The organism is Thauera aminoaromatica, from assembly GCF_000021765.1.
Classification (GTDB): domain Bacteria; phylum Pseudomonadota; class Gammaproteobacteria; order Burkholderiales; family Rhodocyclaceae; genus Thauera; species Thauera aminoaromatica.
The window spans coordinates 1,520,680-1,576,926 of record NC_011662.2; the positions used below are offsets into that span (position 1 = coordinate 1,520,680).

Here is a 56,247-nt window from a genome sequence, read left to right on the forward strand (position 1 = left end):
TGGTATCGCGATCGCCGCACGCAGGCCGGCCGCTTCCAGTTCGTCATGGATGGGGGCGAGCGCCGGGTCGTCCTGCAGCGAGTTTTGCAGGTAGGTCGTGCCGCGGGCGACCGCGATCTCGACCGGCGTGCGGGCCGTGGCGTGCGGGCTCAGCAGGGCGAGGCGTTCGACCCAGGGCAGGTGGCTGCCGTGATGGGCGGCCGCGCGGATCCCGTCGCCCGCGGTATTGAGCAGGCCGATCCATGCCGCCGACAGGCCCCCGCGCTCGATGGCGATGCGGCACGCGGTCGCCAGCAGCGCGGGTGCCGCGGTGGCATGGACGATGGCGTGGTTGGTTTCGCTGAGCGCGGCGTAGAGTCGGTTCAGGCGGCCGAGGCGGCTCTCGGCGCGCTGGAGCTCGGCGACGTGGACCTCGAGTTCGGCGCTGCGCTGTTCGAGCTTGGCGACGAGCACCTCGTTGTACTCCCGCAGCACGACCGTCTCGTCGGCGCGTGGACTGGCGGCGACCCGGCCGCCTTCGTCCGCGCGCGCGAGGGCGTTCGCGACGACCTCCATGAAGGCCTCCGGCTCGGCGGGCTTGACGATGAAGGCGTCGGCGCCGAGGTCGAGGGCGAGCTTCTCGTCGCGCGGCTCGGTGTAGGTGGCCGTATAGACGATGAACGGGATCGATGCGAGCCCGGGGTCCGCCTTCCATTCGCGCAGCAAGGTGTAGCCGTCCATGACCGGCATCAGCAGGTCGCTGACGATCACGTCGGGCCGCTGCGTCCGGGCCCGTGCGAGCGCTGCGCTGCCGTTCTCCGCCTCGCTGACCGCGAATCCGTGCCCCTGCAGCAGGGCGCGCAGCAGGTAGCGGTTGTCGCTGCGGTCGTCGACGATCAGCGCGTGCCTCATGTGTCGTCTCCGGTGTGGTAGCGCTCGACCTCGTCGGCGAAGCGTTCGGGATCGATCGGTTTCTCGATGTAGCCGGTGCAGCCTGCGGCCAGGCACTGCTCGCGGTCGCCCGGCATCGCGTAGGAGGTGACGGCGATGATCGGCACGTGCGCGAGGCGGGGGTTCTCGCGCAGCCCGCGGGCCACCGCGTAGCCGTCCATGCCCGGCAACTGGATGTCGAGCAGGATGATCGCCGGGTCGGTACGGTCGGCGATGAGCAGCCCGCTCGGCCCGTCCTCGGCCTCGCTCACCTGCCAGCCCCGCGCGTCGAGCAGGAAACGCGCGAGGTAGCGGTTCTGGGCGTTGTCTTCGATGAGGAGGATGCGCTTGTTCATGTTCCGGTTCCTGCGCTCGCCGCAACGGTCTCGTACGGCAAGGTGACGGTGAAGCGGCTGCCCCGCCCCGGTTCGCTGTCGACGGTGATCTCCCCGCCCATCAAGGCGACCAGGCGCTTGCAGATGGTCAGCCCGAGCCCGGTGCCCTCGTGCTGGCGCGACAGTGTGCTGTCGATCTGGCGGAAGGGCTGGAAGAGCAGTTCGAGATCCTCGTGGCGGATCCCCATGCCGGTGTCGGCGACACAGAGGCGGACCGCCGGCCGGCCCGCGCGCTCCGGGCCGGCGTCGGCGGCGTGCTGCGATTCGAGCTCGAGGGTCACCGTGACCCGGCCGTGTTCGGTGAACTTGATCGCATTGGTGAGCAGGTTGAGTGCGATCTGCTCGACCCGGCGCATGTCGCCGGTCATCACGAGCGGGCCCGTCATTCGCTCCACTTGGAGGCAGAGCCTCTTGCGCTCGGCGAGCGGGCGGACGATGGCTGCGACCTTGTCGATCGAGGCCGCGATGTCGAAGGCTTCATGCGCGATGCGCAGTTCGCCCGCCTCGATCTTCGAGATGTCGAGGACGTCGTTGATCAGCGCAAGCAGGTGCCGGGCACTGTCCTGGACCATGCCGAGCTGGCGCGACTGTTCGTCGTTGAGCGGACCGGCGAGCCTCTGCAGCAGGATGCCGGTGAAGCCGATGATCGAATTGAGCGGCGTGCGCAACTCGTGGCTCATGGTGGCGAGGAAGGCCGATTTCAGTCGGTCGGCGGATTCCGCCGCATGCTTGGCGGCGAGCAGTGCGCAATTCGTCTCGGCCAACTCGGCGGTGCGTTCGGTGACGCGTTGTTCCAGGCGTTGGGCGAGCGCCTGTGCTTCGGCGTAGAGGCGTGCGTTGTCCATGGCGAGTGCGACCGGACCGCAGAGGTCCTCGACCAGCGCGAGCACGCGGCGAGGCGGGGTACGTTCCTCGCGGGTGTAGAGGCAGAGCATGCCGAGGGTGCGACCGCGCACCTCAAGCGGGAAAAATGCGTGCCGGAGCACGCCCTCCGGGCATACGTTGTCGCAGGGCCGCGGCGTGGAGCCGGCGTCGGCGAGGGCGTGTCCGCGTCCGCTGGCGACGGTGGCGAGGGTCGCCGCACACGCGGTGTCGCGCAGCGGGCCGCCGTCGGCGGCGCAGGCGGCCGGGGCGCAGTCGCCGACGCGCGCGCTCACCTCGAGCAGACCCGTGTCCGCATCCCGAAGGCAGGCGACGCCGCCACCGAAGCCGGTGAGGGCGAGGGCGGCACGGACGAGGTCCTCGAGCAGGCGGGGTGCGTCCGGGCGGGCGGTGGCATCGCGCAGGATACGGTTCGTGAGGGTGATCTCCTCGTTCCGTTGCGTGATCTCCGCAGTCTTTTCCTCGACTTTGCGACGCAGCATCCAGACCCATAGCGCGCCTGCCGCGAGCAGGCTGAGCGCCAGCAGGGCGGCGCTGCCGACCCAGGTGGGAAGCACGGTTCGCGGGCTTTCGGTTTGTACTGCCCAGCGCGCGATCGAGCGGAAGAAGATCGAGTCCGGGTCGCCCTTCATCGCGACGAGGTGGCGGTCGATGGCGGCGAGCAGTGCCCTGTCGCCGCCCGCGCGTGTCGCGAAGTAGAGCCGCGAGGGGCTGAAGATGATCGCGGTGTCGACCAGGCCGTATTGCGCGGCGTGGCGGACGCCGAAGAACCGGTTGGTGACGACCGCGTCCGCCTCGCCTGCCGCGACGGCGGCGAATGCGGCGGCGTACTCCGGGTAGGCCTGGAGCGTCGCAGAGAGGCTGAAGTTGACGAGCAGCTGGCGGAGATTGTCCATCTGAACCGACGCATCGAGCACGGCAATGCGCCGATTCCCCAGATCGGGCAGCGAGCGGATGGAACTGCCGGGGGCCGTGTAGACCTGGTGCCAGCTCGATAGCACCGGCTCGTCGTGGAAGGCGAGGCGCAACTCGCGTTCGGCGCTGCGGGCGACATCGGGCATCAGGTCGATCTCGCCTGCTTCGAGGCGCGCGAGGCCCTCGCTCCACGAGCCGGGAACATACTCGATGTGCCAGCCCTCGCGTGCCGCGATCGCCTCCAGGATGTCCGCGAAGATGCCCTCGCCCCGCCCGTCGGCCCCGATCGCGATCTTGGGGCTGTTCTGGTACAGCCCGACACGCACCGTCTGGGCTGCATCGAGCGCGAGGGGGAGCAGGGCAGCGAGGGTGACGAGCACGGCACGAAGAAGTCGTTCTCGCCAACTGCGCGAGGCAGGGGAGGCCGGATGCTGCGGAACTGGAACAACAAATGGATCGCCCATCGTCCTGTTCTCGTCACATGGGGACGGCGCAAGCCGGATCGCGCCGGGCCGGGTGCGAGCCCCCGAGCTTTACGCGATATGAATGCTGCCCATTATGGGCCACCGCATTGCTGCGCGATAGTTCGGATTGACGTGCGGTCGGCCGGGCGCGCACCGCGCCGGCGCCTCCGGCTCGCTGTGGGAAGGGCAGTCGAGCGGCCGGCACGTCAAGCGCAGCGTTCGGCCAAGGGGGCGAACCGCGTTGTCCTGACGGGTTAATATTCCCGCCGTAGTGGAGGGAAGACCAATTGAACAAGGCATTCGTGAAGGAAGATCCGGGCAACGACGAGGACGAGGAGCTGGCTCCTGGTCTGCGCCTGCCACCCGGCAGCAAGAACTACATGACCCGGCGCGGCTACGATGCGCTGCGCGTCGAGCTCGACCAGCTCGTGCGCGTCGAGCGCCCGAAGCTGGTCGAGACCGTGGCCTGGGCCGCGGGCAACGGCGATCGCTCGGAGAACGGCGACTACATCTACGGCAAGAAGCGCCTGCGCGAGATCGACCGCCGCATCCGCTTCCTGATCAAGCGCATCGAGAGCGCCGAGGTGGTCGATCCCGAGCGCCAGCAGGGCCTGGAGCAGGTCTTCTTCGGTGCGACGGTGAGCTTCAGCGATCTCGACACCGCGGAGGAGCAGACCCTGCAGATCGTCGGGGTCGACGAGGCCGACGCCTCGCAGGGGCGCATCAGCTGGATCTCGCCCCTGGCGCGTGCGGTGCTCAAGGCGCGCGTCGGCGACGTGGTGCGCTTCCACAGCCCGGCCGGCGTGCGCGAGATCGAGATCGGCGCGGTGGAATACCGCTGAACGGTGGAGTGGCATTCAGGCTGCAGGGTGCTCAAGTCGGGCCGAATGCTGCCGTTGACCGGACGAAGCGGTTGTACGCCCAGGCGACAGCCCTCCCGCAAAGTCTCCATTTCGTGGATGGTCCGGCAAGATGCGTTTCGAATCCCTCACCGTCGCCCGCCGCCTGGCGCTGATGCTGCTCGTCGCCCTCGCGGGCATGGTCCTGCTCGCGCTCGCGGCCTTGTACGAAAACCGCGACGACATGCGCGAGGGCTATGCGCGCAACGTGCGCAGCCAGATCGAACTGGCCACCGGGGTGCTCGCGCATTTCCACGCGCTGGAGCAGGCCGGCGTGCTCGACCGCGAGGCGGCGCAGAAGGCTGCGAAGGACACGCTGCGCGGGCTGCGCTACCAGAACAACGAGTACTTCTTCGTGCTCGATCTCGAGCTGAACATGCTGATGCACCCGCTGCGGCCCGCGCTCGAGGGCAAGCTCGCCGACCTGAAGGACAGCGCGGGCAAGCACTTCGTGCGCGAGATGGTGACGCTGGCGCGCGCGCAGGGGCAGGGCTTCGTGGACTACACCTGGCCGCGCTCGGGCGTCGCCACCGACCCGGCCCAGCCCAAGCTGAGCTACGTGAAGGCCTTCCCGTCCTGGGGCTGGGTGGTGGGCTCGGGCGTGTATGTGGATGACATCGATGCTGCCTTCAATGACGCGGCGCTGCGCTTCGGCGCCCTGGTCGCGGTTGTGCTCGTGCTGCTCGGGCTGATCGGCGTGTGGGTGATCCGCGGGGTCACCGGCGCGCTCGGTGGCGAGCCGGCCTACGCCGGCGCGATCATGAAGCGCGCCGCTGCCGGCGATCTGGCGGTGGACGTGGAGCAGCGCGGGCGGGGCGACAGCCTGCTCGGCAACCTCTCGAACATGCTCGCGCAGCTGCGCGCCATGATCGGCGCGATCGGCGGCAGCGCCTCGCGCCTGGGCGCGAGCGCGCGCGAGATCCACGCGGTGTCGCGCTCGGTGTCCGAGGCCTCGGTCTCGCAGACCGGCGCGACCGCGTCGATCGCCGCCGCCATCGAGGAGATGACCGTGAGCATCGAGCAGATCTCCGACAGTGCGCGCCTGGCCGAGCAGCATTCGAGCACCGCGGCCGGGCTCGCCGACGAGGGCGCCGGCAAGGCCGAGCGCGCGGCGCGCGAGATGCAGGCCATCGCCGCGCGCGTGGGCGACGCGGCGCAGAAGATCCAGCAGCTCGTGGCACGCGCCGACGAGGTCGGCACCATCGCCAACGTGATCAAGGAGATCGCCGGCCAGACCAACCTGCTCGCGCTCAATGCGGCCATCGAGGCCGCGCGCGCCGGCGAGCAGGGGCGCGGCTTCGCGGTGGTGGCCGACGAGGTGCGCGGCCTGGCCGAGCGCACCGCGGTGGCCACCGTGCAGATCGAGAAGGTGATCGAGGGCATCCAGAACGAGACACGCGCCACCGTGGGCGCGATGGCCGAGGTGTCGAGCCAGGTCGATGGCGGCGTGGCGCTGGTGGGCGACGCGACCGATTCGCTGCACCGCATCCGCAGCACCGCGGGCGAGGCGCTCGAGCGCATCCGCGAGGTGGCCTACGCCACCGGCGAGCAGAGCAGCGCCTCCACCGAGATCGCCCGCCAGGTGCAGACCATCACCGAGATGGCCGACGGCACCTCGGGCTCGATGCACAGCGTGGTGGTCGCGGCCGAGCAGCTGCAGGGCCTGGCCGCCGAGCTCGACGCCCTGGTCGGGCGCTTCCGCTGCTGATCCGCGGGGGGGGCGGTGGCGCTTGAAATCCGCCGCCGTGCCCCCAACTGCTGCTGCGTTTCGACAACCCCTCGACGGAGCAGCTTCCAATGTCCGAAGTCCACAACCCTTCGCAACCTTCCTCCCAGACGCTCGCCTTCCAGGCCGAGGTGAAGCAGCTGCTTCACCTGATGATCCACTCGCTGTATTCCAACCGCGAGATCTTTCTGCGCGAGCTCGTCTCCAACGCCTCGGATGCCTGCGACAAGCTGCGCTTCGAGGCGCTCGACAACGGCGCGCTGTATGAGGACGACAGCGAGCTGAAGATCCGCATCGGCTTCGACGCCGAGGCCAGGACGATCACCATCGCCGACAACGGCATCGGCATGAGCCGCGACGAGGCGATCGCCCACCTGGGCACCATCGCCAAGTCGGGTACCAAGGAGTTCTTCGGCAAGCTTACCGGCGACCAGAAGAAGGACGCCCACCTCATCGGCCAGTTCGGTGTCGGCTTCTACTCCGCCTTCATCGTCGCCGACAAGGTCACCGTGGTGTCGCGCCGCGCCGGGCTCCCTGCCGACCAGGGCGTGAAGTGGGAATGCTCGATGACGGGCGACGAAGCCGGCGCCTACACCGTGGCGCAGGTCGACAAGCCCGGGCGCGGCACGGAGATCACGCTGCACCTGCGCGAGGGCCAGGAAGACCTGCTGTCGTCGTGGAAGCTGAAGAGCCTGATCCGCAAGTACTCCGATCACATCGTGCAGCCGATCGTGATGAAGAAGGAGGAATGGAACGAGGAGCAGAAGAAGCAGGTCGTGACCGACGAGGACGAGACCGTCAACCAGGCCAACGCGCTGTGGACGCGCTCGAAGAACGACATCACGGACGACGAGTACACCGCCTTCTACAAGCACGTCGCCCACGACTTCGAGGACCCGCTGGCGTGGACGCACTCGCGCGTCGAGGGCCGCCACGAATACACGAATCTGCTCTACATCCCGAAGAACGCGCCCTTCGACCTGTGGGACCGCAACGCCAAGCACGGCATCAAGCTCTATGTGAAGCGCGTCTTCATCATGGACGACGCCGAGAAGCTGATGCCGACCTACCTGCGCTTCGTGCGCGGGGTGGTCGATTCGGCCGACCTGCCGCTCAACGTGTCGCGCGAGATCCTGCAGGAATCCAAGGACATCGACACCATCCGCGCCGGCTGCACCAAGAAGGTGCTGACCCTGCTCGAGAGCCTGGCCAACAGCGACGAGGCCGCGGACAAGGACAAGTACGCCGAGTTCTGGAAGGCCTTCGGCAAGGTGCTCAAGGAAGGCGTGGGCGAGGACTTCGCCAACAAGGACAAGATCGCCGGCCTGCTGCGCTTCGCCTCGACCAAGCTGGATACGCCCGACGAGGTGGTGTCGCTCGCCGACTACATCGGCCGCATGAAGGAAGGCCAGGACAAGATCTACTTCGTCACCGCCGAGACCTTCAACGCGGCGAAGAACAGCCCGCATCTCGAGGTCTTCCGCAAGAAGGGCATCGAGGTGCTGCTGCTCACCGACCGCGTCGACGAGTGGGTGACCGGTAACCTCACCGAGTTCGACGGCAAGGCGATGGTGTCGGTCGCCAAGGGCGGGCTCGACCTGGGCGCGCTGGAGGACGAGGCCGAGAAGCAGGAGGTCGAGAAGGCCGCCGACGAGTACAAGGAGCTGGTCGACAAGATGAAGGCGAGCCTGGGCGAGCGCGTCAAGGACGTGAAGGTGACGCTGCGCCTGACCGACTCCCCGGCCTGCCTGGTCGCCGACGAGCACGACCTCGGCATGAACCTCGCGCGCATCCTCAAGGCTGCGGGCCAGAACGCGCCGGTCTCCAAGCCCATCCTCGAGATCAACCCCAACCACCCGGCGGTGCTGCGCCTGAAGTACGAGGACAAGCACTTCGACGACTGGGCGGCGGTGCTGTTCGACCAGGCCCTGCTGGCCGAGGGCGGCACGCTCGACGATCCGGCCACCTTCGTCAAGCGCATCAACCAGCTGATGATGGCGATGAGCGGGAACTGATCCGGCTGCGGCCGGGCACTGCAAGCGCAACGGGCGGCGCGCCGAAGGGCGGCCGCCCGTTCGTTTCAGCTCAGTCGTGCAGGCTCCGCACGGGCTGCGCGAGTGCGCAGGCGCGCGCGCTCACCGCTGCGCGGCGCGGCGGGAGCGCGCGCAACTCAATTTTCGGGTGCGAACCCGTAGTACGAGCCGTACGCCGAGGGTGCGGGTGCGTAGGCGGCGACCTTGATCGCATCGGGCAGGCACACCGTGTCGGTGAAGCCGTCGATGCCGCGTGCGTCCTCGTGCCACCGCGCCTCGATCTCGCTCTCCGACAGGCCGTCGAGATGCAGATTGTGGTCGAGGCGGGCCGAGCGATATTCGAAGCCGGTGTCGTGGGCGATGAACAAGGTATGCGGGCAGGCGGTGATGCGCGTCTCGTCGCTGGGGTCGGCGCCCATCACGCGCACGCCGCAGAAGGGGCAATGCACGGGTGTGTAGTAGTAGGTCTCGAGTTCGGTTCTCTGGATGAGCCGGGTCATCGGGCTGTCCTCCATTCGTAGGGGTGATCGGTCGCGCTGCCGCTTTTCGGCAGGCCGAAAAGCAAAAAGGCCCGACTCTCGTCGGGCCTCTCGAGGCGATTGGCGCCGCAGGCGCCGGTTCGCGATGCAGCTCAGGCGGCGCGGATGTTGGACGCCTGCAGGCCCTTGGGGCCGGTGGTCACGTCGAACGTGACGCGCTGGCCTTCGGCGAGGGTCTTGAAACCCTGGCCCTGGATGGCGGAAAAGTGGGCGAAGAGGTCGTCACCACCCGCTTCCGGGGTGATGAAGCCGAAGCCTTTGGAATCGTTGAACCACTTCACGGTGCCGTTTGCCATGTCTTGAATCTCCTGAAAATGGGGAAAGCCCCCTGGTTGGGGCGAGGTTCAAGACAGCGAGGTACGACTTGAGGAAATACGGCCCGAGGAACCGGATATGCCGACAAATGAACTACATGACTTGAATATCGCTGCGGCGCAGTATGCGCGAAAGCTGCCCATAAAGATAGATATATTTTATTTTTCTTGTCCGTGGTGCCCCGGCAGCGTGGCCCGAGGCACGTCGAGGCTCGGCCCGGCAGGGTTTGTCCATTGGGGCAAACGATAGGTTGACGCCTCTCCGGGCGGCCGGAACACTGCCCGCAACAAAAAACGAACCCGGGCAGGAGACAGCCTTGAGCGAGTTCATTCTCGAAACCCGTGGACTCACCAAGGAGTTCAAGGGCTTCGTCGCCGTATCCAATGTCGACCTGAAGGTGCGGACGGGGCACATCCATGCCCTGATCGGCCCCAACGGCGCGGGCAAGACCACGGTCTTCAACCTGCTGACCAAGTTCCTGCCGCCGACTGCAGGCTCCATCCTGTTCGACGGCAAGGACGTCACCCGCGAGGCGCCGGCGGTGACCGCGCGCCGCGGCATGGTGCGCTCCTTCCAGATCTCGGCGACCTTTCCCAACCTGACGGTGCTCGAGAACGTGCGCATCGGCCTGCAGCGCAGGCTGGGAACGGAATTCCACTTCTGGCGCTCGGCGAAGTCGCTGGATGTCCTGAACGACGAGGCGATGGCCCTGCTCGAGGCGGTGGATCTCACCCGGTTCGCCGACACCGTCACCGCCGAGATGCCCTATGGCCGCAAGCGCGCGCTCGAGATCGCCACCACGCTGGCGCTCGAGCCCCGCATGCTGTTGCTCGACGAACCCACCCAGGGCATGGGGGGCGAGGACATCGCGCGCGTGGTCGAACTCATCCGCAAGGTGTCCGCCAACCGCACCATCCTGATGGTGGAGCACAACCTCTCGGTGGTCGCCAACCTGTGCGACCGCATCACCGTGCTCACCCGCGGCAGCGTGCTCGCCGAAGGCAGCTACGCCGAGGTGTCGAAGAACCCCAAGGTGCTCGAGGCCTACGTCGGCTCCGACGACATCGGCGACGCCCACCACTGATCCCCGCCCCCGAAACGCCATGACCAGTGCCTTCACCCCTCATCCGGAGATGCTCCGGATCCACGACCTCCACGCCTTCTACGGCGAGTCGCACATCCTGCACGGCATCGACATCAAGGTGGCGCGCGGCGAATGCGTGACCTTGCTCGGGCGCAACGGCTCCGGACGCTCGACGACCTTGAAATCGGTGCTCGGCCTGGTCGGCAAGCGCACCGGGTCGATCATGGTCAACGGCCGCGAGGTGATCGCCGAGCCCACCCACCGCATGGCGCGCTACGGCATCGGCTACGTGCCCGAGGAGCGCGCGATCTTCGCCTCGCTCAGCACCGAGGAGAACCTGATGCTGCCGCCGCAGGTGGCGAGCGGGGCGCTGTCGGTGGAAGAGATCTACCAGATGTTTCCCAACCTGCAGGAACGCCGCAACAGCCCAGGCTCCAAGCTCTCGGGCGGCGAGCAGCAGATGCTGGCGATGGCGCGCGTGCTGCGCACCGGGGCCAAGCTGCTGCTGCTCGACGAGATCACCGAGGGGCTGGCGCCGGTGATCGTGAAGAAGCTCGGCGAGGTCATCGTCGAGCTGAAATCGCGCGGCTTCACCATCGTGCTGGTGGAGCAGAACTTCCGCTTCGCCGCCCCGCTGGCCGACCGCCACTACGTGCTCGAGCACGGCGAGATCATCGCCACCATCACCGCGGAGGAGCTCCCCGGGAAGATGGACTGGCTGCACCAGACGCTGGGGGTCTGAGCGGCTGCACCGCGCAGTCCCTGCGTAACAACCACACGAACGAGACGGAGACCCACGATGCAGATGAAGAAACTCACCACCCTGGCCTGCGCGGCCGCCTTCGCCATGCTGTCGGGCGCGGCGAGTGCGCAGATTTCGGGCAACACGGTCAAGATCGGCGTGCTCACCGACATGTCGGGCACCTATTCCGACCTTGCCGGCGCAGGCGCGGTGCTCGCCACCCAGATGGCGATCGAGGACTTCATCGCCGAGGCCAAACCGGCCTTCAAGGTCGAGATGGTCTCCGCCGACCACCAGAACAAGGCCGACATCGCTTCCAACAAGGCGCGCGAATGGTTCGAGCGCGAGGGCGTCGACACGGCTACCGAGCTCGTCACCACCTCGACCGCGCTCGCGGTGATGAAGATCGCCAAGGAGATGAACCGCGTCGCGCTGATGAGCGGCCCGGCCTCGACGCCGATCACCAACGAGCAGTGCAACGACGTGACGGTGCACTACACCTACGACACCTATGCGCTCGCCAACGGCACCGCCAAGGCGGTGACGCAGCAAGGCGGCAACACCTGGTTCTTCCTGACCGCCGACTATGCCTTCGGTCAGGCGCTGGAGAAGGATTCGTCCGCGGTGGTGACGGCCAACGGCGGCAAGGTGCTCGGCTCGGTACGCCATCCCTTCCCGGCGTCCGACTTCTCGTCCTTCCTGCTTCAGGCCCAGGCCTCGGGCGCCAAGATCATCGGTCTGGCCAACGCCGGCGCCGACACCACCAACGCGATCAAGCAGGCGGCCGAGTTCGGCGTCACGCCCAAGCAGTCGCTCGCCGGCCTGCTGATGTTCATCTCCGACGTGCACTCGCTCGGCCTGCAGGCCACCCAGGGCATGTACCTGACCACCGGCTTCTACTGGGATCTCGACGACCAGACCCGCGCCTGGTCCAAGCGCTTCTTCGAGAAGCAGAAGCGCATGCCGACCATGGTGCAGGCCGGCCAGTACTCCTCGGTGCTGCACTACCTGCGCGCGGTGCAGGCCACCGGCACGGACGAGGCGGGCAAGGTCATGGCGCAGATGAAGGCCACCCCGATCAAGGACTTCTTCGGCAAGAACGGCCGCATCCGCGAGGATGGGCGCATGGTGCACGACATGTACCTGGCGCAGGTGAAGACGCCCGCCGAGTCGAAGTACCCGTGGGACTACTACCACATCCGCCAGACCATCCCGGCGGAAGAGGCCTTCCAGCCGCTGGCGCAGTCGAAGTGCCCGCTGGTCAAGAAGTGAGCTGATCGCGGGGCGTCCCGCACTTCACGACGCAGCGGGGCGGCACGGCCGTCCCGCTGCGGGAGTCGCACATGGAAATCTTCGGCGTTCCGAGCGCGCTGCTCGGCAGCCAGCTGCTGGTCGGCCTCATCAACGGTTCGTTCTACGCGATCCTGAGCCTGGGCCTGGCCATCATCTTCGGCCTGCTCAACATCATCAACTTCACCCACGGCGCCCAGTACATGATGGGCGCCTTCGTGGCGTGGATCGCGCTCAACAAGCTCGGCATCAACTACTGGGTCGCGCTGCTGTTCGCGCCCATCGTCATCGGCGCGCTCGGCGTGCTGATCGAGCGCACGATGCTGCGCAAGCTCTACAAGCTCGACCACCTCTACGGCCTCTTGCTCACCTTCGGCCTGGCGCTGATCTTCGAGGGCATCTTCCGCGACCAGTACGGCATCTCCGGCCAGTCCTACCCGGTGCCCGAGCTGCTGCAGGGCGGGGTGAACCTCGGCTTCATGTTCCTGCCGATCTACCGCGGCTGGGTCGTGGTGGCCGCGCTGACGGTGTGCTTCGCCACCTGGTTCGTCATCGAGAAGACCAAGCTCGGCGCCTACCTGCGCGCCGGCACCGAGAACGCGCAGATGGTGCAGGCGCTCGGCATCAACGTGCCGCTGCTGATCACCTTCACCTACGGCTTCGGCGTCGCGCTCGCCGCCTTCGCCGGGGTGCTCGCGGCGCCGGTGTACCAGGTCAGTCCGCTGATGGGCTCCAACCTCATCATCGTGGTGTTCGCGGTGGTCGTGATCGGCGGCATGGGTTCGATCATGGGCTCCATCCTCACCGGCCTCGGCCTGGGGCTGATCGAGGGGCTGACGCGGGTGTTCTACCCGGAGGCTTCGGCAGTGGTGGTGTTCGTGATCATGGTAATCGTGCTGCTGGTGCGGCCCGCCGGCCTGTTCGGCAAGGCCTGAGCGCGGGCAAAGGAATCAGACTGATGAACAACCCCAATTCGATGTTCGCCCGCGCCATGCCGATCCTGTTCGGCGCGCTGTTCCTGATCGGGCTGGTGGCGCCGTTCGCGGTGTATCCCACCTTTCTGATGAAGGTCCTGTGCTTCGGGCTGTTCGCGTGCGCGTTCAACCTGCTGCTCGGCTTCGCCGGGCTGCTCTCCTTCGGCCATGCCGCCTTCCTCGGCAGCGCCGGCTACGTGTGCGGCATGCTGGTGCGCGACCTGGGGGTGACGCCCGAGCTCGGCATCCTCGGCGGCACGCTCGCCGCCGGCGCGCTCGGCTGGGTCTTCGGCGTGCTGGCGATCCGCCGTACCGGGATCTACTTCGCGATGATCACGCTGGCGCTGTCGCAGATGGTGTATTTCGTCGTGCTGCAGTGGAAGGCGACCGGTGGCGAGGACGGCTTGCAGGGCGTACCGCGCGGACATCTGTTCGGTGTCATCGACCTGTCGAACAACCTCGCGATGTACTACCTCGTGTTCGCGGTGTTCTGCATCGGCTTCTTCATCATCTACCGTGCGATCCATTCGCCCTTCGGGCAGATCCTCAAGGCGATCCGCGAGAACGAGCCGCGCGCGATGTCGCTCGGCTACGACGTGGCCAAGTTCAAGCTGCTCGCCTTCGTGCTCTCGGCCGCGCTCGCCGGCATGGCGGGGGCGACCAAGACCCTGGTGTTCCAGCTCGCCTCGCTCACCGACGTGCATTGGCACATGTCGGGCGAGGTGGTGCTGATGACGCTGCTCGGCGGCCTCGGCACCGTGCTCGGCCCGCTGGTCGGCGCCGCCACCATCGTGTCGCTGCAGACCGAGCTCGCCGACAGCGTGGGCTCCTGGGTCACGGTGATCATGGGCACGATCTTCGTGGTCTGCGTGCTGCTGTTCCGCCGCGGCATCGTCGGCGAGCTACAGGCGCTGATCCGGCGCGCCGGCATCCGCTGAGGACGGCGGTTCCACAGCCGGCTTCGCGGCGCCCGCGCCCTGCGCACCCACCGGGGGGTGCGCAGGGCGCGGGCGTTTTTCGTGCGCCCGCTTCTCGGCGCGCCGCAGCCAGGGGTGGGAGAGCGCGTGGTAGAGCGGTACCGGCGCCACCGAGCGCGCCACGCCGTGGGCCACCACCGCGGTGGCCATCAGCGGCAGCAGCATCTGGTGGTTGGCGGTCATCTCCATGACGATCACGAAGGAGGTGATCGGCGTCTGCGTCATCGCCGCGAGGAAGGCCACCATGCCCAGCACCAGGATCGCCGCGTCCTGCTCGCCCGGCAGCAGCAGGGCGAGGTCGGCGCCCAGGCCGGCGCCCACCGCGAGCGCGGGGGCGAAGATGCCGCCGGGGATCTTGGACGCGAAGACCAGCCAGATCACCGCCAGCTTCATCAGCGTGAAGGCCGCCGGCAAGGCCGCGCTGCCCTCGAGCGCGGCCTTGGATTCCGCATAGCCCGTGCCGTAGGTGACGCCGCCGCTGGCCAGTCCGATCAACGCGGTGAGCAGGCCGCACATCGCCGCGAAGGCGACCGGCTGGCCCTCGGCGATCCTGCCGAGGCGGCCGGGCAGGCCGCGTGCGGACGCCACCAGCACGCGCGTGAAGATGCCGCCGAGCAGGCCGCCGGCCACCCCGCAGGCGAGCACCGGCCAGATCCCGTCGGGCCAGCCCAGGCTCGCCAGGGTGCGGCCGAAGTAGGTGTAGTTGCCCAGCACGGCGAGCGACATCAGGCCGGCGAAGATCACCGCGGTGAGCGTGGTGCTGTTGGCCTGGAAGGCACGGTAGCGGCACATCTCCTCGATCGCGAACATGATGCCGCCGAGCGGGGTGTTGAAGGCCGCGGCGATGCCGGCGCCGCTGCCGGCGACGATGAGGTCGCGGCTGGAGGCGATGCGGCGGTGGCGCTTGCGGCTGGCGAGCAGGTGCAGCACCGAGGCGCCGATCTGCACCGAAGGGCCCTCGCGACCCACCGAGGCGCCGCTGAGCAGCCCGCCCAGGGTCAGGAAGACCTTGGCCAGCGCGATGCGCAGCGACAGCAGCTGGCGGCGCACGCGGCCGTCATCCGACATCGACGCCGCGATCGCCTGCGGGATGCCGCTGCCCTCGGTACCGGGGAAGAAGCGGCGCGAGATCCACGCCAGCGCGGCGAAGCCGGCGGGCGCGATCAGCAGGGTGAGCCAGGGGCGCTCGCGGATCAGCCCGGCGTGGGCGGCGATCGCCAGCTCGGCGCCGATCGCGAAGGCGATCGCGACCAGTCCGGCGAGCAAGGCCGCGCCCACCAGCAGCAGGCGCACCCGCCAGCGCCGCAGCGACAGCCAGGGCAGGGCATAGCGGCGCCCGCCGCGCAGCAGGCGGGCGAATGGGCGCCCGCGTGCGGCGGTGCGGGGCGCGACCGCTGATCCGGACGGCTCGGGAGGCGGCGCAGCGGGGCGCGCGCCGTCGGCTTGTGCAGGAGCAGCGGGGTTCCGCTCGGGGCTCATCGGTGGCTGTGCTGCCATGCGGGATTCCTTCCCGGCGGAGTGGACGACAGCAGCATTTCCAGAGGCCTTTCTGCAATGCTGCACATGCGAAGAACGAACGATACCGCTACCATACGCAAGCGTGAGCGGAGTGATGTTTTTTTGACAATCATTGTTTGTGGAAATATAGTTCCAGCGAGACTCGAATGGCGGAAACGCAACAGAAAGTGAAGAAGCCGGCGGCTCAGGCGACCCCCCTGTCGGTCCTGCAGCGTTTCCGGATCCTGATCCGCACCGCGCAGCGCCACTCCCAGTGGATCGAGCGCCAGAGCGGCGTCACCGGCGCCCAGCTGTGGGCGCTGCAGGAGCTGCGCGAGGCGCCCGGCCTGCGCGTGGGCGAGCTCGCGAACCGGATGGCGCTTCACCAGTCCACCACCTCGAACATGGTGGACCGGCTCGAGACCTCGGGGCTGATCCGCAAGGAGCGCACGAGCGCCGACCAGCGCGTGGTGCGCCTCCACCTCACCGACGACGGGCTCGCGCTGCTGTCGAGGGCGCCTTCGCCGGCGCGGGGTGTGCTGCCCGAGGCCTTGCGGCTGATGGACGACGAGGGCCTCGCCAGCCTGCAGAGCGAGCTTGAGAAGCTGCTGCGCCAGATCAAGAATCTCGACGAAGGCTTCGGCATGCAGCCGCTTCCCTTCACCGAATGAACGGCGGTCCGCCCGGGGCGGTCCGCCTCGACCGTACTTCAGATGAAGTGACCGCCTCCGTGCGGACAGCAGATTCGGCGGCCCGCGAGGCCGCCATTTTTTTGTCGCCGCGCGGCCGTACGGGGCTCAGACGGCGGTCGGCGGGGGCGCGATCACCAGCCGGTTGCGACCGCTGCGCTTGGCCTCGTAGAGCGCGGCGTCGGCCTGCGCGACCACGGTCGCCAGCTCGCCGGTGCCGGGTGCGGCCATCGCCAGGCCGATCGAGATGGTGATCCTCCCGGCCACGGGATGCGCCGTCTCGGCGACGACGGTGCGCAGCTTCTCGGCGACGGTGCGCGCGCCCTCGAGGGCGGTATCGGGCAGCAGTACCAGGAACTCCTCGCCGCCGTAGCGCGACACGAAGTCAGCCTCGCGCACCGTGGCGGCGAGCAGGCCGGCGACGAGGGCCAGCACCGCGTCGCCGGTGGCGTGGCCGTAGGTGTCGTTGATCGGCTTGAACGAGTCGATGTCGATCATCAGCACAGCGCAGCCGGTGCCGCACGGTCCCGGCTGCCGGCGCGACTCCTCGTGCAGGCGTTCGTCGACGGCGAGTCGGTTGGGCAGTCCGGTGAGCGCGTCGCGGCGGGCGAGGCGGGCGAGCTCTTCGTTGGCGCGGGCGAGATCGGCGGTCCGTTCGGCCACCTTGCGCTCGAGCTCGGCGTTGGCGTGCGCGAGCGCGTCGGTCGCGAGCGCGAGCACGAACTCGTTGTGTTTTCTCGGGCTGACGTCGGTGACCGTGCCCGCCATGCGCAGCGGGCGGCCGTCGGGTGCGCGCTCGACGACACGCCCGCGGTCGAGGACCCACAGCACGCTGCCGTCGGGGCGACGCATGCGGTGCTCGTGCTCGTAGCTGCCCACGCCGGCGAGGGCCCGGTCGAGCAGGCCCATCACCTCGTCGCGATCGTCCGGGTGCAGCCTGTCCGCGAATGCGGCGATCGGGTGCACCAGGGTGTCGGCGGCGTAACCGAGCAGCTCGCACCAGCGCCGGTTGTGGGTGACCGTGCCGGCATCGATGTCCCAGTCCCAGATGCCTTCGCCGGCAGCCTCCATGGCATAGGCATAGCTGCGCTCGCGCTCCTCGATGACGCGGTATGCACGTCGAAGGTCGGTGATGTCGTGCGCGATCACGAGGATGCGCGGCTCGCCCGCGGGACCGCGCAGCGGCTTCTTGATCGAGTGGAAGTAATGCACCTCGCCGGTCTCGGCATTGGTGGAGCTCTCCTCGACGATCTGCGTGCGACCACCGCGCATCACGGCGCGCACGTTCTCCAGGTAGAAATCCACCTGCTCGCGGTTCGGGTTGAAGGCGCCGTCGTCCTTGCCGACGAGTTGCTCCGGCGTGGTGTCGTACAGGCGTGCGAGCGCGGCGTTGCCGAGCAGGAAGCGGCCATCCCAGTCCTTGAGCAGGATGATGTCGGGCGACTCGTCGATCACCGTGCGCAGCAGCTCGCCGTCGCGCGTCGCCTGTTCCCAGCGCGCCAGCGCCGTGCGGGCGTCGGGCGCGATCGGGCCGCGTGCGCCGCAGTCGGCGCAGCACGCGCTCCAGAGCCCGTCGGGGAGCGCGATTGGCCGGGTGCTGTGGGCGTTGCAGAACGGGCAGGGGAGTTCGGTCTCTTCCATGACGGCTGGAGCGGGGGTGCGATGCCTCGATCAGTGGCGGCGGGACAGGGCCTGCATCGCGCGCGCCAGGCCGTCCAAGGTCATCGGGTACATGCGCTCGCCCATGATCTGGCCGAGGATGCCGATCGACTGGCGGTAGGGCCACAGGCGCTCCGGCTCGGGGTTGAGCCAGGCCGCGGCCGGGTAGGCGTCGAGGAGGCGGCGCAGCCAGGTGGCGCCGGCCTCGGCGTTCATGTGCTCGACCGAGCCGTGCGGATGCAGGATCTCGTAGGGGCTCATGGTGGCATCGCCGACGAAGATGAGCTTGTAGTCCGAGCCGTACTTGTGGATCACGTCGAGGAGCGGCGTACGCTCGGCGTGGCGGCGGCGGTTGTCGCGCCAAACGCCCTCGTACACGCAGTTGTGGAAGTAGAAGTACTCGAGGTGCTTGAACTCGAGCCGGCAGGCGGAGAAGAGCTCCTCGCAGACCTTGACGTGGTCGTCCATCGAGCCGCCGACGTCGAGGAAGAGCAGCACCTTGACCGCGTTGTGGCGTTCGGGGCGCATCATCAGGTCGAGCCAGCCGGCGTTGCGCGCGGTGGCGGCGATGGTGCCGTCGAGGTCGAGCTCCTCGGCCGCGCCCTGGCGGGCGAAGCGGCGCAGGCGACGCAGCGCGACCTTGATGTTGCGCGTGCCGAGCTCGACCGAATCGTCGAGGTTGCGGAACTCGCGCTTGTCCCACACCTTGACCGCCGTGCGGTTGCCGGCGGACTCGCCACCCACGCGGATGCCCTCGGGGTGGGTGCCGTTGTTGCCGAAGGGCGAGCTGCCGCCGGTGCCGATCCACTTGCTGCCGCCCTGGTGGCGTCCCTTCTGTTCCTGCAGGCGCTTGCGGAACTCCTCCATCAGCTTGTCCCAGCCGAGCTTCTCGAGCTTGGCGCGCTCCTCGGGCGAGAGGTGCTTCTTCACCATCGCGCGCAGCCAGTCCTCGGGCAGGTCGGCCTCCAGGCCGGGCAGGGCGGTGACGCCCTTGAAGTATTCGCCGAAGGCCTGGTCGAAGCGGTCGTAGAGCGACTCGTCCTTCACCAGGCACAGCCGCGCGTAGTAGTAGAAGTCGTCGAGCGAGGGCCCGCAGACGTGGTCGCGCAAGCCCTCGAGCACGGTGAGGAACTCGCGTGTGGACACCGGCAGCTTGCGTGCCTTGAGGTGCAGGAAGAAATCGATGAGCATGGGGTCTTCCCTTCGTGCGCGGTCAGTCCTGGATCTGCATCGCCCAGGACAGGGCCTGCAGGTGGCATTCGGAGGCCTGCTCGGGGGCGATGCCGCAGGCCGCGGCGGCGGCGCGGAGCGCGTCGCCCGCCGCACCCTCTCCGGCCTCTCCACGCTCGCACGCCACCGTGAGCGCGAGCAGGGCCTGGTAGGGGCCATGGTCGCCACGTACCGAGGCTTCGACCTCCGCTCCCAGCGCGAGCGGGGCGAGCGCCTTGTCGAGCGGCACCTGCAGGATCACGTCGATCAGCGACAGCAGGCCGACCAGGAAGAGCGCGTCGGACTCGGCCGCAGGGCGGCCGGCACCCAGCAGCTCCATCATGCGCCCGCGTACCAGCGCGGTCTCCAGCACCGCGCCGCCGCGTTCTCCCGCCTTGTCCGCGGTGCACGCGAGCAGGATCAGCCAGCGCTGCAGGCGCTCGCGGCCGAGCAGCGCGAGCGCATGTTCGATCGAGGACACCGGCTGCGGCAGCGCGTTCGCCGCGGAGTTGATGTAGCGCAGCAGGCGCAGCGACAACGCGGCGTCCTGCTTGAGCAGGTCGGCGAGCTCGCGGGTGTCGGCATCTGCGCGCAGGCGGGCGATCAGGGCGCCGATGCGTGCGGTGTTGGGGCCGGGGTCGCGCGCGCTCCAGTCCTCGCGGCTGGTGATGAAGGGGCCCTGGAAGAGGCTGGCGCCGAGCTTGCAGCAGAAGCGGAAGTCGTCGAGCGAGGGCAGGCCGCGCACCACCAGGCGCGCGTCGTGCGCCACCTCGAGGGCGATGTTGCCGAGCTTGAGGCCGCGGCGGGCGTCGAGGCCCTCGGCCTGGGCGACGATGAACTCGGCCTGCGGCAGCAGGTGGGCGAGCTCGCCGACCACGGTCGGATCGATCAGGCCGATGCGCATGCCGCGCGCGCGCAGCGCGGTCACGGCGGCGCGCAGCGCGGCGGGCTCGGGAGCGCCGGCATCGGGGAGCACGGTCGGCACGATCACCATGTTGCGCGCCGGGAGGGCGGCGAGGCTGGGGTGGGACAGGAAGGAATCGGGCAGGTCGATGAAGGCCAGGCGTTCGCCGAGCAGCTCGCCGATGTCCGCGTCGACCAGGCTGCGCACCAGCACTTCGGCGAAGACGTGGTGGATGTTGCGGCTGCTGTGGCGGATGTGCGCGCGCGTGCCCGCCTGCAGCATGAACTGGTAGCCGGTGATGCGCTGGTTGCGCCCGAGCACCGCTTCGCGGCACAGGAAGGTGGCGCCGGCCTCGACGGGGCTCGCGGGGGCCCCCTCGGCGCGCAGCGGCGCCGCGCGCTGGAGGCGGCGGAAACCCTCCGCCTCGCCCGCTGCGACGGAGGGGGCGGGGCGCTTGCGGCCGAAGAGCCGGCCGAGCAGGGCGCGGAGCATGGATGCGTGCGCCGGATCAGCGGTTGTGGCGGGCCATGAAGACCAGGCGCTCGAAGAGGTGCACGTCCTGCTCGTTCTTGAGCAGGGCGCCGTGCAGCGGCGGGATCGCCGCCTTGCCGTCGGCGCTGCGCAGCGCCTCGGGCGGGATGTCCTCGGCCACCAGCAGCTTGAGCCAGTCGATCAGCTCGGAGGTGGACGGCTTCTTCTTGAGGCCGGGGATGTCGCGCAGGCCGAAGAAGACCTCCATCGCCTCGGTCAGCAGCGCCTTCTTCAGCCCCGGGAAGTGGACATCGACGATGCGCTGCATCGTGTCGCGGTCGGGGAAGCGGATGTAGTGGAAGAAGCAGCGCCGCAGGAAGGCGTCGGGCAGCTCCTTCTCGTTGTTCGAGGTGATGAAGACGAGTGGGCGATGGCGCGCCTGGATGGTCTGGCGGGTCTCGTAGACATGGAACTCCATGCGGTCGAGCTCGCGCAGCAGGTCGTTGGGGAATTCGATGTCGGCCTTGTCGATCTCGTCGATCAGCACCACGGTCGGCTGCTCGGCCTCGAAGGCCTGCCACAGCACGCCCTTGACGATGTAGTTGGCGATGTCCTTGACGCGGTCGTCGCCGAGCTGCGAGTCGCGCAGGCGGGAGACCGCGTCGTACTCGTAGAGGCCCTGCTGCGCCTTGGTGGTCGACTTGATGTGCCACTGCAGCAGCGGCAGTCCGAGCGCGGCGGCGACCTGCTCGGCGAGCATGGTCTTGCCGGTGCCGGGCTCGCCCTTGATCAGCAGCGGGCGCTGCAGGCGGATCGCGGCGTTGACCGCGAGCATCAGGTCGGGGGTGGCGACGTAGTCCTGGGCGCCTTCGAAGCGTAGTGCGGTCATGCGGCATTCCTCGTGTCGGATGCGGGCGATTATAGGGCCGGGCATGGCAGGCGGGCAGCCGGACCGGTGTCGATCGCGGATGCTCTCGCCCTTTTCGGGTGCTAGCATCGCGCGCCATGGAAATCGAACAGCTCCGCCTGCGCCTGCGCGCGCTCGGCGCCCGCCCCAGCCACGAGGCCCGCCTGCTGCGCGCCTGGCTGCAGGGACACGCCCTCGACGCCGGTCCGCGCACCGAATCCAACCGCCTGCCCAAGGCCTTGCAGGCCGCGCTGCCCGAGCTCGAAGCGGAGCTCGGAGCGCTGGCCCGCGTGCGCTCCGAGCACCCCGGCGAGGATGGCACCCGCCTGCTGGTCGAGCTCGCCGACGCTCAGGCGGTGGAGAGCGTGCTGCTGCCGCGCGACGGCCTGTGCGTGTCCACCCAGGTCGGCTGCGCGGTGGGCTGCGTGTTCTGCATGACCGGCAAGGACGGCCTGCTGCGCCAGCTCGACAGCGGCGAAATCGTCGCCCAGGTCGCACTCGCGCGCCGCCTGCGCCGGGTGCACAAGGTGGTGTTCATGGGCATGGGCGAGCCCGCGCACAACCTCGATGCGGTGATCGAGGCGATCGAGCTGCTCGGCACCGAGGGCGCGCTGCCGCACAAGAACCTGGTGCTGTCGACCGTGGGCGACCTCCGCGTCTTCGAGCGTCTGCCGCAGATGCGGGTCAAGCCGGCGCTGGCGCTCTCGCTGCACAGCACGCGCGCCGCGCTGCGCGCCGCGCTGCTGCCGCGCGCCCCGCGCATCGACCCGGCCGAGCTGGTCGAGCTCGGCGAGGCCTGGGCGCGCGCGAGCGGCTATCCGATCCAGTACCAATGGACGCTGATCGAGGGCGTGAATGACGGCGAGGACGAGCTCGAGGGCATCGTGCGCCTGCTCGCCGGCAAGTACGCGGTGATGAACATGATCCCGTTCAACCGCGTCGACGGCCTCGACTACCGTCGTCCGGCGGCGGAGAGTGCGGCGGAGATCGCCCGCCGCCTGCACCGCGCCGGCATCCTCACCAAGCTGAGGCAGTCCGCCGGGCAGGACGTGGACGGCGGCTGCGGGCAGCTGCGCGCCCGCGAGGCCAAGCTCGCCTTCGTGCGTCGCGAAGAGCGGCGCGCGGCGCGGCCGCCTGCCTAGTGCTTCGAGAACACTGCGCTCCGCCCCTGCGCGTCGAAGCTCACCACGTCGTAGCGTTCGGCCGGGTAGGGACCTTCCATGCCGGGCGAGCCGAGTGGCATGCCGGGTGCGGAGAGGCCGCGGATCGCCGGCTTCTCCGCCAGCATGCGGCGCACGTCGGCCGCCGGCACGTGGCCCTCGACCACATAGCCGCCGACCTTCGCGGTGTGGCAGGAGCCCAGGGCCTCGGGCACGCCGGCTTCCTGCTTGACGAGATCCATGCGCGGGCTGGCGACCTCCTTCACGGCGAAGCCGGCACTGCGCATGTGCTCGGCCCATTTGCCGCAGCAGCCGCAGTTGGGATCCTTGTACATCACGACTTCGTCGGGGCTGGCGAGGGCGGGCGCGGCGAGGCCAAGCGCGGCGCCGCAGGCGAGCGCGGACAGGCAGCGACCGAGCTTGCGGAAGAGGGGGGAGCGGAGGGTGCGGTTCATGGTGCGGGGTTCCCGGAAGGTTTGACAGCGGATCGGACCGGTGTGCCCGGGACGGGGTTCCGGCGCCGGCGTGCCGGCGGGCGTCCGCCGCGGATCACGCTGACGACCATGGTGGCGATGAAGACCGCGAGGGTCAGCGCATTCGCGATCCCGCCCCAACTGCGCAACGCGGGAAGCTCGAGCAGGCTGCCCGCCACGCGCAGCGCGAGCGAGGCGTGCAGCAGCGCGAGCGGCATGTAGAAGGCCGGGTGGTAGGGGATCTTCACCTTCAGCACCGCCGGGAAGATGATCGCGGCGTGACCGAACACCATCGAGAACACGAAGCCGAGCGCGATCGCGTGCATGGTGATGTCGTGCAGTGGATGCGCGGGCGCGAGCCCGCCGCCGAGCGCGGCGAGCGCACCGAAGGCCAGCCAGACATAGCCCGACAGCAGGCAGACCGCGATGAAGCGGGTCAGCCCCTGCTGGCGGGCGTTGTGGCGGGCGATGTCGAACGTCAGCAGCCAGGCCGCCATCGCGAGCACGCCGGCGGCGAAGAGGCCGTGGCCGAGGTCTTCTTCCCATGCCGCGAGCACGGCGCCGGCGAGGATCAGCGCGCTGACCGCGACAAAGCTCGGCGCCGCGGCCGGGCGTGCGGGCAGGAAGCGGGTGAGCTCGAGGCGTTCGCCCGCGATCGTCAGCACCAGGAAGGCGAGCCACAGCGGCACCGCCGCGTGCACGTTGCCGGTGTTCCACCACACCAGGCTGCCCAGCAGCCAGCATGCCGCGCCCACCGCGAGCATCACGGTGAATAGCGCCAGCTGCCGGCGCACCACCACCACGCCGCCACCGAACAGGGTCGCCGCGGCAAGCAGGAAAAGGAGCTGCGCGGCGACCAGCGGACCACCCGCGAGCAGCAGCACGCCACCCGTCCCGGCGGCGGCCGGCCCGGCGTAGGGCCACAGGCCGCCGAGCGCGACCGCGCGCTCGAGGCTGATCACGGTGCCGAAGAAGGCGCAGATCATCAGCGCCGCGTGATTGCCCGCATGCACGGCGGCAAGCGCCGGCACCTCCACGCCCAGGCGGGCGAGGCCGGCGAAAACGCCGGTGAGCAGCGACAGCAGCCCGAGCACCAGCAGGGGGACACGGGCGAGCGGGGGCAGGGTGCTCATCCGTTCCAGCCGAAGTGCGCGCGTGCGCCCTCTTCCATCATCGCCGGGGACCAGGGCGGATCCCACACCAGCTCGACGCGGATGTCCACCTCGGGTGGCAACAGGGGGTCGAGCACCGCGTCGATGTTGTCGAGGATCATGTCGGAGAGCGGGCAGGCCGGCGTGGTCATCGTCATCTCGATGTAGAGCTCGCCGGGTGCGCAGTCGATGCGGTAGATCAGCCCGAGGTCGACGATGTTCATGCCGACCTCCGGATCCATGACCTGGCGCAGTGCGTGGCGGATCTCTTCGGCGTCGGGAGTGGGCGGTGTGCTCATGTGGGGGCGTCCAGGGTGCGGGCCGCGACCGTCGCCGGGACGGCTGCAAGCGGGTTTGCGGCGGTCGGCGGGCGCTGTGCAGCCCGCCGCGGTGCGTGGGGCATTGTCGGCCACGTCGGCGAATCCTTCAATCCGTGATGTTTCCGGCGGGGGATCCGCCGGGCACGATCTCGCGGCTGCGCGTGCGACCGTCCTCGAGCACCTCCACGCGTGCGCCCAGGCGTCCGGGCACGAACCACCAGCGTGTGGTGCGCCGCGGCCCGGCGATCTCCGCACCCACCTCCGCGCCGGCTTCGAGCAGGCGCACGCGGGCCTGGGGCTGGTCGCCGGCGAGCGTGGGCAGCATCACGACGAGGAAGCGGTCTTCGGCGGCCGCGGCGCGCGGCCGCAGCTCGATGCGCCAGGCGCCCGGCTCGGCGCGGCCGTGGCCGAGCTTCGCGATCGCCGCCTGCACCTTCCCGTCCTCGTCGTGGTTGCGCCCGTCCACGAAGAACTCGAAGCCGGGGCCGCCTACGGTGTCGAGCACCGCGTCGCGCGGCAGGAGGACGTGGCCGTGCAGGCTGCCGCCCCGCCGCCCCGGGCGGGTGTCGCCCGGGATGAACAGGTCGAAGCGGTCCCCGCGCACGAGCGGCGGCTCCACCGCATGCAGCAGCCAACGCTTGGCGAAGCCGGCACGGCTGGCGACGACGTCGTCGAACACCACCACCGCATCGTTGATCCGGTCATAGCCCAGCACCCGCCACATGCGCTCGACGCGGCGGGTGCGGTCGGCGAAGCTGCCGCGTCCGGAGTTGCGGTTGGTGTAGGCGGCGCCGACGTCGGCCACGGCGACGACCAGGTCGTCGTCGTCGAGGTGGGCCGCGATGCGGCCGGTGTGGTAGGTCTCGCTGCGCTCCTGCCATTGTGCGACGTCGAGCGGCGCCGCATCCACGCCCCAGCCCGAGCCGATGCGGCGCTGGCCGCCGTCGTTGGGGTAGTGGCGCGGGTTTGCGGCGTCGAAGCCGGGGCCGGGCTGCTCGTCGGCGGGGTCGGTCACCGTGACCAGGTTGTGGGCGATGCTCTGGTAGGTGTAGTTCATGTGGTGATTCGACCCGTAGGCGGGACCGTACCAGCCGCTGTCGATCGCCAGCGGCCCCCCCTTGAAGATCGTGAACGCGCCCTGGTCGAGGTGGCTGTGCGACCAGAAGTTGTCGCCGGCCTTGAAACTGAGCCAGGTGGCGTCCTCCGACCAGTCGCTGCGCGCCACGAGCAGGCCGATGCCGTCGAACAGGCGCGCGAGCGGCATGCGGGTCTGCGCGGCGGGGTCGATCAGGCCGTCGTCCGACAGCGGTCCCCATGGCCACCCGGTGGGCACCGGGCCGACCCGACGGCCGTCGCGCGCGCGCGCCGCGTTGGGCGGTGCCAGCGTGTAGGCGGCGGCGTGGCGGTACTCGAGGGCGAGCGCCGCGGCGTCGCGCGGATGGCGGTCGAACCAGGCGCCGTCGCCCCAGCGCATATGGGTGCGATCGGGGCGGGTGCGATAGACGAGGAAGTCGAGGAAGCCGCGGATCCCCGCTTCGCTGGCGAACAGGTCCTCGCCGGTGGCGGTGCGCCACAGCGCGGGCAGGGTATGGATGGCCTGGCCGATGCCCACCGCCACGTATTCGCCGCCTTCGTGCCAGCCGCCGTGGCGCCCGAAGACCTGGCGCCAGACCGGCAGCACACGCTTCTTCCACAGCTCGTGGGTGAAGCGCATGAAGGCCTCGCCGCGCGGATGGTCGCCGTACAGCGCGATGCTGCACGCCATCAGGCCTTGCAGCGGGGTGTTGTAGAGGAAGGCGTTGTAGGGCGAGAGCTGTTCCTTGCGGATCACCTCGATCAGGAAGTCGCAGCCCTCGGCGAGGCGCTCGCGCAGGCTCTCGCGTTCCTGCGCGCTCCATTGGTCGTGCAGCCAGTCGTAGGCGAGCGCGAGCGGTTCGACCTGGCCGCTGCCGCGGTCGCTGAAGCGACTCGCCACCAGGCGCGCGTGCAGCGGGGCGAGATCGACGCTGCCGGGCTGGACGAAGGCCGCCAGCGTGATCGCGAAGAGGGCGTTCGGGTTGCTGCGCGCCGCGCTCGCCGTCTGCTGCAGGTAGGCGGGGTTGCCGGCGCGCAGCGCCGCGAGGTCGGCGGGGGAGGGGTGGGGCAGGCGGGGGTGGGCGGTGCGAAAGCCGGCGATGTCGGCCGGTGGCAGGGCCGAAGGAGGCGGGTACGTGGGCGCGGACGCCCCCACGGCGGGCGGCTCGGCCAGCGGCAGGCCGAGCAGCACCGTGGCGAGCAGCAGCGCCGCCGGCGCCACACCCACGGCGAGCAGCGTCGCGACTCTGCGCCGGGGCTGCGCAGCGGACGTCGGGGGTGTCGTGCGCGTGCCGTGGTGGTGCAGGATCGGCAGCAGGTGCGCGACGAGGCGGTGCGCGAGCCAGGCGGCCGCGACCGCGATCAACAGGTTGGTGGGGTCGGGATGCTTGCCCTCGGTGAACAGCTTGAGCAGCTCGACCGCCGCCGCGACGAGGGCGGCGACCAGCAGCGCGAGCAGGCTGGCGCCGAAGCGATGGTGCGGAAAGGCGAGGGCGGCGACCACCCCCACCGGTGCGAAGCTTCCCGCCACGAAGAGCAGGCTGCGCACGGCGGCCGTCTCGGTGCTGTAGTAGTGGTAGTAGAAGGGCAGGAAGCGCAGCGTCTCGAGTTTTTCCAGCGCAGCCCAGGAGGCCTGGAGCCGCAGCGGCAGCAAGCCGTTCGTCGCCAGCACCAGGGCGAGCCAGACGGACGAGAGCCACAGCGCCGCGCGCAGCAGGCGTTGTGGCGAGTACTCCAGCCAGCGCCGTATTCCGCTACGCGCGAGTACGAGTCCCCACAGGGTGCCGAGCGCGCGGGTGAGCACCGAGATGCCCTGTGTCGTTCCGGACGCGAGCACCACCTGCACCGCCTCGATCGCCACGCCGGCGAGGGCGCCCGCGGCGAGACCGGCCGCCATCCCCGGGGGGCGCCGCGCGGCGTGGTCGCGCACACCGAGCGCGAGCAGGATGCCGAAGGGAATCATCAGGACGGCCTCGACCAGCAGCTTGATGCCGCAGGCGAATGCGGGTCCGCAGGACAGGCCGGGCAACCACCCGAGGCTGTCGGGGCGGGCGAGCTTGGCGGCGAGCTCGTCCATGCTCACCAGGAAGTCGTAGGGAAACAGCGCGAGCCCGAGGTAGCCCAGTGCGTACAGACCCAGCACGGCGCGCAGGCTGTGCGTGCCGCCGTCGATGAAACGCCGCCACATCGCCGCGAGGCGAGGGCCGGCCGCGAACCAGAGCAGCGTGCCGATGCCGGTGCCGAGCGCCTCTGCGAGCAGGTCGTTGCGCGACACCGTTCGCGGCGGGAAGAACAGCTGCAGGTATTCGATTCCCACCGCGAGGGCGAGGATGGTGCCGAGCACGCCGACGAGCAGCGGCGTGCGCACCCAGGCGGAGAGGCGGCTGGTCCACACCGCCCCGGTAGCGAACCAGGCCAGCACCAGGTAAAGCAGCACGTTCGCCACCCAGTCGGCGCGCGAACCGACCCCGAGCGACAGCCAGGGCGTGTCCATGAATGCCTGCCAGGCGTCGGCGCGAGGGCGGAACTCGAGGGGCACCAGGCTGCCGTAGGCGATGAAAAGCGCCCACAGCAGGGCGATCGGGAGGTAGCTGCGAGGTGCTTGCGCCGCGGGGGGGCCGTAGGAATCGTGCATCGGAGAAATATTTCCTGCGGGAGCGAGCCCCGATTGTCGTACGGTGTGCGCCGAGCTGCTATGTTTAATCAAAGCCCGCGGTGGTCCGGTTCTGTCTGCCCGCCGCTTCCTCCATCGTTTCGATTGCGCCGGGTGCGAACATGAAGCCTTCTTTCCTTTTTGCCGGTCTGGTTCTGCTGTCGGGTGTCGCGGCGCCGGGTGTCGCGTTCGCCGGATGTGGTGATACGCAGGTGACCGGGGACCAGCTGGCCCTCCTGTTGCCCGGTCGCTACGCATGTGCGGCGGATGAGCGTCCGGAGTGGGGCTGGAAATATCAGGAGCTGCATCTGGCGTCCGGCACCTTGCGTGATTTCAAGCGCGGCTTGAGGGACAGCGTGGACCCGAGCAAGGACGTCGGCAACTGGAGGATCGTCGGGGATGCCGTGGAGTATTCCTACCTCGATGCGAGCGGCTCCTCCGGGCCTTTTTCCCACACCGTTCACGGCAACGGCCTCGGTGCCTACAGCATCTGCAAGGGTGGCAGCGAGGTCGCGAGCCTGCAGGACGACTCGGGAAACGGTTGTGTCGCGGGGGGCGCCACGACCATGGTCTTCCAGGGTCGGAGCACGAACACGGAGCAGCCGCGGACGAACAGGGGCGTGGCGGCCGGCCAGCGCTGAACGCCTTGTGGCCCTCAGGCGAGGATCTCGACCACTTGCGGGTGGCCGAGGAAGGCCTGCGGGCTCGCGCTCGCGCCATAGGCGCCGGACTGGAACACCACGATGAGGTCGCCGATCTGCGCGGCCGGTAGCGGCATTCGATCGGCGATCACGTCGAGCGGAGTGCAGAGTGGGCCGACCACCGATGCCGGCTCGCCGGCAGGTGGAGCGTCCATGCGATTGCCGATCGCAACCGGGTAGTTCTTGCGGATCACCTGGCCGAAGTTGCCGCTCGCCGACAAGTGGTGGTGCAGGCCGCCGTCGGTGACGAGATAGGTGTGGCCGCGCGAGACCTTGATGTCGGTGATCCGGCACACATACACGCCGGCCTCGCCGACCAGGTAGCGGCCGAGTTCCAGCACGATCCTGGCCTCGGGCAGGGCTTGTGCGGCCTCGGCGACGATGTCGGCGAGGCCGGCGGCGATCGGCGTCAGGTCGAGCGCCTGTTCGCCGGGGAAGTACGGGATGCCGAAGCCGCCGCCGAGGTTCAGCGTGCGCACCGGGGCGGGGGCGTGCGCGGCCAGGCGCAGGGCGAGTTCGAAGCTCTTGCGCTGGGCCTCGACGATGGCCTCGGCCTTGAGGTTCTGCGAGCCGGCGAAGAGGTGGAAGCCCTCGAAGGCGAGCCCGGCGCGGCTGATCTCGGCGAGCAAGCCGGGTACCTGCTCGGCGTCCACGCCGAAGGGCTTGGGGCCGCCGCCCATCTTCATGCCCGAGGACTTGAGCTCGAAGTCCGGATTCACCCGTACTGCGACCCGCGCCGGCACGCCGAGCGCGGCCGCGGCCTCGGCCAGCGGCGCGATCTCGCGGAAGGATTCCACATTGACCAGGATGCCGGCGGCCACCGCCTGGCGCAGCTCGGTGTCGCGCTTGCCGGGACCGGCGAAGCTGACGTGCTGGGGGTCGGCGCCGGCGTCGAGCGCGACCTGCAGCTCGCCGGCGGAGGCGACGTCGATGCCGTCGACCAGGCGCGCCAGGTGGCCCACCAGCGCCGGCATCGGGTTGGCCTTCATCGCGTAGTGCAGCTCGATGGCGGGCGGCAGTGCCGCGCGCAGCTCGGCCACCCGGCGTGCGATCGCGCCGCGATCGTAGGCGTAGAAGGGCGTCCGCCCGACACGCGCGGCGAGCCGGGAGAGTGGCTGGCCAGCGATCTGGAGTTCGCCGTCGGCGATCGCGAACACGGTCTGCGGCGCGTGCGTGGGCAGGCTGCGGGCGGGGGCGTTCATGCGGGCTCTCCGGCGGCGAGGGCGTCGGCGAGCGCCTTGCGGTCGATCTTGCCGTTGGCGTTGCGCGGCAGCGCGCCGCTGCGCGGCTCGAAGCGCGCCGGCACCATGTAGGCCGGCATGCGGCTGCGGCACTCCGCCAGCAGTGCGGCAGTGTCGAGCGTGGCGCCGGCGGGCGGGGTGACGACCGCGACGATGCTCTGGCCGAGGCTCGCGTGTGCGACGCCGAAGGCCGCGCATTCGCCGACCAGGCCGGTGGCGTAGAGGATCTCCTCGATCTCGGTGGGGCTGACGCGGTAGCCCGAGGTCTTGATCATCTCGTCGCGACGGCCGATGAAGTAGAGGTAGCCGTCCTCGTCGCGGCGCACCGTGTCGCCGGAGAACACCGCGATCTCGGGCAGCACCAGGCCGGGTTCGCGGCCGGGGGCGGCGGCGGGCAGCGGGCGGAAGCGCTCGGCGCTGCGCTCGGGGTCGTTCCAGTAGCCCATCGCCACCAAGGCGCCGCGCTGCACGAGCTCGCCCGGCTCGTTGGGCGCGCATTCGCTGCCGTCCTCGCGCAGCACCAGCACCTCGGCGTCGGGGATGGCCTTGCCGATCGAGTCGGGGCGGCGGTCGAGCTCCTCGGGCGGCAGGTAGGTCGCGCGGAAGGCCTCGGTGAGGCCGTACATCAGGAAGGGGCGGGTCTTCGGGAGCTGCGCGCGCAGGCGGGCGAGGACCTCGCCCGGCATGCGCCCGCCGGTGTTGGCGATGTAGCGCAGGTGCTCGTCGGTATCCGCGGCCCAGGGCAATTGCGCGAGCTGGATCCACAGCGGCGGCACCGCGGTCAGCCCGCTCACGCGTTCGCGCTCGATCGCCTTGAGCACGTCGCGCGGCAGCAGCCAGTTGAGCAGCACGACGCGGGCGCCGGCCTGGAAGGCGGTGGTGAGCTGCGACAGCCCGGCGTCGAAGGACAGCGGCAGGGCGGCGAGCAGGGTGTCGTCGGGGTGGTTGCCGAGGTAGTGCGCCACGCTGCGCGCCCCCGCCATCATGTTGCGGTGGGACAACACCACGCCCTTCGGTCGCCCGGTGCTGCCCGAGGTGTACAGGATCGCCGCCATGTCGGCGTCGATGACGCGATGCCCGGCGCGTGCCGGGGCGGCGAGCAGGGCCTGCCAGGAATGCACGGCGACGGAACGGGTGGTCGCGCCGTCTGCGCCCACCAGCACCACGTGGCGCAGATCGTGGCAGTGGTCGAGCGCGTCGCCGAGCGCGGCGAGGCGTTCTGCGGTGGTGACGAGGACGCGGACCGCGCAGTCGCGCAGGATGTGGCCGACCTGCGCGGCCTTGAGCACGGGGTTGATCGGCACGAAGACGCCGCCCGCGGCGCTGGTGCCGAAGGCGGCGGCGACGAACTCGGGGCGCTTGTCGAGATAGATCCCGACGCGCTCGGCGCGGGCGAGGCCCAGCCCGGCCAGGCCGCCGGCGAAAGCGTGGAGCGCGGCCTCGAGCTCCTGGTAGCGCAGCTGCCGGTCGCCGGCAACCACGGCGATGCGTGCGGGATCGCGTGCGGCCGCGGACTCGACGAGGTGGTGGAGCAGGTGTTTGGCGTGCATCGGCTTCGCTTATCGGTGCAGACAGGAACGGGCTGGCAAGTATAATGCGCGCGTTTTGCGGGGCGGGCGGCGTGGATGCGCGTCGTGACCCGCTTCCGTCATGGAGAAGTGATGTCCGAACAGATTCTGAAGGAAGTGCTGTCGCTGCTGGACGAGGTGCTGAGCCTGGACGGTCGCGCGCTCGCATTCGCCGCAGACACGCCCTTGCTGGGAGATCTGCCCGAGCTCGATTCGATGGCGGTGATCGCCGTCATCCAGGAGATCGAGGCGCGTTTCGGCATCGAGGTGCCGGACGACGAGGTCGATGGCAACTCCTTCGCCACGGTCGGTACCGTGGTCGAGTTCGTCACCCGCCTGAGTGCTCGCCAGCCCGGCTGATTCCGTGCGCCGTGCTCAGCGGTGGAGCGGAAACACCAGCGGCACCAGCAGCAGCACCAGCGCCGAGTAGGTGAGGCTCACCGGCAGTCCGGCGCGCAGGAAATCCCGCATGCGGTAGCGGCCGGCCGAATACACCATCAGGTGGGTCTGGTAGCCGAAGGGGATCAGGAAGCCGGCGCTCGCGCCGTAGGCCACCACCATCACGAAGGGCATCGGATCGACCCCGAACGCGCGCGCGGTGCCGAGCGCGATCGGGAAGGCGAGCGCGGCGGCGGCGGTGTTGGTGATCACCTCGGTGAGCGTCAGCGTGATCAGGTAGACACCCGCGAGCGCGGCATGGACGCCGTGCCCGTCGAAGATCGCCCGCATCCAGCCCGCGACCAGCTCCGCCGCGCCCGAACGCTCGACCACGCCGGCGATCGCCAGCGCGGAGCCGATCACCACCAGCAGTTCGAAGGGAAAGCGCCGGCGCAGCTCGCCCAGGGTCAGCAGGCCGCTGCCGAGCAGGGCGGCGAGCAGCACGAGCAGGCCGCCGAACAGGGGCAGCCAGCCCAGGGCGGCGACCAGGATCACGAGTGCGAAGCCCGACAGCGCCGCGACGCTTTGCATGCGGCCGAGCTTGGGGCGCAGACCCGAGCCGTTGAGGATGTGGAAGTTGCGGTCGAGGTTGCGGTGCTGCAGGAAGTCCGGGCCCGCGGCCAGCAGCAGGCTGTCGCCGACGCGCAGCGGGATGCGTCCGAGCTGGCCGGTCAGGCGCCGGTCGCCGCGGCGGATGCCGACCACCCCGGCATCGAACATGGTGCGGAAGTCGACCTCGCGCAGGGTGCGGTTGGCCAGGTCCGAGCTGCTCGCGAGCACCACCTCGACCAGGTTGGACTTGAGCAGCGCGTCGGCGCCCGCGCCGAACACCTCCAGCCCGGGGAAGCGCTGCAGGGTCTGCACTCGCGCCACCTCGCCGGTGAACACCAGCACGTCGCCGGTGTGCAGGATCTCGGCCGGGCCGACCGGCGAGATCAGCCGGCCCTCGCGCTCGATCTCGAGCAGGAACAGGCCCTCGAGGTTGCGCAGGCGGTTGGTTTCGATGCTGCGTCCGATCATCGGCGAGCCCGCAGCCACGCGCGCCTCGAGGAAGTAGGTCGAGCGTGCCTCGGCCTCGCTCGAGGCGTTCGCGGGCAGCAGTCGCGAGCTCAGTGCCATCACCCCGATGCAGGCGAGCGCGACCGGAATCCCTACCCAGGCGAACTGGAACATCTGCAGCGGCGGCAGGCCCGCGTCGATGACGAAGGAGTTCACCACCAGGTTGGTCGAGGTGCCGACCAGTGTGGTGATGCCGCCGAGGATGGAGGCGTAGGAGAGCGGGATCAGCAGCTTCGAGGCGGGGTGTCGGCGTTGCGAGGTGACCGTGCCCAGCAGCGCGCCCACCACCGCGGTGTTGTTCATGAACGCCGAGATCAGGCAGGCGAAGACGGACAGGCGCAGGGTCGCCAGCCCGACGCGGCCCTTGAGCAGGAGTTCCGACAGATGGTCGAGCAGCGGCGAGCGTTCGAGCGCGAGCGAGACCAGCAGCAGCAGGATCAGGGTGGCGAGCGCGGGGTTGGAGAAGCTCGCCAGCAGTTCCTGCTGGCTGGCGAGGCCGAGCAGGTGGTAGCCGCCCGCCCAGGCCGCGAACAGCACCGCCGGGCCGACGCGGCCGTGGGCCAGCAGCGCTAGCAGCAGCGCGATCGAGGCGAGGACGAGGTGGGCGGTCGTCATCGGCACGCCCGGGCTCAGTCCAGTCCGCTGGCGACGAAGTGGGGGTTGTCCAGCCCCGGCTTGCCGTAGCGCAGCGGCGCCCCCGCCAGGGTTTGCACGCGGCCGCCGGCGGCGGTCAGCACCGCATGGCCGGCGGCGATGTCCCATTCCATGGTGCGGCCGAGGCGCGGATAGAGATCGGCCTCGCCCGCCGCGACCAGGCACAGCTTGAGCGAGGAGCCGGCGTTGGTGAGCGCGGCCACCTTGCGCCCGTCGAGGAAGGCGTCGAGCGCGGCCGCGTCGCCGTGCGAGCGGCTGGCCACCACGGTGAGGCCGGCGGGCGGGACGGTGCGGCAGCGGATCGGGCGGCGACGGCCGTCCTGCTCGACGAAGGCGCCGACCCCGCCCGCGCCGAGGAAGAGGCGCTCGAGCGCGGGTGCGAAGACGGTGCCGAGGACCGGCTCGCCATCCTCGACGAGGGCGATGTTGACGGTGAACTCGCCGTTGCGGCCGATGAACTCCTTGGTGCCGTCGAGGGGATCGACCAGCCAGAAGCGGCGCCCGAGTGCGGGCAGGCGGCCCGCCGCGACGGCCTCTTCGGCCACCACCGGCACGCCGGGCAGCAAGGCCTCGAGGGCGGGGACGATGAGCGCCTCGGCGCGCTCGTCGGCCTCGGTTACCGGCGAGGCGTCGTCCTTGCCGCGCACCGCGAAGTCGCTGCGGTAGATGTCCATCACCAGCGCGCCGGCCGCGCGCACGATCGGGAGCAGGGCTTCGAGGAGCCGTGAGGCGGTTGCGGTGTCCATCAGCGGGCTCCGGGGGAGTGGTCGACGCCGCAAGTGTACCCGGGCGGGCGTGGCGAGAGCCCCGTCTAGAGGTGGATTCGGGTGCAGAATGTCGCGCCGCGAGAAATAGTTCCGCCCGCCGATCTTCGAAGACGCTGCGCGCGACGGCGCGCGGCCTCATCATTCATGCCTTGTCCCTTCGCATCCCGTCGCCCATGACCAGCGTGCCTACGACCAGCCTGACCCACCTCCAGCGCCTCGAAGCCGAGAGCATCCACATCCTGCGCGAGGTCGTCGCCGAGGCCGACAACCCGGTGATGCTCTACTCCATCGGCAAGGACAGCGCGGTGATGCTGCACCTGGCCCTGAAGGCCTTCCATCCGGCGGTGCCGCCCTTTCCGCTGCTGCACGTCGATACGCGCTGGAAGTTCCGCGACATGTACAGCTTTCGCGACCGCATGGCGGGCGAGACCGGCATGGACCTGCTGGTGCACATCAACCCCGAGGGCGTGGAGAAGGACATCAACCCCTTTACCCACGGCTCGGCGATCCACACCGACATCATGAAGACCGAGGGCCTCAAGCAGGCGCTCGACCAGTACGGCTTCGACGTGGCCTTCGGCGGCGCGCGCCGCGACGAGGAGAAATCGCGCGCCAAGGAGCGCGTGTTCTCCTTCCGCACCGCGCAGCACCGCTGGGACCCGAAGAACCAGCGCCCCGAGCTGTGGAAGCTCTACAACGCGAGGAAGCACAAGGGCGAGTCGATCCGCGTGTTCCCCCTGTCGAACTGGACCGAGCTCGACATCTGGCAGTACATCTACCTCGAGAACATCCCCATCGTGCCGCTCTACTACGCCGCGGTGCGCCCGGTGGTCGAGCGCGACGGCACGCTGATCATGGTCGACGACGAGCGTATGCCGCTGCGCCCGGGCGAGGTGCCGATGATGAAGAAGGTGCGCTTCCGCACTCTGGGCTGCTATCCGCTCACCGGCGCGATCGAGTCCGAGGCCGACACCCTGCCGGCGATCATCCAGGAGATGCTGCTGGCCAGGACCTCGGAGCGCCAGGGGCGGGTGATCGACCACGACTCGGCCGCCTCGATGGAAAAGAAAAAGCAGGAGGGCTATTTCTAAATGGCACACGTTTCCGACCTGATCGCGACCGACATCGAGCAGTACCTCAGGGCGCACGAGAACAAGAGCCTGCTGCGCTTCATCACCTGCGGCAGCGTGGACGACGGCAAGAGCACGCTGATCGGGCGCCTGCTCTACGAGTCGAAGATGCTCTTCGAGGACCAGCTCGCCGCGGTCGAGGCCGACTCGAAGAAGTACGGCACCCAGGGCGAGGCGATCGACTTCGCGCTGCTGGTCGACGGCCTGGCCGCCGAGCGCGAGCAGGGCATCACGATCGACGTGGCGTATCGCTTCTTCTCCACCGACAAGCGCAAGTTCATCGTCGCCGACACCCCCGGCCACGAGCAATACACCCGCAACATGGTCACCGGCGCCTCGACGGCCGACGCGGCCATCCTGATGGTCGATGCGCGCAAGGGCATCCTCACCCAGACGCGGCGTCACAGCTACCTGGTGAACCTCATCGGCATCCGCCACATCGTGGTGGCGATCAACAAGATGGACCTGGTCGATTACGCCGAGGGCGTGTTCCGCCGCATCGTCGAGGACTACACCGCCTTCTCCCGCCAGCTCGGCATCGAGCAGGTGACCTTCATCCCGATGTCGGCCTTCAGGGGCGACAACATCACCTCTCCGAGCGCTGCGATGCCCTGGTACCACGGCACCACGCTGATGGGCTACCTCGAGACGGTGGAGGTCGATGACGGCCTGATGCAGCGCGCGCCCTTCCGCCTGCCGGTGCAGTGGGTCAATCGCCCCAACCTGGATTTCCGCGGCTTTGCCGGCTCCATCGCCGGCGGCACCATCCGCCCGGGCGATCGTGTGCGCGTACAGCCCTCGGGGCGCGAGAGCACGGTGGCGCGCATCGTGACCCGCGACGGCGATCTCGACCGGGCCGTGGCCGGGCAGTCGGTCACGCTGACCCTCGCCGACGAGATCGACATCTCGCGCGGCGACGTCATCTCGACCGTCGAGGCGCCGGCCGAGGTCGCCGACCAGTTCGAGTGCACGGTGGTGTGGATGCACGACGAGCCCATGCTCGCCGGCCGCCCTTACCTGCTCAAGATCGGCGCGCGCACGGTCAGCGCGACGATCACCGAGATCAAGTACCAGGTGAATGTGAACACCCTCGAGCACGTCGCCGCCAAGCGGCTCGAGCTCAACGCGATCGGCGTGTGCAACCTGAGCCTGGATCGGCCGATCGCCTTCGATCCCTACCGGATCAACCGCGACACCGGCGGCTTCATCCTGATCGACCGCCTCTCCAACAACACCGTCGGCGCCGGCCTGTTGCACTTCGCGCTGCGTCGCGCGCACAACATCCACCTGCAGCACGTCGATGTGGACAAGCGCGCGCGTGCCGCGCTGAAGAACCAGCGCGGCTGCGTGCTGTGGTTCACCGGCCTGTCCGGCGCAGGGAAGTCCTCGATCGCCAACCTGGTCGAGAAGAAACTGCACGCGCTCGGCCACCACACCTACCTGCTCGACGGCGACAATGTGCGCCATGGCCTCAACAAGGACCTCGGCTTCACCGACGCCGATCGCGTGGAGAACATCCGTCGCGTCGCCGAGGTCGCGAAGCTGATGGTCGATGCAGGCCTGATCGTGCTCACCGCCTTCATCTCGCCTTTCCGCTCCGAGCGCCGCATGGCGCGCGGCCTGGTGGAGGAGGGCGAGTTCGTCGAGGTCTTCGTCGACACTCCGCTGGAGGTGGCCGAGGCGCGCGATCCCAAGGGCCTGTACAAGAAGGCCCGGCGCGGCGAGCTGAAGAACTTCACCGGCATCGATTCGCCTTACGAGGCGTCGGAGGACCCCGAACTGCGCCTCGATACCACCCGCCTCGACCTGGAGGCCGCGGCCGATGCGGTGCTTGCCTGGCTGGGCGAGCGCGGCATGCTGAGCCGGACGCCGGGGGGCTGAACCTGCGTCCCGTCGAGCGCGCGGGTCGCCGCCCGCCGCTCTGCTAGAATCGCCCGCCATGAGCTATCAGGTCCTCGCACGCAAGTGGCGGCCGAAATCCTTCGGCACGCTGGTCGGTCAGGAGCACGTCGTGCGTGCGCTGACGCACGCGCTCGCCACCGGGCGGCTGCACCACGCCTGGCTGTTCACCGGCACGCGCGGCGTGGGCAAGACCACCATCAGCCGCATCCTCGCCAAGGCACTCAACTGCGAGACCGGCATCACCGCCGAGCCCTGCGGCATTTGCGACGCCTGCCGCGCGATCGATGCCGACCGCTTCCCCGACTACGTCGAGATGGATGCGGCTTCGAACCGCGGCGTCGAGGAGATGGCCGCGCTGCTCGACAAGGCGGTGTATGCGCCGGTGCAGGGGCGCTTCAAGGTCTACATGATCGACGAAGTGCACATGCTCACCGGGCACGCCTTCAACGCCATGTTGAAGACGCTCGAGGAGCCGCCGGAGCATGTGAAATTCATCCTCGCCACCACCGACCCCCAGAAGATCCCGGTCACGGTGCTGTCGCGCTGCCTGCAGTTCAACCTCAAGCAGATGCCGCAGGGCCATATCGTCGATCACCTGACGCGCATCCTGCAGGCCGAGGAGGTGGCGTTCGAGCCGGGCGCGCTGCGTCACCTCGCCAAGGCGGCGTCGGGCTCGATGCGCGACGCGCTGTCGCTGCTCGACCAGGCGATCGCGCATGGCGCGGGCCGGGTGGAAGAGGAGCAGGTCAGCCACATGCTCGGCACGGTGGGGGACGACCACCTCTACGCGGTGCTCGACGCGCTCGCCGCGGGCGACGTGCCCGCGCTGCTCGCGGTGGCCGACGGCATGGAGGCGAGGAGCCTGTCCTTCGACGCCGCACTGCAGGCGCTGGCCACGCTGGTGCATCGCGTCGCGCTCGCCCAGTACGCACCTGCGGCGATCGCCGACGAGCTCGAGCGCGCGCGCATCCTCGGCTACGTCGAGCGCTTCGACGCCGAGTTCCTCCAGCTCGCCTACCAGGTCGCCGTCCACGGCCGCGACGAGCTGCCGCTGGCGCCGGACGACTACACAGGCTTCACGATGACCCTGCTGCGCCTGCATGCGTTCCGCCCGGAGCAGCCTGCTGCGCTTGGCGGGCCGGGCGTGCCATCCGGGCCGGATGCGGGGCGCGCGCGCGCGCCTGCACTGGCGGCCGGCGGCCCGGCGGAGTCCGGGCGTGCCGCGGAGTCGGGCGTTCCGGCCGAGGTGCCCGCGCGGACCGTCGCGTCGGCCGGGATCGCCGGTCCCGCACCGGCGGCCGTCCCCGCACCGGCGGCCGGCGCCGATGCGGCGATCCCCAGCGCGCAGCAGACCGTCCTCGAGGCTGCGGCGCCCGCATCCATGCAGCCCGGCTCCGTTCCGGCGGCGCAGCAGGCCGTCGCACCTGCGCCTGCGAGCGCGCCGCCGCGCAGATCCGCGCGCGAGGAGCACGCCGTGCAGCCGGCGCGTGCTGCCCCGGCAAGCGTGCAGGACGTTCCGCCCTGGGAGGATCTCCCGCCCGAGGCCTATGCCGATTCCGATCTGCCGCCGCCGCGCGAGGCGCGCAACGGCCACGACGAGGCCTACGCCGCCTCCGCGGGTGCGCACACGGGGGCGATCTCACGGGCACGCCCGGAGCCGCGTGGCGGTGGCGCGCGGCGGGCGGAGGAAGTCCCGTCGCGGTCCGCGCCCCTTCCCGCGGTGCGCGCGCCCGAGCCGGCGACGTCTCCGGCTGCGCCGACCCAGGATGCGCCCGCCGCCAGTGGCGATGCCGCGGCGCTGCTTGCGCTCGGCGACTGGCGCGGCCTGATCCGCGCGCTCGGGCTCGGCGGACTGGTGCGCGAGCTTGCCCAGCACTGCGAATGGGTCGAGTGTGGCGATGGCGTGCTGCAGCTGCGCCTGTCGACCGCGCACCGCCACCTGCTCGACATGAATCGCGGCGCGGTCGAGCGCCTGCAGGACGTGCTGTGCGCCGCGCTCGGACGCACGCTCGCGGTGCGCATCGCGATCGGCGACATCTCCGGACAGACCCCCGCGCAGCGCGACGCGATCGAGCGCCAGGTCCGCCATGCCGAGGCGGTCGCAGCGCTCGAGGCCGACCCCTTCGTGCGCGAGCTGATCGAACGTTTCGACGCCACGCTCGTCGAGAACACGGTGAAACCCCTTTGAACCCCTTCGATGCCGGGAGGCGCGCCCTCCCGATCGACCCCACCCGACAACCGATCCGACGGAGAACACCATCATGATGAAAGGCGGTATCGCGGGCCTGATGAAGCAGGCCCAGCAGATGCAGGAAAACATGAAGAAGATGCAGGACCAGCTCGGCTCGATCGAGGTCGAGGGGCAGTCCGGCGCCGGCATGGTCAAGGTGCAGATGACCTGCAAGTACGACGTGCGCCGGGTGTCCATCGACGAGTCGGTCATGGACGACCGCGAGATGCTCGAGGACCTCGTCGCCGCAGCGCTCAACGACGCCGTGCGCAAGGTCGAGGCGGCCACCCAGGAGAAGATGTCCAGCGTCACCGCCGGGCTGAACCTGCCGCCGGGCATGAAGCTGCCGTTCTGAGCGGCGGGCCGATGTCGCCTTCCAGCCTCGACGAACTGATCGAGGCACTGCGCTGCCTGCCCGGGGTCGGCCCCAAGTCGGCGCAGCGCATGGCCTATCATCTGCTGCAGCGTGATCAGCGCGGCGCGGCGCGGCTGGGCAATGCCCTGCTGCATGCGCTCGAGGTGCTGCGCCATTGCGCGCGCTGCAACAGCTTCACCGAGGACGAGGTGTGTCCGCGCTGCGCCAATCCGCGCCGCGACGCCGCGCTGCTGTGCGTGGTGGAGATGCCGGCCGATCTCGCCATGATCGAGCAGACGCAGTCCTACAACGGCCTCTACTACGTGCTGATGGGCCGGCTTTCGCCGCTCGATGGCGTCGGGCCGCGCGAACTGCGCCTGGACAAGCTGATCGCGCGCGCCACCGAGGAGGGGGTGCGCGAGGTCATCCTCGCCACCAACTTCACCAACGAGGGCGAGGCCACCGCGCACACCGTCGCGAGCCTGCTCGGCGCGCGCGGGGTCAAGGTCAGCCGGCTGTCGCGCGGCGTCCCGGTCGGCGGCGAGCTCGAGCATACCGACATCGGCACCATCGGCCAGGCTCTGATCGAGCGCCGCGCGGTCTGAATTTCCGTTGCTGCAATGCAGCAACGCATGCCCCGGGCGGTTCCTGATCGGTGTCGGTTTTCGTGCCGAAGGCCTTGTTCCGGCTGGCGATCGGCCCGTCGCGCTTTCTCTGCTGCAGCGTCTTCGATATAATCGGATGGTTATTTGTATCCAGGTCTTTCGTTTTCCTTTTTGGGAAGAGGCTCATGAGCGTTGATCAGAAAATGGACAGCAGCCGCCGCACCCTGCTGCTGGCGACGTCCGCCGCAGGTGGCGTCGCCGCAGTGGCGACCGCGGTGCCGTTCGTCGCCAGCCTGACGCCGTCCGAACGCGCGAAGGCGGCCGGTGCGCCGGTGGAGGCGGACGTCAGCAAGCTGAAGCCGGGCGAGATGATGACGGTGGAGTGGCGTGGCAAGCCGGTGTGGATCCTGCGCCGCACGCCCGAGATGCTCGCCTCGCTCGACAAGACGGACGAAAAGGTCAGCGACCCCAACTCCGTGAAGCCGCAGCAGCCCGAGTACGCCAAGAACAAGCACCGCTCGATCAAGCCGGAGTACCTGGTCACGGTCGGCATCTGCACCCACCTCGGCTGCTCGCCCTCCGAGAAGTTCAAGGTGGGCGCGGACAGCGGCATGGGCGCCGACTGGCCGGGTGGCTTCCTGTGCCCCTGTCACGGCTCGATCTTCGATCTGGCCGGCCGCGTGTATAGCAGCATGCCCGCGCCGGACAATCTCGAGGTGCCGCCGCACCAGTATCTCGCGGACACCAAAATCCTTGTTGGCGATGACGGGAAGGCATAAGCGATGACGACCAAATCCCAAGCCGTTCTCAACTGGATCGACGAGCGCTTCCCGCTCACGTCGACCTGGAAGGCGCACCTGTCCGAGTACTACGCGCCGAAGAACTTCAACTTCTGGTACTTCTTCGGCTCGCTGGCCCTGCTGGTGCTGGTGATCCAGATCCTCACCGGCATCTTCCTGGTGATGCACTACAAGCCGGACGCCTCGCTCAACGCGTCGGGCGTTCCGGTGGCGTTCGCCAGCGTCGAGTACATCATGCGCGAGGTGCCGGGCGGCTGGCTGATCCGCTACCTGCACTCGACCGGTGCGTCGGCCTTCTTCATCGTCGTGTATCTGCACATGTTCCGCGGCCTGCTCTATGGCTCTTATCGCAAGCCGCGCGAGTTGATCTGGGTCTTCGGCACGCTGATCTTCCTGGTGTTGATGGCCGAGGCGTTCATGGGCTATCTGCTGCCGTGGGGCCAGATGTCGTTCTGGGGCGCCCAGGTGATCGTGAACCTGTTCTCGGCGATCCCGGTGATCGGTCCGGACCTGTCGCTGGTGATCCGCGGCGACTACGTCGTCTCCGACGCCACGCTGAACCGCTTCTTCTCCTTCCACGTCATCGCCGTGCCGCTGGTGCTGATCGGCCTGGTGCTCGCGCACATCGTCGCGCTGCACGAAGTCGGCTCCAACAACCCCGATGGTGTCGAGATCAAGAAGAAGAAGGATGCGACCGGCAAGCCGCTCGACGGCATCCCCTTCCACCCGTACTACACGGTGAAGGACATCGTCGGCGTCGTCGTCTTCCTGTTCTTCTTCAGCGCGGTCGTGTTCTTCATGCCCGAGGGCGGTGGCTACTTCCTCGAGTTCAACAACTTCATCCCGGCCGATCCGCTGAAGACCCCGCCGCACATCGCGCCGGTGTGGTATTTCACCCCCTTCTATTCGATCCTGCGCGCCGTGACCTATCCGCTGTTCGGTCTCGATGCGAAGTTCTGGGGCGTGGTGGCCATGGGCGCGTCGGTGGTGATCATCGCCTTCCTGCCCTGGCTGGACCGCAGCCCCGTCAAGTCGATCCGCTACAAGGGGCCGATCTTCAAGATGGTGCTGGTCGTCTTCGTGATCGCCTTCTTCATCCTGGGTTACCTGGGTGTTCTGCCCCCGACCCCGGGTCGCACGCTGGTGTCGCAGATCTGCTCGGTGATCTACTTCGCCTTCTTCCTGCTGATGCCGTGGTACAGCAAGCTCGACAAGTGCAAACCCGAACCGGAAAGGGTGAACTTCAAATGAAAACGCGAGTGATCAACTTCATCAAGCGGTTCGCGGCCGTGGCGCTGTTCGCGCCGGCCGTGGCGATGGCCGCCGGTGCCAGCGTGCATCTGGACAAGGCGCCGGTGAGCAGCGAGCCGGCCGCGCTGCAGCACGGCGCCAAGCTGTTCGTCAATTACTGCATGAACTGCCATAGCGCCAGCTTCGTGCGCTACAACCAGCTGCAGAACATCGGCCTCTCCGAGGCGGAGATCCGCGACAACCTAATGTTCACCGGCGAGCGCGTCGGCGACCTGATGAAGATCGCGATGCGGCCGGCGGAGTCCAAGGGGTGGTTCGGCGTCGCGCCGCCCGACCTGACGCTGGTGGCGCGGCAGCGCGCCTCGGCGGACGGCAGCGGGGCCGACTGGCTGTATACCTATCTGCGCCAGTTCTACCGCGACCCGAGCCGCCCGACCGGCTGGAACAATGCCATCTTCGCCAACGTGGCCATGCCGCACGTGTTCTGGCAGCTGCAGGGCGAGCAGGTCGCCAAGATCACGCAGAATGCGGACGGCACGACGACGACGGCCCTCGAACTCGTCAAGCCGGGCAAGCTGTCGGTCCAGGAGTACGACAAGGCGGTCGCCGACCTCGTCTCCTTCCTGGTCTGGATGGGCGAGCCGGTGGCCGAGAAGCGCAAGTCGATCGGCGCCCTCGTGCTGATCTTCCTCGCCGGCATGTTCGTGCTCAGCTACGCGCTGAAGAAGAACTACTGGAAGGACATTCATTGATTCCTGTCGCCGCGGCCCTCCGGGCCGGCTAGCGCGGTCCTGACCCTGACGCACCACGCGGACCCGCGTGGTGCGCTTTTGCTTTTGAATTCCGGAGTCGTAACACCATGATGAACCTGTATTCCGGCACGACCGATCCCTTCAGTCATCGTTGCCGGATCGTGCTGTTCGAAAAAGGCATGGACTTCGAGGTCATCGACGTCGACCTCTACAACAAGCCCGAAGACATCGCCGTCATCAACCCGTACAACCGCGTGCCGGTGCTGGTCGATCGCGACCTCGTGCTCTACGAGGCCAACATCATCAACGAGTACATCGACGAGCGCTTCCCGCATCCGCAGCTGATGCCACCCGACCCGATCATGCGTGCGCGTGCCCGCCAGCTGTTGCACACTTTCGAGCAGGAGCTGTTCACCCACCTGGAGGCCCTGGAGGCCGCGCAGAAGGGCGTGGACAAGGTGCGCGCCCACGTGCGCGACCATCTCACCCAGCTCGCGCCGGTGTTTACCAAGCAGAAATACATGCTCGGCGAGGAGTTCTCCATGCTCGACGTCGCGATCGCCCCGCTGCTGTGGCGCCTCGAGCACTACGGCATCGAACTGCCCAAGGCTGCTGCGCCGCTGATGAAGTACGCCGAACGCATCTTCAGCCGTCAGGGATTCATCGACGCGCTGACCCCGTCCGAAAAGGTCATGCGGCGCTGAGCCGCACGACCGCAGTCAGGCCGTGCGGCGCCCGCAGGGGCGTGGCACGGCCACCGGAGAGCCGATGAGCACCGTCTCGACCAAGCCATACCTGTTGCGCGCCATCTGGGAATGGTGCGTGGATCAGGGTTTCACGCCCTATCTCGCCACGCTGGTGGACGAGGACACCCGGGTGCCGCCCGGTTACGCGCGCGACGGCCAGATCGTGCTGAACCTTTCGCCCGACGCCACCGGCCAGCTGCAAATGGCCAACGACTTCATCAGCTTCCAGGCCCGTTTCGGCGGTGCCGCGCATTCGCTGGTGATCCCGGTGGCCAACGTGGTCGCGATCTACGCACGCGAGAACGGGCAGGGCATGGCCTTCGAGCCCGAGCTCGAGGCGGTGGAGGATGCGTCCGTGGCGGTGCAGGATCCGTCCGCCGACGTCGTCCAGGACATGAGCGACACCACCGCCGAACTGCGTCGCGAGCGCTCCGCGGAGCCGCAGCCCCCCGCGCGCCCGCCGCGCGGCAGCCATCTCAAGATCGTCAAGTGAGGAACACCGATGCCTAGCCTTGCCTGGAGCGCCGATCTCGACAACAACCTCGCCCCGATGGACGAGACCCATCGCGAGTTCGTCGAGTGCTACAACGCCGCGGCCAACGCCGCGCCCGATGATTTCCTGCGTGCGCTCGACGCGCTCATCGAGCATGCGAAGGCCCACTTCGATCTCGAGAACGGCTGGATGGAAGCGGTCGACTTTCCCGGCTGCCATCGCGCCGAGCATGACCGCGTGCTCGCGGTGATGGCCGACATCCGCAAGCGCGTCGAGCGCGGCGACCACTTCCTTGGCCGCCGACTGATGGAAGAGCTGCCGGCCTGGTTCGTGAATCACGTGAACGGCATGGATGCCGCGCTCGCCTTTCATCTGGCGACGATCGGCTTCGACGTCGATTCGTGCACGCTGCGCCCACTCGCCGAAGGCGAGACGCGCGCCGCCGGCTGTGGCTGCGCCACGCTCGCTGCCGAGGATGCGGCAGCCGGCGAGGCCGCGCGCGCGGCCTGACGCGGCCTCCTCCGCGATGCGTTCGGCCCGCCGCAACGCGTCGCCGGGCGCACGCGGCGCTAGACCTCCGCCGCCGCGAGGAAAGGAAACGCCACCTCCGGCCTGCGCCCGCTCATCAGATCCGCCAGTGCGGCGGCCGAACCGCAGGCCAGCGTCCATCCCAGCGTGCCATGGCCGGTGTTGAGCCATAGCCCGGGGCGCGCGCTGCGTCCGATCAGTGGCACGTTTCCCGGCGTGGCGGGGCGCAACCCGGCCCAGGGTTCCGCGCGTTCGAGATCGATCGCGTGCGGGAAGCGCGCCTGCACCCACGCCATGATCGGCGCGATCCGCGCCGCGCGGATCGTGGTGTCGAAGCCGTCGAGTTCCGCCGTGCCGGCGACGCGCAGGCGGTCGCCCAGGCGCGAGCACACGATCCGGCGCGACTCGTCGGTCAGGCTCACGTAGGGTGCGAGCGCGGGCTCGAGTACCGGTGCGGTGATCGAGTAGCCCTTGACCGGGTAGATCGGCAGCCGCAAGCCGAGCGGCGCGGCGAGGCGCGGGCCGTGGCTGCCCAGGCAGAGCACGCAGGCGTCCGCGCGCAGGCTGTCGACGCTGCCGTCCGCGCGGCGCACGCGCGCGCCCACGACCCGGCCGCCGGATCCGGTCTCGAGCGCGCTCACCTCGGTCTCCCGGTGCAGGACCACACCACCTTCTTCCAGCCTGTGCGCGAGCGCGCGGGTGAACTTGTGCGCGTCGCCCGATTCGTCGCCCTGGGCGAAGATCCCGCCGGCCAGGCTGCCGGCGCACGTGGCCAGCGCGGGCTCGCGTTCCAGGCAGGCATCGCGGTCCAGCACCTCGGCCGCGATACCGAAGGCGCGCAGCTGCGCAGCGCGCGCGGGGGCCTTGGCGAACTCCCCGCGGCTGTAGAACAGGTGCAGGATGCCGCGCTCGAGCTGGTCGTATTCGAGGCCGAGTTCGGCGCGCAGCGCACGCAGTCGCTGCCCGCTGGCGAGCGCGAGCGCGGCGATCGCGACGGTGTTGCGGTGCGCCCGTGCGGGCAGGCATTCGAGCAGGAAACGCAGGCCCCAGGTCCACTGCGCAAGGGCGCGGTGCGGGCGGAACTTCAGCGGCGCGTCCGCGCGTCCGAGCCAGCGCAGCACCTGCGCGGGTGCGCCGGGGTTGGCCCAGGGCTCGGGATGGCTGATCGAGATCTGCCCGCCGTTGGCGAAGCTGGTCTCCAGTCCGGCGCCGGGCTGGCGGTCGACCAGGCTGACCTGGAAGCCGGCGCGGGTCAGGTACCAGGCGGTCGTGACGCCGGACAGGCCGGCGCCGAGAACCATGACGTGCATGAAGTGGAAAAGCGGGTTGGGGGTGCCGATGATAGCGCCTCGGCGGCTGCGGCAGCAGTCTCGCGGTTTCGGGCATCACGGCCCGTGCGCTCGTGGCGCGGAACCGCGATAATCCCGCCTTGTCCGTTTCGTTCAATGTCATGGAGCCTTGTCATGCGCCGAGTCACCCTTACCCAGTTCCTCATCGAGCAGCAGCGCGCCGGCCGCATCACCGCCGACCTGCGCCTGCTGATCGAGGTCGTCGCTCGCGCGGTCAAGGCGATCAGCGTCAACGTCTCCAAGGGCGCGCTCGCCGGCGTGCTCGGCGAGGCCGGCACCGACAACGTCCAGGGCGAGGCGCAGAAGAAGCTCGACGTCATCGCCAACGAGATCCTGCTGCAGGCCAACGAGTGGGGCGGCCATCTCGCCGGCATGGCCTCGGAGGAAGTCGAGACCATCTGCCAGATCCCCTTCGACCTGCCCAAGGGCGGCTTCCTGCTGCTCTTCGATCCGCTCGACGGCTCGTCCAACATCGACGTCAACATCTCGGTCGGCACCATCTTCTCGGTGCTGCGCAATCCGCCGGGCGGCACGGAGCCCACCGAGGAGAGCTTCCTGCAGCCCGGTCGCGAGCAGGTCGCGGCCGGCTACGCCGTGTATGGTCCTGCCACCCAGCTCGTGCTCACCGTGGGGCAGGGCGTGCACGGATTCACGCTCGACCGCGAGATGGGCAGCTTCATCTACACCCAGCCCTTCATGACCATCCCGGTCGATACCCAGGAATTTGCCATCAACGCATCCAATGCGCGCTTCTGGGAGGCGCCGGTCAAGCGCTACGTCGCCGAGATGGTGCAGGGCAAGGAAGGTCCGCTCGGCAAGGACTACAACATGCGCTGGGTGGCCTCGATGGTCGCAGACGTGCATCGCATCCTCACCCGCGGCGGCGTGTTCATGTACCCGATGGACGAGAAGTGTCGCAGCAAGGGCGGCAAGCTGCGCCTGATGTACGAGGCCAACCCGATGGCGATGCTGGTCGAGCAGGCTGGCGGCGCGGCCTCCACCGGGCGCGAGCGCATCCTCGACGTGATGCCGGACCGGCTGCACCAGCGCGTGCCGGTGATCCTCGGCTCGAAGAACGAGGTCGAGCGCGTCGCGGGCTACCACCAGGAGGACTGAGCGGGTGCGCTCGGGAGTGCGACACCCGCTGCGCCGGGGGCTGCGCTTCCTCGCGCTGGCCCTCGCGTTCGCGGGGGGTGGCGCGCTGGCGCAGGAGACCCTGGAGGTGCGCCTGCAGGCGCCCGACGAGGTGCGACCGCTGCTCGAGCGCCACGTGCGCCTGCTGCGCCAGGAGGCGCTCGAACTGCCCGAGGAGCAGGCCGACCGCTCGGCGATGACCCGGCGGGCGCGTCGCGAGGTGGCGGGCCTGCTCGCCACCGAGGGCTACTTCTCGCCGCGGGTGCGCTTCGATCGCAGCGACGCGCGCAATTGGGTGCTGGAGGTGGAACCCGGTCCGCGCACCGAGATCGCGCAGGTCGAGCTGCAGTTCGTCGGCGAGATCGCCACCTCCGGGCCGGGCGGCAGCGAGTACCTCGACCTGCTGCGCGCGGGCTGGAGCCTGCCGGTCGGCGCGCCCTTCAGCCAGGGCGGCTGGGACGGCGCCAAGCAGGCGCTGCTCGATGCGGTCGCGGCGCGCCGTTACGCCGCGGCGCGCATCGTGGCCAGCCGCGCCGAGATCGACCCGGAGAGCGCGCGTGCCACGCTGCGGGTGCGCATCGACAGCGGACCGAGCTTCTACCTTGGCGAGCTCGACGTGCAGGGCCTGGAGCATCTGCCGACCGATCTCGTCGAGCGCTACAGCCGGCTCAAGCCCGGTGCGCCCTACGACCGCGAGGAGCTGCTTGCCTTTCAGACCGGACTGCAGAACACCCCGCACTTCGGTTCGGTGATCGTCGACATCGAGCGCGACCCGACGCTGTCCGCAGCGGTGCCGGTGCGGGTCAAGGTCACCGAAGCACTGCCGCGCTATGCCGGGGTGGGGGCGGGCTATTCGACCAACACCGGCGCGCGCGTCGAGTTCAGCTATCGCGACGCCAACCTGCGCAAGCGCGGCTGGGAGTTGTCCTCCGGCCTGCGCATCGAGGAGCGCCGCCAGGCGCTGTTCGCCGACGTCTTCCTGCCGCCGCGCGGGCGCGACCGCGACAGCTTCGGCGCGCTCTACGAGGCCAGCGACCTCGAAGGGCTCAAGATCGACTCGCAGGCGCTCGGCGCCGCGCGCACCACGCTGCGCGGCGACATCGAGACCCAGCTCGCGCTGCGCCTGCAGCACGAGAACATCGAACCGGCCGGCGCGCCCTCGCGCTCGACCAACACCCTGAGCGCCAACTGGACCTGGAAGAAGCGCGCGGTCGACAACCTGCTCGACCCCACCCGCGGCTACGTGCTCGAGTTCCAGGTCGGCGGCGGCAGCAAGACGCTATTCTCCGACCAGGACTTCCTGCGTTTCTACTCGCGCGTCGCGCGCTACCAGCCGGTGCGCGGCACCGACGTGTTCATCCTGCGCGGCGAGGCTGGCGTGACCCTGGCCGACAGCCGCGAGGGCGTGCCGCAGGACTTCCTCTTCCGCACCGGCGGCGCGCAGTCGGTGCGCGGCTACGACTACCAGAGCCTGGGCGTGAAGGAGGGCGACGCGACCGTCGGCGGCCGCTACCTGGCGACCGCGAGCGCCGAGTACGTGCGCTGGTTCCGGCCGCAGTGGGGTGCGGCCGTCTTCGTCGATGCGGGGGATGCCGCCGATACCCGCGCGGACTACGATCTTCGCGTCGGCTACGGCGTCGGCGCGCGCTGGCGCAGCCCGGCGGGCCCGCTCGCGATCGATCTCGCCTGGGGCCACCAGGAACGCAGCCTGCGGCTGCATTTCGGGGTCGCGGTGGCGTTCTGAGGCGCGGCGCTCGATGGGCTGCCATCGGCCGATCGGCGTCTGCGCGCGCAGCGCTGCCCTTCGCCCCCGCGCCGTCCGCGTTCTGCTCGCCCCCTGGTCGCCTCGCCATTGCCCGCGGAACAGGAGTAGATTTTCACGGTGATCCGCGCGGCGAGGCCGAACAGGGAGGAGACGATGACCGCCAGACAACTGCTTTTCCGCGACGACGCGCGCCACCGCATCCTGCGCGGCGTGTCCCTGCTGGCCGATGCGGTGAAGGAGACGCTGGGGCCGCGCGCGCGCACCGTGCTGCTGCAGCAGCCCTATGGGCCGCCGATCGTGATCAACTCCGGGGTCGTGGTCGCGCGCGCGATCGAGCTCGCCGATCCCTTCGAGAACATGGGCGCCCAACTGGTGCGGGAGGTGGCGGCGCGCACTTCCGAAGTGGCGGGCGACGGCACCACCACCGCGACCCTGCTGGCTGCGGCCATCGTGCGCGAGGGCATGAAGCACGTCGCCGCGGGCATGAACCCGATGGATCTGAAGCGCGGCGTCGACAAGGCTGTCGACGCGCTCGTCGGCGCGCTGAAGGCGATGGCGCGGCCGTGCGGGACGCGCACCGAGATCGCCCAGGTGGCGAGCATCTCGGCCAACAACGACGCTGCCATCGGCGAGCTGATCGCCGACGCCATGGAGCGCGTCGGCAAGGACGGCGTGATCACCGTGGAGGAGGGCTCGGGCCTCGCGAGCACGCTGGACGTGGTCGAGGGCATGCAGTTCGACCGTGGTTACCTGTCGCCCTATTTCATCAACACCGAGGGTGCGCGCGTCGTGCTCGAGGATGCCGTCATCCTCGTGTGCGACCGCAGGATCGGCGCCGTGGCCGAGCTGCTGCCGGTGCTCGAGGTCGTGGCGCGCAGCGGGCGGCCCTTGCTGATCATCGCCGAGGAAGTCGAGGGCGAGGCGCTGGCGCTGCTGGTGGTGAACGCCGCGCGCGGCACGCTGAAGGCCTGCGCGGTGAAGGCGCCGGAGTTCGGCGAGCGCCGCCGCGCCATGCTCGAGGACATCGCGGTGCTGGCCGGCGCCACGCTGGTCGGCGGCGAGACCGGGATCGGCCTGGAACACGCCACCGCGGCCGAGCTGGGCAGCGCGCGCCGCATCGAGGTGGACAAGGACCGCTGCACGCTGGTGGGTGGCGGCGGCGCGCACGCGCTGATCGAGGCCCGCATCGCCCGCATCCGCGCCGAGCTCGAGGGCACGCGCTCCGACTTCGAGCGCGAGGGCCCGGAGAGGCGCATCGCGCGCCTGGCCGGCGGCGTGGCGGTGGTGAAGGTGGGTGGGGCCACCGAGTCCGAGATGAAGGAGCGCCGTGCGCGTGTCGAGGACGCGCTGCATGCGACACGCGCCGCGGTGGCCGAAGGCATCCTGCCCGGCGGCGGCGTGGCGCTGTTGCGCGCGCGCGCGGCGCTGGGCGTGCTGCATGGCGCCAACCACGACGAGGACTGCGGCATCCAGATCGTGCTGCGCGCGGTGGAGGAGCCGCTGTGCCAGCTCGTCGCCAACGGCGGCCTGGAACCTTCCGTGGTGCTGGACCAGGTGGCGGCGGGCAGCGGCGCGTTCGGCTTCAATGCCGCGACCGAGGAATACGGCGACCTCATCGCGATGGGCGTGCTCGACCCGTGCAAGGTCACGCGCAGTGCGCTGCAGAATGCGGCCTCGGTGGCGGGCCTGATCCTCACCACCGATTGCCTGGTGGCCGAGCTGCCGCAAGCCGGGGCTGTTGCGCCGGGCGGGTGATCGGCCGTAACGAGGCGCTGCGCCGCTGCATTCATCGCAAGGGGGACGTCGAAACGGCGGCGATGGGCCTCCTCATGCGCGGCCCGGGCTTCGGCAGCATGGCCGAGGCGGCCCTGCTGGCCTAAAAAGAAACCGGGGAGGTGGCCGACGCGAAGCCGTCGCTGCCATGCGACGATGAAGACGATGGTGAGGAGAAGGCGATGCAGCGCCCCGCGATCATCCACAAGACGGCCGCCGATCTGGCCGTGCCGCCCAATCTTGCCGACTACGCCGCGACCTGTGCCGGCTTCTCCTGGGACGCGGCGCGCGCCGAGCTGGCGGGGCTGCCCGGCGGCGGGCTCAACATCGCCCATGAGGCGGTCGAGCGCCACGCGCATGGCCCGCTGCGCGAGCGCATCGCCTTCCGTTTCCTCGGTGAGAACTCGCTCCGTGATGTCGGCTACGGCGAGCTGTCGCGCCTCACCAGCCGCTTCGCCAACGTGCTGCGGACCCTGGGCGTGCGGCGCGGCGAGCGTGTCTTCGTGCTGACCGGGCGCATCCCGGAGCTGTACATCGCGGTGCTCGGCGGCCTGAAGGCGGGCTGTGTGGTGTCGCCGCTGTTCTCCGCCTTCGGCCCGGAGCCGATCGCGACCCGGATCGGCATCGGCGAGGGGGCAGTGCTGGTCACCACCGACCTGCTGTACGAGCGCAAGGTGGCGAAGCTGCGTGATCGCCTGCCGAGCCTGCGCCATGTCCTGCTGGTGGGTGAGGAGGATGGCGCGACGGCCATCCCCGCCACCCAGGACCTCGCGATGCTGATGGCGCAGGCCGCGGACACGTTCGAGACGGTGGCGACCCGGCCCGAAGACCTCGCCCTGCTGCACTTCACCAGCGGCACCACCGGCACGCCCAAGGGTGCCATGCACGTGCATGGCGCGGTCCTCACCCACTGGGCGACCGGCCGCTACGCGCTCGATCTGCATGATGGCGACATCTTCTGGTGCACCGCCGACCCCGGCTGGGTCACCGGCACCTCCTACGGCATCGTCGCGCCGCTGCTGCACGGCGTGAGCTCCATCGTCGACGTGGCCGACTTCGATGCCGAGCGCTGGTACCGCATCCTGCAGGAGCAGCGGGTCAGCGTCTGGTACACCGCCCCCACCGCGATCCGCATGCTGATGAAGGCCGGGCCGGAGCTGGCGCGCGGTTTTTCCTTCCCCCGCCTGCGCTTCGTCGCCAGCGTGGGCGAGCCGCTCAATCCCGAGGCGGTGTGGTGGGGCCGCGACGTGCTCGGCAAGCCGATCCACGACAACTGGTGGCAGACCGAGACCGGCGGCATCATGATCGCCAACCTTCCCGCGCTCGACATCAAGCCCGGCTCGATGGGAAAGCCCTTGCCCGGTGTCGAGGCGGCGATCGTGCGTCCGCGCGAAGGCGGCGGCGTGGAGTTCGTCGATGCGCCCGACGAGGAGGGCGAACTGGCCCTGAAGCGTGGTTGGCCATCGATGCTGCGCGGCTACCTGAACAACGAGGAGCGCTACCGCAAGTGCTTCGCCGGCGACTGGTACCTGACCGGCGACCTGGCGCGGCGCGATGCCGACGGCTACTACTGGTTCGTCGGCCGCAGCGACGACGTGATCAAGTCGGCCGGCCACCTGATCGGGCCCTTCGAGGTCGAGAGCGCGCTGATGGAGCATCCGGCGGTGGCCGAGGCCGGCGTCATCGGCAAGCCCGACGACATGGTCGGCGAGGTGGTGAAGGCCTTCGTGTCGCTGAAGCAGGGCTTCGAGCCTTCGGAGGCGCTGCGCAAGGAGCTGCTCGGTCATGCGCGCAAGAAGCTCGGCGCGGCGGTGGCACCCAAGGAGATCGACTTCCTGCCGGTGCTGCCGCGCACGCGCAGCGGCAAGATCATGCGCCGGCTGCTGAAGGCGCGCGAACTCGGCCTGCCCGAAGGCGACACCTCCACGCTGGAGGCCGGAGCATGACGCGCACACGCAAGCCCAGGGCCTCTGCAGAGCGTCCGCTGGAGCTGCGCCTGCTGGCCGACATGCTGCGCATCCGCCGCATGGAGGAGAAATGCGCCGAGCTCTACGGTGCCGGCAGGATCCGCGGTTTCCTGCACCTCTACATCGGCGAGGAAGCCTGCGCCACCGGCGCGATGCACGCGCTCGCCGCCGACGATAACGTCGTCGCCACCTACCGCGAGCACGGCCACGCGCTGCTGCGCGGTGTGGGCATGGACGCGATCATGGCCGAGATGTTCGGCAAGGCGGCGGGCTGCTCGCGCGGGCGCGGCGGCTCGATGCACCTGTTCGACGTGGCGCGCCGCTTCTACGGCGGCAACGCCATCGTCGGCGGCGGCCTGCCGCTGGCCGTGGGCCTGGCGCTGGCGGACAGGCTGCAAGGCGTGCGCCGCGTCACCCTGTGCGTGTTCGGCGAAGGCGCGATGGCCGAAGGCGCCTTCCACGAGTCGATCAACCTCGCCGCGCTGTGGCAGCTTCCGGTGCTGTTCTGCTGCGAGAACAACCTGTACGCGATGGGTACGGCGTTGGCGCGCTCGGAGTCGCAGACCGACCTGTGCGCCAAGGCGGCGAGCTACCGGGTCGCCACCTTCCGCGCCGACGGCATGGACGTGCGCGCGGTGTTCGACACCGTGAGCCGCGCGGTGCGGCAGGTGAGGGAGGGGGGCGGCCCGGCCTTCGTCGAGCTGCAGACCTACCGCTTCCGCGCGCACTCGATGTTCGATCCCGATCTGTACCGCGACAAGGCCGAGATCGAGGAGTGGAAGCAGCGCGGCCCCATCCACAGCCTCTCCGCGCAGCTGAAGGCCGAGGGCAGGCTCGACGAGGAGGCCTTCCTCGCGCTCGATGCCGAGGCCGAAGCCGAGGTGGCCGCCGCGGTCGCGTTCGCCGAACAGGCGCCATGGGAGCCGGTGGCGGATCTGCTGAAGGACGTGCACACGCCGGCCGGCGCGGCCGCAGGGGGTACGCCATGAGGATGAGCTACCGCGAGGCGCTGCGGCTGGCGCTGCGCGAGGCGCTGCAGAACGATGCGCGCGTGTTCCTGATGGGCGAGGACGTCGGCCGCTACGGCGGCAGCTATGCGGTGTCGAAAGGCCTGCTGGAGGAGTTCGGCCCCGAGCGCATCCGCGACACGCCGCTGTCCGAACTCGGCTTCGTCGGCGCCGGCGTGGGGGCGGCGCTCGGCGGCCTGCGTCCGATCGTCGAGGTGATGACGGTCAATTTCAGCCTGCTGGCGCTGGACCAGATCGTCAACAGCGCCGCCCTGCTGCGCCACATGTCCGGCGGCCAGTGCTCGGTGCCGCTGGTGCTGCGCATGGCCACCGGCGCCGGGCGCCAGCTCGGCGCGCAGCACTCGCACAGCCTGGAGAACTGGTACGCCCACATTCCCGGCATCCGCGTGCTGGCGCCGGCCACCGTGGCCGACGCGCGCGGCATGCTCGCGCCGGCGCTCGCCGACCCCGATCCGGTGGTGATCTTCGAGCACGCCCAGCTCTACAACCTGGAAGACGAGTTGCCGGACGACTGGCGCTGCGACATCGCCCGCGCCGCGGTGCGCCGCGCCGGCGCGCAGGCAAGCGTGTTCGCTTACGGTGGCTGCCTGCCCAAGGCGCTGCAGGCGGCGGAAGAACTGGCGGCCCAGGGCGTCGAGGTCGAGGTGGTCGATCTGCGCGTGCTGCGCCCGCTGGACATCGACACCGTCGCCGCATCGGTGCGCCGGACGCATCGTGCGGTGGTGGTGGACGAAGGCTGGCGCAGCGGCAGCCTCGCTGCCGAGCTGATCGCGCGCATCGTCGAGACCTGCTTCTACGAGCTCGACGCGCCGCCCGCGCGGGTGTGCAGCGAGGAGGTGCCGATCCCGTACGCCAAGCACCTCGAGGAGGCCGCCTTGCCTCAGGTGCCGAAGATCGTCGCCGCGGTGAAGGAGCTGCTGAATGTTTGAGTTCAAGCTGCCTTCGCTGGGCGCCGACATGGACGAAGGCAAGCTGCTGGAGTGGCTCGTGCGCCCTGGAGACAGGGTCGTGAAGGGTCAGGTCGTCGCCATCGTCGACACCTCCAAGGCGGCGGTGGATGTCGAGATCTGGCAGGACGGCACGGTGCATGAACTGCTCGTGGAGCCGGGGACGCGGATGGCGGTCGGCACGGTGATGGCGACGCTGCTGGAGCCCGGCGAGGCGCCGGCGGCGAAAAGGACGCGCACGAAGACCGTGAAGGCGGCTGCAGCGGCGGCGGTGCCGGTGGTCGAAGCGCCCGCGGCGAAACCCGCGCCGGACGTCTCGCCCGCGCCGGCCGGGCGCTTGCGCGTCTCGCCCGCCGCGCGCAAGCGCGCCGAGGCGCTGGGAGTGGAGCTTGCCGCGCTGTCGGGCAGCGGCCCGGGCGGCGCGGTCACGCTGGAGGACGTGGAGCGTGCCGTGGCGGTTGCACGACTGCCTGCTTCACCACCCGCGGCGACGCCAAGCCCGATCTCCGCTGCCGAGCGCCAGGCCGAGACCCGCCGCGCCATCGCCGCGGCGATGAGCCGCTCGAAGCGCGAGATCCCGCATTACTACCTGTTCGAAACCGTGCCGATGGCGCGCGCGCAGGACTGGCTCGGCCGCGCCAACGCGGGACGCCCGATCACAGAGCGCCTGCTGATGGCGGTGCTGCAGCTGAAGGCCGTTGCCTTGGCGCTGCGCAAGTACCCCGAGCTCAACGGCTTCCACCGCGACGGCCA

At 69.6% G+C, this 56,247-nt stretch carries 50 protein-coding genes (2 of these 50 cut by a window edge); 31 read left to right on the forward strand and 19 right to left on the reverse strand.

Features of this window, described 5'->3' with window-relative positions; genetic code table 11:
- The 3 genes in view from TMZ1T_RS20230 to TMZ1T_RS20235 are tightly spaced (each overlapping or abutting the next) and all read right to left on the reverse strand, a layout consistent with a single transcriptional unit that may run on beyond the window.
- Window positions 1–891, reverse strand: partial view of a two-component system response regulator gene (locus tag TMZ1T_RS20230; protein ID WP_012584992.1) — the 5' portion only. 1,827 nt of this gene lie to the left of the window's left edge; 891 of the gene's 2,718 nt are visible here — the first part of the coding sequence; its start codon is at window positions 889–891; its stop codon lies off the left edge, out of view.
- The gene (locus TMZ1T_RS06715; protein ID WP_012584993.1) at window positions 888–1,265 is read right to left on the reverse strand and encodes a response regulator; all 378 of its coding nucleotides are present in this window, start codon (window positions 1,263–1,265) and stop codon (window positions 888–890) included. The genes TMZ1T_RS20230 and TMZ1T_RS06715 overlap by 4 nt, the downstream gene beginning before the upstream one ends.
- Window positions 1,262–3,481: an ATP-binding protein gene (locus TMZ1T_RS20235; protein WP_049766900.1), complete on the reverse strand. Its 2,220-nt coding sequence runs from the start codon at window positions 3,479–3,481 to the stop codon at window positions 1,262–1,264. Before TMZ1T_RS20235 ends, TMZ1T_RS06715 begins: the two co-directional genes overlap by 4 nt.
- A gap of 371 nt (window positions 3,482–3,852) precedes the next feature.
- Between TMZ1T_RS20235 and greB the strand changes: the two genes are divergently transcribed.
- From greB to htpG, 3 genes are all read left to right on the forward strand, one after another.
- A complete protein-coding gene (greB, locus tag TMZ1T_RS06730; protein ID WP_012584995.1) occupies window positions 3,853–4,407 on the forward strand; it encodes a transcription elongation factor GreB in 555 nt (184 codons plus the stop codon).
- A 130-nt stretch (window positions 4,408–4,537) separates the two neighbouring features.
- The gene (locus tag TMZ1T_RS06735) at window positions 4,538–6,172 is read left to right on the forward strand and encodes a methyl-accepting chemotaxis protein (protein WP_012584996.1); all 1,635 of its coding nucleotides are present in this window, start codon (window positions 4,538–4,540) and stop codon (window positions 6,170–6,172) included.
- Window positions 6,173–6,261: 89 nt separating this feature from the next.
- Window positions 6,262–8,205 carry a molecular chaperone HtpG gene (htpG, locus tag TMZ1T_RS06740; RefSeq protein WP_004321400.1) on the forward strand — a complete coding sequence of 648 codons (1,944 nt, stop codon included), beginning with the start codon at window positions 6,262–6,264 and terminating at the stop codon, window positions 8,203–8,205.
- Window positions 8,206–8,360: 155 nt separating this feature from the next.
- Here the strand turns inward: htpG and TMZ1T_RS06745 are convergent, their stop codons facing one another.
- Together TMZ1T_RS06745 and TMZ1T_RS06750 are read right to left on the reverse strand one after the other, a co-directional pair.
- The gene (locus tag TMZ1T_RS06745) at window positions 8,361–8,723 is read right to left on the reverse strand and encodes a hypothetical protein (RefSeq protein ID WP_004321398.1); all 363 of its coding nucleotides are present in this window, start codon (window positions 8,721–8,723) and stop codon (window positions 8,361–8,363) included.
- Between the two features lie 131 nt (window positions 8,724–8,854).
- Entirely contained in the window at window positions 8,855–9,058 is a 204-nt protein-coding gene (locus tag TMZ1T_RS06750) for a cold-shock protein (RefSeq protein WP_004321396.1), read from the reverse strand.
- A gap of 335 nt (window positions 9,059–9,393) precedes the next feature.
- Here TMZ1T_RS06750 and TMZ1T_RS06755 point away from each other — a divergent pair, with 335 nt between their 5' ends.
- From TMZ1T_RS06755 to TMZ1T_RS06775, 5 genes are all read left to right on the forward strand, one after another.
- A complete protein-coding gene (locus TMZ1T_RS06755) occupies window positions 9,394–10,161 on the forward strand; it encodes an ABC transporter ATP-binding protein (RefSeq protein ID WP_004321394.1) in 768 nt (255 codons plus the stop codon).
- 19 nt (window positions 10,162–10,180) lie between these two features.
- Complete coding sequence (locus TMZ1T_RS06760; RefSeq protein WP_004321392.1) at window positions 10,181–10,903, forward strand: ABC transporter ATP-binding protein; 723 nt, start codon at window positions 10,181–10,183, stop codon at window positions 10,901–10,903.
- Between the two features lie 57 nt (window positions 10,904–10,960).
- The gene (locus tag TMZ1T_RS06765) at window positions 10,961–12,175 is read left to right on the forward strand and encodes an ABC transporter substrate-binding protein (protein ID WP_004321389.1); all 1,215 of its coding nucleotides are present in this window, start codon (window positions 10,961–10,963) and stop codon (window positions 12,173–12,175) included.
- Window positions 12,176–12,246: 71 nt separating this feature from the next.
- Entirely contained in the window at window positions 12,247–13,128 is an 882-nt protein-coding gene (locus TMZ1T_RS06770; RefSeq protein WP_004321386.1) for a branched-chain amino acid ABC transporter permease, read from the forward strand.
- Between the two features lie 23 nt (window positions 13,129–13,151).
- Complete coding sequence (locus TMZ1T_RS06775; RefSeq protein ID WP_004321383.1) at window positions 13,152–14,105, forward strand: branched-chain amino acid ABC transporter permease; 954 nt, start codon at window positions 13,152–13,154, stop codon at window positions 14,103–14,105.
- Here the strand turns inward: TMZ1T_RS06775 and TMZ1T_RS06780 are convergent.
- Window positions 14,070–15,641, reverse strand: a complete 1,572-nt coding sequence (locus TMZ1T_RS06780) for a chloride channel protein (RefSeq protein WP_012584997.1) — start codon at window positions 15,639–15,641, stop codon at window positions 14,070–14,072. The genes TMZ1T_RS06775 and TMZ1T_RS06780 overlap by 36 nt on opposite strands.
- Before the next feature lie 167 nt (window positions 15,642–15,808).
- On the opposite strand from TMZ1T_RS06780, the gene TMZ1T_RS06785 reads away from it, so the two are divergent.
- Entirely contained in the window at window positions 15,809–16,312 is a 504-nt protein-coding gene (locus TMZ1T_RS06785) for a MarR family winged helix-turn-helix transcriptional regulator (protein WP_004321497.1), read from the forward strand.
- 126 nt (window positions 16,313–16,438) lie between these two features.
- On the opposite strand, the gene TMZ1T_RS06790 is transcribed toward TMZ1T_RS06785, so the two are convergent.
- From TMZ1T_RS06790 to TMZ1T_RS06805, 4 genes are read right to left on the reverse strand one after another with little or no spacing between them, the layout of a single operon-like run.
- Window positions 16,439–17,971, reverse strand: a complete 1,533-nt coding sequence (locus tag TMZ1T_RS06790; protein ID WP_004321496.1) for a diguanylate cyclase — start codon at window positions 17,969–17,971, stop codon at window positions 16,439–16,441.
- Between the two features lie 30 nt (window positions 17,972–18,001).
- Window positions 18,002–19,180, reverse strand: coding sequence for a vWA domain-containing protein (locus TMZ1T_RS06795; protein ID WP_004321494.1), 1,179 nt, complete (start codon window positions 19,178–19,180; stop codon window positions 18,002–18,004).
- A gap of 22 nt (window positions 19,181–19,202) precedes the next feature.
- Window positions 19,203–20,594, reverse strand: a complete 1,392-nt coding sequence (locus tag TMZ1T_RS06800) for an EAL and HDOD domain-containing protein (RefSeq protein WP_004321492.1) — start codon at window positions 20,592–20,594, stop codon at window positions 19,203–19,205.
- Window positions 20,595–20,610: 16 nt separating this feature from the next.
- Window positions 20,611–21,462, reverse strand: a complete 852-nt coding sequence (locus TMZ1T_RS06805) for an AAA family ATPase (protein WP_004321490.1) — start codon at window positions 21,460–21,462, stop codon at window positions 20,611–20,613.
- Between the two features lie 116 nt (window positions 21,463–21,578).
- Between TMZ1T_RS06805 and TMZ1T_RS06810 the strand changes: the two genes are divergently transcribed.
- Entirely contained in the window at window positions 21,579–22,622 is a 1,044-nt protein-coding gene (locus tag TMZ1T_RS06810; RefSeq protein ID WP_004321489.1) for an RNA methyltransferase, read from the forward strand.
- Here the strand turns inward: TMZ1T_RS06810 and TMZ1T_RS06815 are convergent.
- The 4 genes from TMZ1T_RS06815 to TMZ1T_RS06830 all read right to left on the reverse strand — a co-directional run bounded on the left by TMZ1T_RS06815 (window position 22,619) and on the right by TMZ1T_RS06830 (window position 28,293).
- Window positions 22,619–23,095 carry a DUF411 domain-containing protein gene (locus TMZ1T_RS06815; RefSeq protein ID WP_004321488.1) on the reverse strand — a complete coding sequence of 159 codons (477 nt, stop codon included), beginning with the start codon at window positions 23,093–23,095 and terminating at the stop codon, window positions 22,619–22,621. The two genes, TMZ1T_RS06810 and TMZ1T_RS06815, sit on opposite strands and share 4 nt — an antisense overlap.
- Window positions 23,092–24,246 carry a hypothetical protein gene (locus tag TMZ1T_RS06820; RefSeq protein WP_004321487.1) on the reverse strand — a complete coding sequence of 385 codons (1,155 nt, stop codon included), beginning with the start codon at window positions 24,244–24,246 and terminating at the stop codon, window positions 23,092–23,094. Before TMZ1T_RS06820 ends, TMZ1T_RS06815 begins: the two co-directional genes overlap by 4 nt.
- Window positions 24,243–24,563, reverse strand: a complete 321-nt coding sequence (locus TMZ1T_RS06825) for a metal-sulfur cluster assembly factor (RefSeq protein WP_004321484.1) — start codon at window positions 24,561–24,563, stop codon at window positions 24,243–24,245. Before TMZ1T_RS06825 ends, TMZ1T_RS06820 begins: the two co-directional genes overlap by 4 nt.
- Before the next feature lie 127 nt (window positions 24,564–24,690).
- Complete coding sequence (locus TMZ1T_RS06830; RefSeq protein ID WP_012584998.1) at window positions 24,691–28,293, reverse strand: VanZ family protein; 3,603 nt, start codon at window positions 28,291–28,293, stop codon at window positions 24,691–24,693.
- A 140-nt stretch (window positions 28,294–28,433) separates the two neighbouring features.
- Here TMZ1T_RS06830 and TMZ1T_RS06835 point away from each other — a divergent pair, with 140 nt between their 5' ends.
- Window positions 28,434–28,952, forward strand: coding sequence for a hypothetical protein (locus tag TMZ1T_RS06835; protein ID WP_004320158.1), 519 nt, complete (start codon window positions 28,434–28,436; stop codon window positions 28,950–28,952).
- Between the two features lie 14 nt (window positions 28,953–28,966).
- On the opposite strand, the gene TMZ1T_RS06840 is transcribed toward TMZ1T_RS06835, so the two are convergent.
- Window positions 28,967–30,214: a pyridoxal-dependent decarboxylase, exosortase A system-associated gene (locus tag TMZ1T_RS06840; RefSeq protein ID WP_004320156.1), complete on the reverse strand. Its 1,248-nt coding sequence runs from the start codon at window positions 30,212–30,214 to the stop codon at window positions 28,967–28,969.
- On the reverse strand, window positions 30,211–31,803 hold the full coding sequence (locus TMZ1T_RS06845) for an acyl-CoA ligase (AMP-forming), exosortase A system-associated (RefSeq protein WP_004320153.1): 1,593 nt from the start codon (window positions 31,801–31,803) through the stop codon (window positions 30,211–30,213). The genes TMZ1T_RS06840 and TMZ1T_RS06845 overlap by 4 nt, the downstream gene beginning before the upstream one ends.
- Before the next feature lie 111 nt (window positions 31,804–31,914).
- Here TMZ1T_RS06845 and TMZ1T_RS06850 point away from each other — a divergent pair, with 111 nt between their 5' ends.
- Complete coding sequence (locus TMZ1T_RS06850) at window positions 31,915–32,181, forward strand: acyl carrier protein (protein WP_004320151.1); 267 nt, start codon at window positions 31,915–31,917, stop codon at window positions 32,179–32,181.
- 15 nt (window positions 32,182–32,196) lie between these two features.
- On the opposite strand, the gene TMZ1T_RS06855 is transcribed toward TMZ1T_RS06850, so the two are convergent.
- Both TMZ1T_RS06855 and cysQ read right to left on the reverse strand, forming a co-directional pair.
- Window positions 32,197–33,933, reverse strand: coding sequence for an SLC13 family permease (locus tag TMZ1T_RS06855; RefSeq protein WP_004320148.1), 1,737 nt, complete (start codon window positions 33,931–33,933; stop codon window positions 32,197–32,199).
- 14 nt (window positions 33,934–33,947) lie between these two features.
- Window positions 33,948–34,718 (reverse strand): 3'(2'),5'-bisphosphate nucleotidase CysQ, encoded by a 771-nt coding sequence (gene cysQ / locus TMZ1T_RS06860; RefSeq protein WP_012584999.1) that lies wholly within the window; start codon window positions 34,716–34,718, stop codon window positions 33,948–33,950.
- A 194-nt stretch (window positions 34,719–34,912) separates the two neighbouring features.
- On the opposite strand from cysQ, the gene cysD reads away from it, so the two are divergent.
- From cysD to TMZ1T_RS06915, 11 genes are all read left to right on the forward strand, one after another.
- A complete protein-coding gene (cysD, locus tag TMZ1T_RS06865; protein WP_004320144.1) occupies window positions 34,913–35,830 on the forward strand; it encodes a sulfate adenylyltransferase subunit CysD in 918 nt (305 codons plus the stop codon).
- Window positions 35,831–37,750, forward strand: coding sequence for a sulfate adenylyltransferase subunit CysN (cysN, locus tag TMZ1T_RS06870; RefSeq protein WP_012585000.1), 1,920 nt, complete (start codon window positions 35,831–35,833; stop codon window positions 37,748–37,750).
- A 58-nt stretch (window positions 37,751–37,808) separates the two neighbouring features.
- Complete coding sequence (dnaX, locus tag TMZ1T_RS06875) at window positions 37,809–39,959, forward strand: DNA polymerase III subunit gamma/tau (RefSeq protein ID WP_012585001.1); 2,151 nt, start codon at window positions 37,809–37,811, stop codon at window positions 39,957–39,959.
- 73 nt (window positions 39,960–40,032) lie between these two features.
- On the forward strand, window positions 40,033–40,356 hold the full coding sequence (locus TMZ1T_RS06880) for a YbaB/EbfC family nucleoid-associated protein (RefSeq protein WP_004325193.1): 324 nt from the start codon (window positions 40,033–40,035) through the stop codon (window positions 40,354–40,356).
- 11 nt (window positions 40,357–40,367) lie between these two features.
- Window positions 40,368–40,961 carry a recombination mediator RecR gene (gene recR / locus TMZ1T_RS06885; RefSeq protein WP_004325192.1) on the forward strand — a complete coding sequence of 198 codons (594 nt, stop codon included), beginning with the start codon at window positions 40,368–40,370 and terminating at the stop codon, window positions 40,959–40,961.
- 185 nt (window positions 40,962–41,146) lie between these two features.
- Window positions 41,147–41,740: a ubiquinol-cytochrome c reductase iron-sulfur subunit gene (gene petA, locus TMZ1T_RS06890; RefSeq protein ID WP_004325190.1), complete on the forward strand. Its 594-nt coding sequence runs from the start codon at window positions 41,147–41,149 to the stop codon at window positions 41,738–41,740.
- A gap of 3 nt (window positions 41,741–41,743) precedes the next feature.
- Complete coding sequence (locus TMZ1T_RS06895; protein WP_004325188.1) at window positions 41,744–43,012, forward strand: cytochrome b; 1,269 nt, start codon at window positions 41,744–41,746, stop codon at window positions 43,010–43,012.
- The gene (locus TMZ1T_RS06900) at window positions 43,009–43,764 is read left to right on the forward strand and encodes a cytochrome c1 (RefSeq protein ID WP_004325187.1); all 756 of its coding nucleotides are present in this window, start codon (window positions 43,009–43,011) and stop codon (window positions 43,762–43,764) included. The genes TMZ1T_RS06895 and TMZ1T_RS06900 overlap by 4 nt, the downstream gene beginning before the upstream one ends.
- A gap of 107 nt (window positions 43,765–43,871) precedes the next feature.
- Entirely contained in the window at window positions 43,872–44,468 is a 597-nt protein-coding gene (locus tag TMZ1T_RS06905; protein WP_004325185.1) for a glutathione S-transferase N-terminal domain-containing protein, read from the forward strand.
- Window positions 44,469–44,532: 64 nt separating this feature from the next.
- Window positions 44,533–45,003, forward strand: a complete 471-nt coding sequence (locus TMZ1T_RS06910; protein WP_004325183.1) for a ClpXP protease specificity-enhancing factor — start codon at window positions 44,533–44,535, stop codon at window positions 45,001–45,003.
- A gap of 9 nt (window positions 45,004–45,012) precedes the next feature.
- On the forward strand, window positions 45,013–45,513 hold the full coding sequence (locus tag TMZ1T_RS06915; protein WP_004325180.1) for a hemerythrin domain-containing protein: 501 nt from the start codon (window positions 45,013–45,015) through the stop codon (window positions 45,511–45,513).
- A 59-nt stretch (window positions 45,514–45,572) separates the two neighbouring features.
- On the opposite strand, the gene TMZ1T_RS06920 is transcribed toward TMZ1T_RS06915, so the two are convergent.
- The gene (locus tag TMZ1T_RS06920; RefSeq protein ID WP_004322115.1) at window positions 45,573–46,841 is read right to left on the reverse strand and encodes a D-amino acid dehydrogenase; all 1,269 of its coding nucleotides are present in this window, start codon (window positions 46,839–46,841) and stop codon (window positions 45,573–45,575) included.
- A 153-nt stretch (window positions 46,842–46,994) separates the two neighbouring features.
- On the opposite strand from TMZ1T_RS06920, the gene TMZ1T_RS06925 reads away from it, so the two are divergent.
- From TMZ1T_RS06925 to TMZ1T_RS06955, 8 genes are all read left to right on the forward strand, one after another.
- Window positions 46,995–47,996: a class 1 fructose-bisphosphatase gene (locus tag TMZ1T_RS06925; RefSeq protein ID WP_004322114.1), complete on the forward strand. Its 1,002-nt coding sequence runs from the start codon at window positions 46,995–46,997 to the stop codon at window positions 47,994–47,996.
- A 16-nt stretch (window positions 47,997–48,012) separates the two neighbouring features.
- On the forward strand, window positions 48,013–49,758 hold the full coding sequence (locus TMZ1T_RS06930; protein ID WP_245537184.1) for an autotransporter assembly complex protein TamA: 1,746 nt from the start codon (window positions 48,013–48,015) through the stop codon (window positions 49,756–49,758).
- Window positions 49,759–49,932: 174 nt separating this feature from the next.
- Window positions 49,933–51,534 carry a chaperonin GroEL gene (gene groL / locus TMZ1T_RS06935; RefSeq protein ID WP_004322108.1) on the forward strand — a complete coding sequence of 534 codons (1,602 nt, stop codon included), beginning with the start codon at window positions 49,933–49,935 and terminating at the stop codon, window positions 51,532–51,534.
- On the forward strand, window positions 51,531–51,659 hold the full coding sequence (locus TMZ1T_RS21535; RefSeq protein WP_261789184.1) for a hypothetical protein: 129 nt from the start codon (window positions 51,531–51,533) through the stop codon (window positions 51,657–51,659). Before groL ends, TMZ1T_RS21535 begins: the two co-directional genes overlap by 4 nt.
- Before the next feature lie 75 nt (window positions 51,660–51,734).
- Entirely contained in the window at window positions 51,735–53,498 is a 1,764-nt protein-coding gene (acsA, locus tag TMZ1T_RS06940; protein WP_004322106.1) for an acetate--CoA ligase, read from the forward strand.
- On the forward strand, window positions 53,495–54,508 hold the full coding sequence (gene pdhA, locus TMZ1T_RS06945) for a pyruvate dehydrogenase (acetyl-transferring) E1 component subunit alpha (protein ID WP_004322103.1): 1,014 nt from the start codon (window positions 53,495–53,497) through the stop codon (window positions 54,506–54,508). The genes acsA and pdhA overlap by 4 nt, the downstream gene beginning before the upstream one ends.
- Window positions 54,505–55,476: an alpha-ketoacid dehydrogenase subunit beta gene (locus TMZ1T_RS06950; protein ID WP_012585002.1), complete on the forward strand. Its 972-nt coding sequence runs from the start codon at window positions 54,505–54,507 to the stop codon at window positions 55,474–55,476. Before pdhA ends, TMZ1T_RS06950 begins: the two co-directional genes overlap by 4 nt.
- Window positions 55,469–56,247, forward strand: the 5' portion of a protein-coding gene (locus tag TMZ1T_RS06955; protein WP_012585003.1) for a dihydrolipoamide acetyltransferase family protein. The gene runs 436 nt beyond the window's last position; the window shows 779 of its 1,215 coding nt (coding positions 1–779); the start codon lies at window positions 55,469–55,471; its stop codon lies beyond the right edge, outside the window. The genes TMZ1T_RS06950 and TMZ1T_RS06955 overlap by 8 nt, the downstream gene beginning before the upstream one ends.

Coding starts and splice junctions, on each gene's coding strand:
- TMZ1T_RS06715 (WP_012584993.1), bottom strand. CDS start 1,265: ATGAACAAGCGCATCCTCCTCATCGAAGACAACGCCCAGAACCGCTAC.
- TMZ1T_RS06735 (WP_012584996.1), top strand. CDS start 4,538: ATGCGTTTCGAATCCCTCACCGTCGCCCGCCGCCTGGCGCTGATGCTG.
- htpG (WP_004321400.1), top strand. CDS start 6,262: ATGTCCGAAGTCCACAACCCTTCGCAACCTTCCTCCCAGACGCTCGCC.
- TMZ1T_RS06745 (WP_004321398.1), bottom strand. CDS start 8,723: ATGACCCGGCTCATCCAGAGAACCGAACTCGAGACCTACTACTACACA.
- TMZ1T_RS06750 (WP_004321396.1), bottom strand. CDS start 9,058: ATGGCAAACGGCACCGTGAAGTGGTTCAACGATTCCAAAGGCTTCGGC.
- TMZ1T_RS06760 (WP_004321392.1), top strand. CDS start 10,181: ATGACCAGTGCCTTCACCCCTCATCCGGAGATGCTCCGGATCCACGAC.
- TMZ1T_RS06765 (WP_004321389.1), top strand. CDS start 10,961: ATGCAGATGAAGAAACTCACCACCCTGGCCTGCGCGGCCGCCTTCGCC.
- TMZ1T_RS06770 (WP_004321386.1), top strand. CDS start 12,247: ATGGAAATCTTCGGCGTTCCGAGCGCGCTGCTCGGCAGCCAGCTGCTG.
- TMZ1T_RS06775 (WP_004321383.1), top strand. CDS start 13,152: ATGAACAACCCCAATTCGATGTTCGCCCGCGCCATGCCGATCCTGTTC.
- TMZ1T_RS06780 (WP_012584997.1), bottom strand. CDS start 15,641: ATGGCAGCACAGCCACCGATGAGCCCCGAGCGGAACCCCGCTGCTCCT.
- TMZ1T_RS06785 (WP_004321497.1), top strand. CDS start 15,809: ATGGCGGAAACGCAACAGAAAGTGAAGAAGCCGGCGGCTCAGGCGACC.
- TMZ1T_RS06790 (WP_004321496.1), bottom strand. CDS start 17,971: ATGGAAGAGACCGAACTCCCCTGCCCGTTCTGCAACGCCCACAGCACC.
- TMZ1T_RS06795 (WP_004321494.1), bottom strand. CDS start 19,180: ATGCTCATCGATTTCTTCCTGCACCTCAAGGCACGCAAGCTGCCGGTG.
- TMZ1T_RS06800 (WP_004321492.1), bottom strand. CDS start 20,594: ATGCTCCGCGCCCTGCTCGGCCGGCTCTTCGGCCGCAAGCGCCCCGCC.
- TMZ1T_RS06805 (WP_004321490.1), bottom strand. CDS start 21,462: ATGACCGCACTACGCTTCGAAGGCGCCCAGGACTACGTCGCCACCCCC.
- TMZ1T_RS06810 (WP_004321489.1), top strand. CDS start 21,579: ATGGAAATCGAACAGCTCCGCCTGCGCCTGCGCGCGCTCGGCGCCCGC.
- TMZ1T_RS06815 (WP_004321488.1), bottom strand. CDS start 23,095: ATGAACCGCACCCTCCGCTCCCCCCTCTTCCGCAAGCTCGGTCGCTGC.
- TMZ1T_RS06820 (WP_004321487.1), bottom strand. CDS start 24,246: ATGAGCACCCTGCCCCCGCTCGCCCGTGTCCCCCTGCTGGTGCTCGGG.
- TMZ1T_RS06825 (WP_004321484.1), bottom strand. CDS start 24,563: ATGAGCACACCGCCCACTCCCGACGCCGAAGAGATCCGCCACGCACTG.
- TMZ1T_RS06830 (WP_012584998.1), bottom strand. CDS start 28,293: ATGCACGATTCCTACGGCCCCCCCGCGGCGCAAGCACCTCGCAGCTAC.
- TMZ1T_RS06835 (WP_004320158.1), top strand. CDS start 28,434: ATGAAGCCTTCTTTCCTTTTTGCCGGTCTGGTTCTGCTGTCGGGTGTC.
- TMZ1T_RS06840 (WP_004320156.1), bottom strand. CDS start 30,214: ATGAACGCCCCCGCCCGCAGCCTGCCCACGCACGCGCCGCAGACCGTG.
- TMZ1T_RS06845 (WP_004320153.1), bottom strand. CDS start 31,803: ATGCACGCCAAACACCTGCTCCACCACCTCGTCGAGTCCGCGGCCGCA.
- TMZ1T_RS06850 (WP_004320151.1), top strand. CDS start 31,915: ATGTCCGAACAGATTCTGAAGGAAGTGCTGTCGCTGCTGGACGAGGTG.
- TMZ1T_RS06855 (WP_004320148.1), bottom strand. CDS start 33,933: ATGACGACCGCCCACCTCGTCCTCGCCTCGATCGCGCTGCTGCTAGCG.
- cysQ (WP_012584999.1), bottom strand. CDS start 34,718: ATGGACACCGCAACCGCCTCACGGCTCCTCGAAGCCCTGCTCCCGATC.
- cysD (WP_004320144.1), top strand. CDS start 34,913: ATGACCAGCGTGCCTACGACCAGCCTGACCCACCTCCAGCGCCTCGAA.
- cysN (WP_012585000.1), top strand. CDS start 35,831: ATGGCACACGTTTCCGACCTGATCGCGACCGACATCGAGCAGTACCTC.
- dnaX (WP_012585001.1), top strand. CDS start 37,809: ATGAGCTATCAGGTCCTCGCACGCAAGTGGCGGCCGAAATCCTTCGGC.
- TMZ1T_RS06880 (WP_004325193.1), top strand. CDS start 40,033: ATGATGAAAGGCGGTATCGCGGGCCTGATGAAGCAGGCCCAGCAGATG.
- recR (WP_004325192.1), top strand. CDS start 40,368: ATGTCGCCTTCCAGCCTCGACGAACTGATCGAGGCACTGCGCTGCCTG.
- petA (WP_004325190.1), top strand. CDS start 41,147: ATGAGCGTTGATCAGAAAATGGACAGCAGCCGCCGCACCCTGCTGCTG.
- TMZ1T_RS06895 (WP_004325188.1), top strand. CDS start 41,744: ATGACGACCAAATCCCAAGCCGTTCTCAACTGGATCGACGAGCGCTTC.
- TMZ1T_RS06900 (WP_004325187.1), top strand. CDS start 43,009: ATGAAAACGCGAGTGATCAACTTCATCAAGCGGTTCGCGGCCGTGGCG.
- TMZ1T_RS06905 (WP_004325185.1), top strand. CDS start 43,872: ATGATGAACCTGTATTCCGGCACGACCGATCCCTTCAGTCATCGTTGC.
- TMZ1T_RS06910 (WP_004325183.1), top strand. CDS start 44,533: ATGAGCACCGTCTCGACCAAGCCATACCTGTTGCGCGCCATCTGGGAA.
- TMZ1T_RS06915 (WP_004325180.1), top strand. CDS start 45,013: ATGCCTAGCCTTGCCTGGAGCGCCGATCTCGACAACAACCTCGCCCCG.
- TMZ1T_RS06920 (WP_004322115.1), bottom strand. CDS start 46,841: ATGCACGTCATGGTTCTCGGCGCCGGCCTGTCCGGCGTCACGACCGCC.
- TMZ1T_RS06925 (WP_004322114.1), top strand. CDS start 46,995: ATGCGCCGAGTCACCCTTACCCAGTTCCTCATCGAGCAGCAGCGCGCC.
- groL (WP_004322108.1), top strand. CDS start 49,933: ATGACCGCCAGACAACTGCTTTTCCGCGACGACGCGCGCCACCGCATC.
- acsA (WP_004322106.1), top strand. CDS start 51,735: ATGCAGCGCCCCGCGATCATCCACAAGACGGCCGCCGATCTGGCCGTG.
- pdhA (WP_004322103.1), top strand. CDS start 53,495: ATGACGCGCACACGCAAGCCCAGGGCCTCTGCAGAGCGTCCGCTGGAG.
- TMZ1T_RS06950 (WP_012585002.1), top strand. CDS start 54,505: ATGAGGATGAGCTACCGCGAGGCGCTGCGGCTGGCGCTGCGCGAGGCG.